Annotated in this window: 55 protein-coding genes (1 of these 55 cut by a window edge); 31 read left to right on the forward strand and 24 right to left on the reverse strand. The window is 69.4% G+C overall.

Going from position 1 to position 56,185, the window contains the following annotated elements; all coding sequences use genetic code 11:
* Positions 1-52 precede the first annotated feature (52 nt).
* Positions 53-1,132, reverse strand: coding sequence for a redox-regulated ATPase YchF (gene ychF / locus BLR21_RS19160; protein WP_090007204.1), 1,080 nt, complete (start codon positions 1,130-1,132; stop codon positions 53-55).
* Positions 1,133-1,212: 80 nt separating this feature from the next.
* Here ychF and BLR21_RS19165 point away from each other — a divergent pair, with 80 nt between their 5' ends.
* Both BLR21_RS19165 and BLR21_RS19170 read left to right on the forward strand, forming a co-directional pair.
* On the forward strand, positions 1,213-2,499 hold the full coding sequence (locus tag BLR21_RS19165; protein WP_090007205.1) for a bifunctional transcriptional activator/DNA repair enzyme AdaA: 1,287 nt from the start codon (positions 1,213-1,215) through the stop codon (positions 2,497-2,499).
* Positions 2,496-2,993: a methylated-DNA--[protein]-cysteine S-methyltransferase gene (locus BLR21_RS19170; protein WP_090007206.1), complete on the forward strand. Its 498-nt coding sequence runs from the start codon at positions 2,496-2,498 to the stop codon at positions 2,991-2,993. Before BLR21_RS19165 ends, BLR21_RS19170 begins: the two co-directional genes overlap by 4 nt.
* A 1,088-nt stretch (positions 2,994-4,081) precedes the next feature.
* Here BLR21_RS19170 and BLR21_RS19180 read toward each other — a convergent pair.
* Both BLR21_RS19180 and BLR21_RS19185 read right to left on the reverse strand, forming a co-directional pair.
* Positions 4,082-6,958 carry an AAA family ATPase gene (locus BLR21_RS19180; protein WP_090007208.1) on the reverse strand — a complete coding sequence of 959 codons (2,877 nt, stop codon included), beginning with the start codon at positions 6,956-6,958 and terminating at the stop codon, positions 4,082-4,084.
* On the reverse strand, positions 6,955-8,094 hold the full coding sequence (locus BLR21_RS19185) for an exonuclease SbcCD subunit D (protein WP_090007209.1): 1,140 nt from the start codon (positions 8,092-8,094) through the stop codon (positions 6,955-6,957). Before BLR21_RS19185 ends, BLR21_RS19180 begins: the two co-directional genes overlap by 4 nt.
* Before the next feature lie 99 nt (positions 8,095-8,193).
* Between BLR21_RS19185 and BLR21_RS19190 the strand changes: the two genes are divergently transcribed.
* The 3 genes from BLR21_RS19190 (at position 8,194) to BLR21_RS19200 (ending at position 13,410) form a co-directional block, all read left to right on the forward strand.
* Positions 8,194-9,105, forward strand: coding sequence for a DNA recombination protein RmuC (locus BLR21_RS19190; protein ID WP_090007210.1), 912 nt, complete (start codon positions 8,194-8,196; stop codon positions 9,103-9,105).
* An 89-nt stretch (positions 9,106-9,194) separates the two neighbouring features.
* A complete protein-coding gene (locus BLR21_RS19195) occupies positions 9,195-9,908 on the forward strand; it encodes a DUF6542 domain-containing protein (RefSeq protein WP_256334790.1) in 714 nt (237 codons plus the stop codon).
* Positions 9,909-9,990: 82 nt separating this feature from the next.
* A complete protein-coding gene (locus tag BLR21_RS19200; protein WP_090007212.1) occupies positions 9,991-13,410 on the forward strand; it encodes an nSTAND1 domain-containing NTPase in 3,420 nt (1,139 codons plus the stop codon).
* Between the two features lie 68 nt (positions 13,411-13,478).
* Here the strand turns inward: BLR21_RS19200 and BLR21_RS19205 are convergent, their stop codons facing one another.
* On the reverse strand, positions 13,479-14,342 hold the full coding sequence (locus tag BLR21_RS19205; protein WP_090007213.1) for an alpha/beta fold hydrolase: 864 nt from the start codon (positions 14,340-14,342) through the stop codon (positions 13,479-13,481).
* On the opposite strand from BLR21_RS19205, the gene BLR21_RS42560 reads away from it, so the two are divergent.
* A complete protein-coding gene (locus BLR21_RS42560) occupies positions 14,341-14,514 on the forward strand; it encodes a hypothetical protein (RefSeq protein ID WP_176929699.1) in 174 nt (57 codons plus the stop codon). The genes BLR21_RS19205 and BLR21_RS42560 overlap by 2 nt on opposite strands.
* A gap of 103 nt (positions 14,515-14,617) precedes the next feature.
* Here the strand turns inward: BLR21_RS42560 and BLR21_RS19210 are convergent, their stop codons facing one another.
* Positions 14,618-15,562 (reverse strand): 4-hydroxy-3-methylbut-2-enyl diphosphate reductase, encoded by a 945-nt coding sequence (locus tag BLR21_RS19210; RefSeq protein WP_030482047.1) that lies wholly within the window; start codon positions 15,560-15,562, stop codon positions 14,618-14,620.
* A 63-nt stretch (positions 15,563-15,625) separates the two neighbouring features.
* On the opposite strand from BLR21_RS19210, the gene BLR21_RS19215 reads away from it, so the two are divergent.
* The 9 genes from BLR21_RS19215 to BLR21_RS19255 all read left to right on the forward strand — a co-directional run bounded on the left by BLR21_RS19215 (position 15,626) and on the right by BLR21_RS19255 (position 21,481).
* Complete coding sequence (locus BLR21_RS19215) at positions 15,626-16,120, forward strand: lipid droplet-associated protein (protein ID WP_090007214.1); 495 nt, start codon at positions 15,626-15,628, stop codon at positions 16,118-16,120.
* On the forward strand, positions 16,117-17,367 hold the full coding sequence (gene xseA / locus BLR21_RS19220; protein WP_090007215.1) for an exodeoxyribonuclease VII large subunit: 1,251 nt from the start codon (positions 16,117-16,119) through the stop codon (positions 17,365-17,367). Before BLR21_RS19215 ends, xseA begins: the two co-directional genes overlap by 4 nt.
* On the forward strand, positions 17,357-17,701 hold the full coding sequence (locus BLR21_RS19225) for a sugar ABC transporter substrate-binding protein (protein WP_256334791.1): 345 nt from the start codon (positions 17,357-17,359) through the stop codon (positions 17,699-17,701). The genes xseA and BLR21_RS19225 overlap by 11 nt, the downstream gene beginning before the upstream one ends.
* Positions 17,698-17,931, forward strand: a complete 234-nt coding sequence (locus BLR21_RS19230; protein ID WP_090007216.1) for an exodeoxyribonuclease VII small subunit — start codon at positions 17,698-17,700, stop codon at positions 17,929-17,931. The genes BLR21_RS19225 and BLR21_RS19230 overlap by 4 nt, the downstream gene beginning before the upstream one ends.
* 67 nt (positions 17,932-17,998) lie before the next feature.
* Positions 17,999-19,039 carry a class II fructose-bisphosphatase gene (gene glpX, locus BLR21_RS19235; protein WP_030482042.1) on the forward strand — a complete coding sequence of 347 codons (1,041 nt, stop codon included), beginning with the start codon at positions 17,999-18,001 and terminating at the stop codon, positions 19,037-19,039.
* A 129-nt stretch (positions 19,040-19,168) separates the two neighbouring features.
* A complete protein-coding gene (locus BLR21_RS19240) occupies positions 19,169-19,939 on the forward strand; it encodes a S1 family peptidase (RefSeq protein ID WP_090007217.1) in 771 nt (256 codons plus the stop codon).
* Positions 19,940-20,075: 136 nt separating this feature from the next.
* Positions 20,076-20,597, forward strand: coding sequence for a L,D-transpeptidase (locus BLR21_RS19245; RefSeq protein ID WP_256334792.1), 522 nt, complete (start codon positions 20,076-20,078; stop codon positions 20,595-20,597).
* A gap of 9 nt (positions 20,598-20,606) precedes the next feature.
* Entirely contained in the window at positions 20,607-21,014 is a 408-nt protein-coding gene (locus tag BLR21_RS19250) for a L,D-transpeptidase (RefSeq protein WP_090007218.1), read from the forward strand.
* A gap of 56 nt (positions 21,015-21,070) precedes the next feature.
* Complete coding sequence (locus BLR21_RS19255) at positions 21,071-21,481, forward strand: L,D-transpeptidase (protein ID WP_090007219.1); 411 nt, start codon at positions 21,071-21,073, stop codon at positions 21,479-21,481.
* Between the two features lie 90 nt (positions 21,482-21,571).
* On the opposite strand, the gene BLR21_RS19260 is transcribed toward BLR21_RS19255, so the two are convergent.
* Positions 21,572-22,540: an NAD(P)/FAD-dependent oxidoreductase gene (locus tag BLR21_RS19260; RefSeq protein ID WP_090007220.1), complete on the reverse strand. Its 969-nt coding sequence runs from the start codon at positions 22,538-22,540 to the stop codon at positions 21,572-21,574.
* Positions 22,541-22,603: 63 nt separating this feature from the next.
* On the opposite strand from BLR21_RS19260, the gene BLR21_RS19265 reads away from it, so the two are divergent.
* Positions 22,604-23,998 carry a class II fumarate hydratase gene (locus BLR21_RS19265; RefSeq protein WP_090007221.1) on the forward strand — a complete coding sequence of 465 codons (1,395 nt, stop codon included), beginning with the start codon at positions 22,604-22,606 and terminating at the stop codon, positions 23,996-23,998.
* 39 nt (positions 23,999-24,037) lie between these two features.
* Here BLR21_RS19265 and BLR21_RS19270 read toward each other — a convergent pair whose 3' ends face one another.
* Together BLR21_RS19270 and trhA are read right to left on the reverse strand one after the other, a co-directional pair.
* Positions 24,038-24,472 (reverse strand): hypothetical protein, encoded by a 435-nt coding sequence (locus BLR21_RS19270; RefSeq protein WP_090007222.1) that lies wholly within the window; start codon positions 24,470-24,472, stop codon positions 24,038-24,040.
* Positions 24,473-24,484: 12 nt separating this feature from the next.
* On the reverse strand, positions 24,485-25,156 hold the full coding sequence (trhA, locus tag BLR21_RS19275; RefSeq protein ID WP_030482027.1) for a PAQR family membrane homeostasis protein TrhA: 672 nt from the start codon (positions 25,154-25,156) through the stop codon (positions 24,485-24,487).
* A 77-nt stretch (positions 25,157-25,233) separates the two neighbouring features.
* On the opposite strand from trhA, the gene BLR21_RS19280 reads away from it, so the two are divergent.
* Positions 25,234-26,016, forward strand: a complete 783-nt coding sequence (locus BLR21_RS19280; RefSeq protein WP_090007223.1) for an isoprenyl transferase — start codon at positions 25,234-25,236, stop codon at positions 26,014-26,016.
* A 58-nt stretch (positions 26,017-26,074) separates the two neighbouring features.
* On the opposite strand, the gene BLR21_RS19285 is transcribed toward BLR21_RS19280, so the two are convergent.
* Positions 26,075-26,344: a hypothetical protein gene (locus tag BLR21_RS19285; RefSeq protein ID WP_030482025.1), complete on the reverse strand. Its 270-nt coding sequence runs from the start codon at positions 26,342-26,344 to the stop codon at positions 26,075-26,077.
* Positions 26,345-26,432: 88 nt separating this feature from the next.
* Positions 26,433-26,726 (reverse strand): hypothetical protein, encoded by a 294-nt coding sequence (locus tag BLR21_RS19290; RefSeq protein WP_051771877.1) that lies wholly within the window; start codon positions 26,724-26,726, stop codon positions 26,433-26,435.
* A 214-nt stretch (positions 26,727-26,940) separates the two neighbouring features.
* On the opposite strand from BLR21_RS19290, the gene BLR21_RS19295 reads away from it, so the two are divergent.
* Positions 26,941-28,191, forward strand: a complete 1,251-nt coding sequence (locus BLR21_RS19295; protein ID WP_090007224.1) for a DUF885 domain-containing protein — start codon at positions 26,941-26,943, stop codon at positions 28,189-28,191.
* Between the two features lie 388 nt (positions 28,192-28,579).
* Entirely contained in the window at positions 28,580-29,884 is a 1,305-nt protein-coding gene (locus BLR21_RS19300) for a PhoH family protein (RefSeq protein WP_420843899.1), read from the forward strand.
* Between the two features lie 57 nt (positions 29,885-29,941).
* Here BLR21_RS19300 and BLR21_RS19305 read toward each other — a convergent pair whose 3' ends face one another.
* The 3 genes from BLR21_RS19305 to BLR21_RS19315 are packed head-to-tail and all read right to left on the reverse strand — an operon-like array spanning position 29,942 to position 34,248.
* Positions 29,942-31,381: a GuaB1 family IMP dehydrogenase-related protein gene (locus tag BLR21_RS19305; RefSeq protein ID WP_090007226.1), complete on the reverse strand. Its 1,440-nt coding sequence runs from the start codon at positions 31,379-31,381 to the stop codon at positions 29,942-29,944.
* A gap of 49 nt (positions 31,382-31,430) precedes the next feature.
* The gene (locus BLR21_RS43835; RefSeq protein ID WP_256334793.1) at positions 31,431-32,699 is read right to left on the reverse strand and encodes a GNAT family N-acetyltransferase; all 1,269 of its coding nucleotides are present in this window, start codon (positions 32,697-32,699) and stop codon (positions 31,431-31,433) included.
* Between the two features lie 19 nt (positions 32,700-32,718).
* Positions 32,719-34,248 (reverse strand): ATP-dependent DNA ligase, encoded by a 1,530-nt coding sequence (locus BLR21_RS19315; RefSeq protein ID WP_090007227.1) that lies wholly within the window; start codon positions 34,246-34,248, stop codon positions 32,719-32,721.
* 90 nt (positions 34,249-34,338) lie between these two features.
* Between BLR21_RS19315 and BLR21_RS42565 the strand changes: the two genes are divergently transcribed.
* On the forward strand, positions 34,339-34,476 hold the full coding sequence (locus BLR21_RS42565) for a hypothetical protein (protein ID WP_176929700.1): 138 nt from the start codon (positions 34,339-34,341) through the stop codon (positions 34,474-34,476).
* A 17-nt stretch (positions 34,477-34,493) separates the two neighbouring features.
* Here BLR21_RS42565 and pdxR read toward each other — a convergent pair whose 3' ends face one another.
* The gene (pdxR, locus tag BLR21_RS19320; protein WP_090007228.1) at positions 34,494-35,846 is read right to left on the reverse strand and encodes a MocR-like pyridoxine biosynthesis transcription factor PdxR; all 1,353 of its coding nucleotides are present in this window, start codon (positions 35,844-35,846) and stop codon (positions 34,494-34,496) included.
* Between the two features lie 47 nt (positions 35,847-35,893).
* Here pdxR and BLR21_RS19325 point away from each other — a divergent pair, with 47 nt between their 5' ends.
* On the forward strand, positions 35,894-36,850 hold the full coding sequence (locus BLR21_RS19325; RefSeq protein WP_090007229.1) for a DMT family transporter: 957 nt from the start codon (positions 35,894-35,896) through the stop codon (positions 36,848-36,850).
* 5 nt (positions 36,851-36,855) lie between these two features.
* On the opposite strand, the gene BLR21_RS19330 is transcribed toward BLR21_RS19325, so the two are convergent.
* The 4 genes from BLR21_RS19330 to BLR21_RS19345 all read right to left on the reverse strand — a co-directional run bounded on the left by BLR21_RS19330 (position 36,856) and on the right by BLR21_RS19345 (position 40,564).
* The gene (locus BLR21_RS19330; protein WP_143027772.1) at positions 36,856-37,389 is read right to left on the reverse strand and encodes a hypothetical protein; all 534 of its coding nucleotides are present in this window, start codon (positions 37,387-37,389) and stop codon (positions 36,856-36,858) included.
* 73 nt (positions 37,390-37,462) lie between these two features.
* A complete protein-coding gene (locus tag BLR21_RS19335; RefSeq protein ID WP_090007231.1) occupies positions 37,463-37,969 on the reverse strand; it encodes a hypothetical protein in 507 nt (168 codons plus the stop codon).
* Between the two features lie 10 nt (positions 37,970-37,979).
* The gene (locus tag BLR21_RS19340) at positions 37,980-38,534 is read right to left on the reverse strand and encodes a hypothetical protein (RefSeq protein WP_090007232.1); all 555 of its coding nucleotides are present in this window, start codon (positions 38,532-38,534) and stop codon (positions 37,980-37,982) included.
* 56 nt (positions 38,535-38,590) lie between these two features.
* A complete protein-coding gene (locus tag BLR21_RS19345) occupies positions 38,591-40,564 on the reverse strand; it encodes a thioredoxin domain-containing protein (RefSeq protein ID WP_090007439.1) in 1,974 nt (657 codons plus the stop codon).
* Between the two features lie 55 nt (positions 40,565-40,619).
* On the opposite strand from BLR21_RS19345, the gene BLR21_RS19350 reads away from it, so the two are divergent.
* From BLR21_RS19350 to BLR21_RS19365, 4 genes are read left to right on the forward strand one after another with little or no spacing between them, the layout of a single operon-like run.
* The gene (locus tag BLR21_RS19350; RefSeq protein ID WP_090007233.1) at positions 40,620-41,957 is read left to right on the forward strand and encodes a 3' terminal RNA ribose 2'-O-methyltransferase Hen1; all 1,338 of its coding nucleotides are present in this window, start codon (positions 40,620-40,622) and stop codon (positions 41,955-41,957) included.
* Positions 41,957-44,425: a polynucleotide kinase-phosphatase gene (locus BLR21_RS19355; RefSeq protein WP_090007234.1), complete on the forward strand. Its 2,469-nt coding sequence runs from the start codon at positions 41,957-41,959 to the stop codon at positions 44,423-44,425. Before BLR21_RS19350 ends, BLR21_RS19355 begins: the two co-directional genes overlap by 1 nt.
* A complete protein-coding gene (locus BLR21_RS19360) occupies positions 44,422-45,036 on the forward strand; it encodes a nucleotidyltransferase domain-containing protein (protein ID WP_090007235.1) in 615 nt (204 codons plus the stop codon). Before BLR21_RS19355 ends, BLR21_RS19360 begins: the two co-directional genes overlap by 4 nt.
* Positions 45,033-45,791 (forward strand): nucleotidyltransferase domain-containing protein, encoded by a 759-nt coding sequence (locus BLR21_RS19365; RefSeq protein WP_090007236.1) that lies wholly within the window; start codon positions 45,033-45,035, stop codon positions 45,789-45,791. Before BLR21_RS19360 ends, BLR21_RS19365 begins: the two co-directional genes overlap by 4 nt.
* Here the strand turns inward: BLR21_RS19365 and BLR21_RS19370 are convergent.
* Together BLR21_RS19370 and mca are read right to left on the reverse strand one after the other, a co-directional pair.
* On the reverse strand, positions 45,788-46,030 hold the full coding sequence (locus tag BLR21_RS19370; RefSeq protein ID WP_256334819.1) for a hypothetical protein: 243 nt from the start codon (positions 46,028-46,030) through the stop codon (positions 45,788-45,790). The genes BLR21_RS19365 and BLR21_RS19370 overlap by 4 nt on opposite strands.
* A 35-nt stretch (positions 46,031-46,065) precedes the next feature.
* Positions 46,066-46,935 carry a mycothiol conjugate amidase Mca gene (gene mca / locus BLR21_RS19375; RefSeq protein WP_090007238.1) on the reverse strand — a complete coding sequence of 290 codons (870 nt, stop codon included), beginning with the start codon at positions 46,933-46,935 and terminating at the stop codon, positions 46,066-46,068.
* Between the two features lie 96 nt (positions 46,936-47,031).
* On the opposite strand from mca, the gene BLR21_RS19380 reads away from it, so the two are divergent.
* Both BLR21_RS19380 and greA read left to right on the forward strand, forming a co-directional pair.
* Positions 47,032-47,454 (forward strand): DUF4307 domain-containing protein, encoded by a 423-nt coding sequence (locus tag BLR21_RS19380; RefSeq protein ID WP_256334794.1) that lies wholly within the window; start codon positions 47,032-47,034, stop codon positions 47,452-47,454.
* Positions 47,455-47,638: 184 nt separating this feature from the next.
* On the forward strand, positions 47,639-48,136 hold the full coding sequence (greA, locus tag BLR21_RS19385) for a transcription elongation factor GreA (RefSeq protein WP_090007240.1): 498 nt from the start codon (positions 47,639-47,641) through the stop codon (positions 48,134-48,136).
* 27 nt (positions 48,137-48,163) lie between these two features.
* On the opposite strand, the gene BLR21_RS19390 is transcribed toward greA, so the two are convergent.
* Complete coding sequence (locus tag BLR21_RS19390; RefSeq protein WP_090007241.1) at positions 48,164-48,673, reverse strand: Lrp/AsnC family transcriptional regulator; 510 nt, start codon at positions 48,671-48,673, stop codon at positions 48,164-48,166.
* Positions 48,674-48,747: 74 nt separating this feature from the next.
* Here BLR21_RS19390 and hppD point away from each other — a divergent pair, with 74 nt between their 5' ends.
* Together hppD and BLR21_RS19400 are read left to right on the forward strand one after the other, a co-directional pair.
* Positions 48,748-49,929, forward strand: a complete 1,182-nt coding sequence (hppD, locus tag BLR21_RS19395; protein ID WP_090007440.1) for a 4-hydroxyphenylpyruvate dioxygenase — start codon at positions 48,748-48,750, stop codon at positions 49,927-49,929.
* 132 nt (positions 49,930-50,061) lie between these two features.
* Positions 50,062-50,304, forward strand: a complete 243-nt coding sequence (locus BLR21_RS19400) for a hypothetical protein (RefSeq protein WP_090007242.1) — start codon at positions 50,062-50,064, stop codon at positions 50,302-50,304.
* A 51-nt stretch (positions 50,305-50,355) separates the two neighbouring features.
* Here BLR21_RS19400 and BLR21_RS19405 read toward each other — a convergent pair whose 3' ends face one another.
* The 3 genes from BLR21_RS19405 to BLR21_RS19415 all read right to left on the reverse strand — a co-directional run bounded on the left by BLR21_RS19405 (position 50,356) and on the right by BLR21_RS19415 (position 54,132).
* Positions 50,356-51,501: a cystathionine gamma-synthase gene (locus BLR21_RS19405; RefSeq protein ID WP_218130907.1), complete on the reverse strand. Its 1,146-nt coding sequence runs from the start codon at positions 51,499-51,501 to the stop codon at positions 50,356-50,358.
* A 114-nt stretch (positions 51,502-51,615) separates the two neighbouring features.
* Positions 51,616-52,671 carry an RDD family protein gene (locus tag BLR21_RS19410; RefSeq protein ID WP_090007244.1) on the reverse strand — a complete coding sequence of 352 codons (1,056 nt, stop codon included), beginning with the start codon at positions 52,669-52,671 and terminating at the stop codon, positions 51,616-51,618.
* A 90-nt stretch (positions 52,672-52,761) separates the two neighbouring features.
* Positions 52,762-54,132 (reverse strand): cystathionine beta-synthase, encoded by a 1,371-nt coding sequence (locus BLR21_RS19415; RefSeq protein ID WP_090007245.1) that lies wholly within the window; start codon positions 54,130-54,132, stop codon positions 52,762-52,764.
* A 119-nt stretch (positions 54,133-54,251) separates the two neighbouring features.
* Between BLR21_RS19415 and BLR21_RS19420 the strand changes: the two genes are divergently transcribed.
* Both BLR21_RS19420 and BLR21_RS19425 read left to right on the forward strand, forming a co-directional pair.
* The gene (locus tag BLR21_RS19420) at positions 54,252-55,124 is read left to right on the forward strand and encodes an SGNH/GDSL hydrolase family protein (protein ID WP_090007441.1); all 873 of its coding nucleotides are present in this window, start codon (positions 54,252-54,254) and stop codon (positions 55,122-55,124) included.
* A 91-nt stretch (positions 55,125-55,215) separates the two neighbouring features.
* Positions 55,216-56,185, forward strand: partial view of an acetyl-CoA C-acetyltransferase gene (locus tag BLR21_RS19425; RefSeq protein WP_090007246.1) — the 5' portion only. Its footprint extends 251 nt past the window's final position; 970 of the gene's 1,221 nt are visible here — the first part of the coding sequence; its start codon is at positions 55,216-55,218; the stop codon falls past the right edge of the window.

Genomic DNA, 56,185 nt, shown 5'->3' on the forward strand with positions numbered 1-56,185 from the left:
GCGTGTCCATTGTTCGACAATTACCGAACAATGCACGTAAGCAGCCTGACGGTCAGACGTTGAAGCGGAACTCCACCACGTCGCCGTCGTTCATGACGTAGTCCTTGCCCTCCATGCGGACCTTGCCCGCCGCCTTCGCGTCGGCCTTCGAGCCCGAGGCCACCAGGTCGTCGAACGACACGACCTCGGCCTTGATGAAGCCCTTCTCGAAGTCCGTGTGGATCACGCCGGCGGCCTGCGGGGCGGTGGCGCCCTGCGGGATCGTCCAGGCGCGCGCCTCCTTCGGGCCCGCGGTGAGGTAGGTCTGCAGGCCGAGGGTGTGGAAGCCGGCGCGGGCGAGCGAGTGCAGGCCCGGCTCCGGCTGGCCGATCGACTCCAGCAGTTCCAGCGCCGACTCCTCGTCGAGCTCGAGCAGCTCCGACTCGACCTTGGCGTCGAGGAACACGGCGTCGGCCGGGGCGACGAGCTCGCGCAGTTCCTTCACGCGGGCGTCGTCGGTCAGCACGCCCTCGTCGGCGTTGAAGACGTAGAGGAACGGCTTGGTGGTGAGCAGGGAGAGCTCACGCAGCAGTTCACCGTCTACTTCGGACTGCGCCGCGAACAGCGTGCGGCCCGCGTCGAGGATGTCCTTGGCCTTCTTCGCGGTCTCCAGGACGGCGCGGCGGTCCTTCTGCATCCGCGCCTCCTTCTCGATCCTCGGAATGGCCTTCTCGAGGGTCTGCAGGTCGGCGAGGATCAGCTCCGTGTTGATCGTCTCGATGTCGCTGGACGGGTCGACGCGGCCGTCGACGTGCACGACGTCCGGGTCGTCGAAGACGCGGATGACCTGGCAGATCGCGTTCGCTTCGCGGATGTTCGCGAGGAACTTGTTGCCGAGGCCTTCTCCCTCCGACGCGCCCTTGACGATGCCGGCGATGTCGACGAACGACACCACGGCGGGCACCTCACGCTCGGAACCGAAGATCTCGGCGAGCTTGGAGAGACGCGCGTCCGGCAGCGGCACGACGCCCACGTTCGGCTCGATCGTCGCGAACGGGTAGTTCGCGGCGAGCACGTCGTTGCGCGTGAGCGCGTTGAACAGGGTGGACTTGCCAACGTTGGGCAGGCCGACGATACCGAGGGTCAAACTCACGGAGAGCGAGTCTACGGCAGGGGACGGTCGTGTCCGATTTCCGCGAGCTATTGCTCGTTCCCGCTGGCAGGATCGATGGCATGGTCATTGACGAAGAACACGCGTACCGGGTGTGCTCCGCACGTGACGCCCGCTTCGACGGGTGCTTCATCCACGCGGTCCGCACGACCGGCATCTACTGCCGGCCGTCGTGCCCCGCGGTGACCCCGAAGCGCCGCAACAGCCAGTTCTTCCTGACGGCCGCCGCGGCGCAGTCGGCCGGTTTCCGCGCCTGCCGCCGCTGCCTGCCCGACGCCGTGCCCGGCTCCCCCGAGTGGAACCTCCGCGCGGACCTGGCCGGCCGGGCGATGCGCCTGATCAGCGACGGCATCGTGGAACGCGACGGCGTGACGGGCCTGGCCGGAAGGCTCGGCTACTCGGAACGCCACCTCACCCGCGTGCTGACCGCCGAACTGGGCGCCGGTCCGCTGGCCCTGGCCCGCGCCCACCGCGCCCACGCCGCCCGGCTGCTGATCGAGACGACCGAACTGCCGTTCGCCGACATCGCGTTCGCCGCGGGCTTCGCGTCGGTGCGCCAGTTCAACGACACGATCCGCATGGTGTTCGCCTCGACACCGTCCGACATGCGGGGCCGCGGCAAAGCCCCTGTCGGCACGCCGGGCCGCATCGTCCTGCGCCTGCCGTACCGGGCGCCGTTCGACGCCACGGGCCTGCTCGCCCACTTCCGGGCGCACGCGTTGCCCGGCGTCGAGGAGGTGACCGCCGACTCCTACGCCCGGACGCTGTCACTCCCGCACGGCGAGGCAACGGTCCGCCTGACGTTCCCGGCCGACCACGTCCTGTGCTCACTGCGCCTCGCCGACGTGCGGGACCTGGGCGCGGCCGTCTCCCGCGTCCGCCGCCTCCTCGACCTCGACGCCGACCCGATGGCCGTCGACGAGTTCCTGGGCGCGGACCCGATCATCGGCCCCCTGGTCCGCGAGACCCCCGGCATCCGCGTGGCGGGCAGCGTCGACGGCGCCGAGACCCTGCTGCGCCTGGTGGCCCCGTTCACCGGCGTCCCGCTGCAGATCCCGGACGGCAACCTGACCCACCTCTACGCGGCCGGAGACCACCCCGTCACCGAGGCGCTGGCGAACGGCAGACTCGTCGTGGACGTGGGCCGCTCCATGGAGGACCTGACCGAAGAACTGACCCCGTTGGCCGGCCCAGCGGTGGCCGACGAGGTGGCCATGCGAGTGCTGGGCGCACCGGACGTGCTGGTGCTCCCCCGAGCCTCACGACACCTGACTTCCCACGGCCCGGACTGGCGGCCGTGGCGCTCCTACGCCGGAGCACACCTGACGAGGAAGGCAGCAACATCATGACCGTCGCGCACACGTCCACTGTGGACACCCCGGCGGGGCCGTTCACCGCGATCGTCGCGCCGGACGGAGCAGTGCTCGCCAGCGGCTGGACCGCCGACCTGGCCCTGCTGACGCCCCAGATCCACGCCACCCTGATGCCGTCCGAGATCACCACGCGACCGGACCTGGGCGACGTCACCAAGGCGACCATCGCCTACCACGAGGGCGACCTGACGGCGATCGACACGATCGAGGTCCGCCAGAAGTCGGGCCCGTTCCTCCAGCACGCCTGGGACGTCCTGCGCACGGTGAAGGCAGGCGAACCGGTCACCTACTCCGAGTACGCCGAACTCGCCGGCCGCCCGGCCGCGATCAGGGCAGCGGCCTCGGCCTGCGCCCGCAACTCCGCGGCCCTCTTCGTCCCCTGCCACCGAGTGATCCGCATCGGCGGCAACATGGGCGGCTTCCGCTGGGGCCTGGACGTCAAGCGCTGGCTACTCGCCCACGAGAACTAACCGACGAGATCGATCTCCGGCACGGCCACCGCGGACACCAGCTCGGTCCCACACCGAGGACAAGAGCAGGCCTCCGGAGCCGCGCCGGACCTCAAGCACCCCTCGATGCCAAGCCACTCACCAACCCCGTCGTCCCGGCACGTGTGGCAACCAACGCGATAGTTGAGCTGCACCCACGGCTCCGCAGTCAGTTCCGAAGCCTGCACCTCGGGCTCCACCAGGTCACTGAACGGCGCCCACCACGACGAGATCCGGCACCGCAACCTCCGCTCGGCACCATGATCGGAGGCATCGAACGCACTGACACGCACCGGAGCCGGATGCTCGCCGCCGGAACAGAGCCCGTACGGCATGCCGTGCTGCAACCGCACAACGCGCCCGACCCGCAGACAGACAAGGCAGTCATGAACGAAGTCGAGCCGGTTCGACCACACGAAGTGGGCAGCCGGACTGACGGTGACGCGGGCGGTGACTTCCACGTGGGACAGCACGAACCGAGGTTAGAGCCGCCGCCCGACCCCGTCCACACAGGACACCGCGCACAACGGGGCTACGGGGCAACCAGTCGACGGGTGACGCGCGACGGGGCAACCAGACGACGGGCGACGGGCGACGGGCGACGGGGCGACGGGGCGACGGCGGAGCCGAGCCACCCTGCCGCCCAACGCAACGGCGGAGCCGAGGCGTCCCTCCGCGCGCGAAGGGCAACGGCGGAGCCGAGCCGCCCTGCCGCCAATGGCGATGGCGGAGCCGAGGCGTGTGAACCTCTCCCTGCCGGTCAAGCGGTGATGACGCAACCAGCCCGGCGATTGGGGCTTGACCTTGAGTGGGCGGGATGCTCCCCTCATGGGCACGGCCGGGCGCTTTTCAGCCCGGCCTTTTCCGGCCGTCAAGCATCCCGCCAGAGGCTCAAGGTCAAGCCCCAATCGCTATCGACGCGCAGCGGCGATGACCGGCACCGGCCCGGTACTGCCCGCCCGGCCACCCACGCAAGGCGACCGCCCGCACGGCAGGCGACCACCCCGCTGGAACGCGACAAGCCAACGCAAGCCAACCCGCACGATCCCAACCTCGGCCCCCAGGCCCCATCACCCCAGCGACATCTCCAAAGTCGACCCAGTCCGAGCCTTCCGAACCCTCAACCGAGTAGGAATCCGCTGCCGCAACTCCTCAACATGCGACACCAACCCCACCACCCGCCCCCCAGCACGCAACTCGTCCAACGTGTTCATCACGATGTCCAGCGTGTCCGAGTCCAACGTCCCGAACCCCTCATCAACGAACAGGGTGTCCAGCAACGCCCCACCGGTCTCGTTCGCCACCACGTCAGCCAACCCGAGCGCGAGCGACAGCGAAGCGAGGAACGACTCCCCGCCGGACAGCGTCTTGGCCGGCCGGGCCCGCCCCGAGTAGTCGTCCAGCACGTCGAGGTTCAGCCCTCCGCGGGTCCCGCGCGCACCTGCCGTGTCGGAGTGCACGAAGCTGTACCGCCCCTGGCTCATCCGGTGCAGCCGGGCGGAGGCGGCGACCGCGACCTCCTCCAGCCTCGCCGCCAGCACGTACGACCTCAGGGTCATCTTCTTGGAGTTCTGCCCTCGCCCGTTGATCACGTCGGTCAGCGCGTCCAGCTCGGCGTAGGTGGCCTCCAACGGCTCCAGGGACTTCCATTCGGCACGCAGCCGCGCGGCCAGCTCACCGACGCGCTCGAACGCCGCACGGGCACGAGCCAGGCCGGTGGCGGCCGACGAGGCCGCGGACCGGGCGGAGGACGCCGCCGCTGTCACCTCGGCCAGGTCCACCTCGGCGGCCGGGTCTACCTCGGCCAGTTCTTCCAGTGTCGCCGAGGCGGAAGCACGTGCGCGCTCCCAGGCGGCGATCTTGTCGTCCAGCGCCTGCAACTTGATCGCGGGGCGGGCGGCGGCGAGGGCGGCGTCGATGTCGGCGAAGCCTGCGGCGGCGGCCTGGCTGGCGACCAGGTTCCGCTGTTCCTCGATGCGGGCGGAGGCGCCGTCGCGGGCCGCGCGACGGTCTGCCAGTTCCACCAGGGCCTTCGACAGTCTGAGCAGGTGGTCGCGGCGGGTCAGGACGTCGTCGTGCTCGCCGCGCGCCTTGTCCAGCCGGGCGCCACGCTCCTCGACCACGGTCACCAGCGACGCGTGCTCGGTGCGCAGGCCCACCAGTTCCCGCTCGACCTGAGCCTTCTCCTCGCCCAGCTGGCGGGTCTTGGCTTCCAGGCCGACGAACTCGTTCTGGCGCTGCGAACGCGTGCGGGCCAGCTCCAGGGCCGCGCGGTACTCCGCGACGGCGGCGGCGGGCTCGTCCGAACCCAGGGCCTCCCAGCAGGCCTGGATGCGCAGTTCGGCGGCGTGCGCGGCGCGCTCCGCCTCGTTGCGGCGGTCCAGAGCGGTCTGTTCCTCCTGCGCCGCGTCTTCCTCGTCGGTCGCGCCGACGCCGCCGAGCATCGGTTGCGCGGGCGCGGGGTGTGACGGTGAGCCGCAGACGGCGCAGGGCTTGCCTCGTTTCAACGCCGCCGCGAGTTCGATGGCCATGTTCTCCAGGCGCTGGTGGCGCACCTGCTGGAGGACGTCCTTGGCCTTCTGGTGGATGTCGATCGCCTCGTGCAGCTGCTTTTTGGTGCGCTCCAACGCTTCCCCCGCCTCCGGCAGAGCGAGGGCGGCGTCCGCGCGGGACTTCAGCGACTCCAGGCGGGCCGAGGCTTCCGCCGCCGCGTCCAGCTGGAGACGGCATTGGGCTAGGCGTTCGGGCAGCACGTCCAGTTCGGCGCCGAGAGCCAGCAGACGGCGTTCGACCTGGTAGGAGGAGTTCTTCAGCACCGACAGCCTGCGCACGTCGGACTGCTGGCGTTCGGCTTCGGCGGCCAGTTCGCCCAGGCCGCCCGCCTCCTCGCGGTAGCGCTCGGCGTCCTCGCGCAACGACGAGCCGGTGTAACCCAGGCGCTCCAGCGACTCGCGCGCCTGGGCCTCGTCGCGGACGGCGAACTCGTAGGACTGCTGCAGTTTCGCGATCTCACCGAACGCCGGCACGACAGGGATCGCGCGGCGGGCGGCGTCGCGTTCGGCGAACCACGACGCCGAGTCGGCGGCCTCCACGCGGGCCAGCAGCTCGCGGGCCTCGCGCACCCGGCGGATCTGCTCGGCGTGCACGCGGGCCTGGGCCAGCAACGCGTCCGCGCCGTCGGCCACGCCCGCCGTCTCCTCCGACAGCGCACCGGCCTCCGCCACGGCGGCGGAAAGGCGCTCCAGCACGGATTCCAGCCAGCCCGGCTCACACGACGGCTCGCCGCCGGCGGCTTCCGCCACGCGGTGCATGAGCTCGTCGGCACCCTTGCGGCGTTCCTCCAGCACCCGGCCGGCGGCGACGCGCCTGTCGCGGAACCACTTCTCCACGTCGAGGAACCGCTCGGTGCCGAAGAGCTTCTCCAGCAACACCTCTCGTTCGGCCGTGTCCGAGCGCAGGAACCGCGCGAACTCGCCCTGCGGCAGCAGCACGACCTGGAAGAACTGCTCGTACGACATGCCCAGCATGTCCTCGACCGCGCGCGCCACGTCGTCGATGCGGGTGATGCCCTCGCCGTCCCAGCCCGCGAGCCAGGTCAGCGTGCACTTCGCGGGCTGCGTGGTGAAGCCGCCGCCGCGCTTCTTCGGGCGGTCGAACTCCGGCGAGCGCACGATTCGGAAGCGCCGCGACTGCACCGTGAGCTCCAGCGACACCTCCGTCGGCACCCGGGGGTCGGCGTACTCGCACCGGAGCTTCTTCACGTCGCCACGCGCGCCCGGCACCCGGCCGAACAACGCGAACGCCACGGCGTCGAGCAACGTCGTCTTGCCCGCGCCCGTGTCGCCGTGCAGCAGGAACAGCCCGTCCGCGCCCAGCTCGTCGAAGTCGACGGCCTCGGGCTTCGGGTAGGGCCCGAACGCTGTCAGTTCCAGGCGGTGCAGTCTCATTGCTCCTGCTCCCTCGCCACGGACGCGAACGCCTCGCGCAGCAACGCCTTCTCCGCCTCGGAAGGCTCGGAGCCGCGGGCGTCCGACACGAAGCAGCAGGCCACTTCCTCGTCGGAACGGCCGCGCACCCGGTCCGCGTAGGTCATGTTGTGCTGCAGACCCTGCTCCGGCCGCCACTCCACGTGCACCGCGTGCTCGAACCGCTTCTGCAACTGCCGCAACGCGTCCATCGGCCGCACGTGGTCCGTCAGCACGACCGACAGGAAATGGTCTTCCAGCGGCGTGTGCGCCGGGTCCTCCAGCACCTCGGCCAGCGTCCCGCTCACCACGGCCAGCTCCCGCGGCACCGGCAGGTCACGCCTCTCCACGCCGACGAGCCCGCCCGCGTCCAGCTCGACCAGCCACACCGACTTGCGGTGCCGCGCCTCGGAGAACGAGTACGCCAGCGGACTTCCCGAGTACCTCAGGTTCTCCGCCAGGGTCTGCGGCCCGTGCAGATGCCCGAGGGCCACGTAGTCGACGCCCGCGAACACCTGCATCGACACGTCCTGAACGCCACCCACCGCGATGGTGCGCTCGGACTCCGACGGTGCCCCGCCCGTCACGAACGCGTGCGCCAGCACCACGGAACGCGAATCCCTCGATGCCAGATCGGCGCGAATGCGCCGCATCGCCTCACCGAGCACGGGCGCGTGCCCCTTCTCCGGCACCCCGAGCACGTGCCGCGCGGGCTCCGGCTCCAGGAACGGGATCCCGTACACCGCGACGGGTCCGTGCTCGTCCTCCAGCTCGACGGGCTTGTCCAGCAACGAGATCTGCGTGCGCAGGTACAGCCCGCCCGCCGCCGCGAACTCCCCGAACACCCCGATCCGCGCCGCCGAGTCGTGGTTGCCCGGCGTGATCACGATCTTCGCCCCGGCCGCGCGGATCCTCATCAGCACCCGCGCGCACAACGCCACCGCGTCGGCGGACGGCACCGCGCGGTCGTACAGGTCGCCCGAGATGACCACGACGTCGACCTTCTCGGACGACACCAGGTCAGCGAGGCCGCCCAGCACCGACTCCTGCTCCACGAGCAGGTCGCGGCCGTGGAAAGTGCGCCCCACGTGCCAGTCGGAGGTGTGCAGGATCCGCATGGCCCCAACCGTAGAGACGGGGTCCGACAAAACTCCGGGAGGGTTCCCGGCGTGTCACCCGATCGAGTTCAACATCTCTGGGGGAGCATCATCGGTGCCGTGACCGCAGTGATCATCACCGCCTCGCTCGTCCTGGCGCTCGTCTGCGCCGGGGCGCTGGTGTTCGTCTACCGGCTCTACCAGGACAGCGTCCGGCGCACCGACGAAGCACTCCGGGCCATCGGCTCGGAACGCGCGCGCTACGACGCCCAGCAGCAAGCCCTGCAACGCTACGAAGTGGCGTTCTCCAGCGTCAGCGGACGCGGTGAACTGGGCGAACAGGTGCTCGTCGAAACAGCGCGCGCACTCGGCCTGAGGGAAAACCTCCACTACACACTCCAGACGGACGTGGCGGGCGGTGGCGCGGTCCGGCCCGACATGGTGCTGAACGTCGGCGGCGGCCGCGCGGTGCCGGTCGACTCGAAGATGTCCATGGCCACCTGGGCCGAAGCCGTCGAGACGGACGATCCGCGGGAACGTCAGGACGCGCTGCGGGTGCACGTCCGCAACATCCGCTCCCGCGCCGCCGAACTGGCCGGCAAGGGCTACCAGCGCTGGGCCGACGCCATCTACGGCACGATCATGTTCGTCCCCAACGACGGCGCGGTCGTGGCGGCCTTGGACACCGATCCCGAACTGCTGCGCTGGCTGCTCGACCGCCGCGTCTTCCTGTGTGGCCCGACCGGCTTCGCCGTGATCGCGTCGAGCGCGATGTTCGCGGTCACCGAACGCGCGCTGGCCGACGACGTCGAGCAGGTCAGGCTGCAGGCCGGCCGCGCGAACAGGGCCGCCGACTCCGCCATCGACGCCGTCAACCTCTCCACCACGCACCTGCAGCGCTTCCTGAGCGCCCGGCGCAGGGAACTCGACGCGCTGGAGGGTTTCCGGGCGAGCGTGGAGCCGCTGACGGACGCCTCCGCCACCCCCACGCCCCTGCCGCTCGTCCGAAGGGCGGACGAACAGTCCGCATAAAACGCACGCAGTGTGCCCGCAGGTTGCTTCTGGGTGAGAAAGCAGCGGACTGACGAACACCGAATGGCCGAACGGCTACCGTGTGCGTCGTGAGTGAGTTGCGCGAGCGTTCAGCAGCTTTCGATGACGACGACGTCGACGGCTACGACGCGGTTCCGTGGAACTACCGGGCCATCTTCGGTGAGTTCAAGGGCATCCCGTGGTGGGCGGCGATCCTCGCTGCCCTGATCCCGGCGTTCATCGGCGCTTTCATCGACATCAACTCCAGCAAGACCGTCGGCTGGACGTTCTACGTCGTGTTCTTCGTCGGCGCGCTGGCCGCGATCCTGCTCGTGCAGCGCCGCAGCCTGTTCGGGCCGATGGTGCAGCCGCCGCTGATCCTGGCCGCGACGGTGCCCACGCTCGTGCTGCTGACCGGCGATCCCGGCAAGGGCGGCCTGTCCGCCATGGCGCTGGGCCTGGGCAAACCGCTGATCGACAGCTTCCCCGTCATGGCCCTCACCACCGCCGTGACGGTCGGCCTGGGCATCCTGCGGATCGCGCTGCAGAAGAACCCGAACCGGCCGACCAAGGACGAGGTCCGCGAGGCCAAGGCGGAGATCAGGGAACGCGCCAAACCCGTCCGCAGGCCCCGCGAGCAGCCCGAGGAGGACGAGCGTCCGCGCCGTCCCCGCCCCGAGGGCGCCCCGGCCCGCCGCCCGCGTCCCGAGGGCGCTCCCGCGCGCCGTCCACGCCCGGAAGGTGCCCGCGCCGAACGTCCCGCGGGCCAGCGCAAGCCCCGCCCGCCCCGCGAAGACCGCTAGATCGTTGTTCGCGATCGCCCCTTAGAACGTCGTACAACGGATCACGGACAACAACCCCCTGACCAGCACGCACTCTGCCAGCATGAGTTCGATGCCTAGGGGAGAACGTCCACTGGACGAGGGTGACAGCCCGCTGCTGCGGTTCGCCGCGGACTTGCGGCAACTGCGCGCCGACGCGGGGAAACCGAGCTACCGGGAGCTGTCCCGGCGCGCGCACTTCTCGGCGAGCACGCTGTCCGACGCGGCGGGCGGCCGGAAGCTGCCGGGTCTCGACGCCACGCTCGCGTACGTCCGCGCGTGCCACGGCGACGAGGCCGTGTGGGAACGGCGGTGGCACGACCTCGCCGTCGTGATGGCGCAGAGCAAGGTCAGCGACGGGCCTTCGCCGTACGTCGGCCTCAACCCGTTCACGACGCTGGACGCCGACCGCTTCTTCGGCCGTGAGGCGCTCACGCACACATTGCTCGACAGGCTCGAGCGGCAGCCGTTCCTCGCGGTGTTCGGCGCTTCCGGCGAGGGCAAGTCGTCGCTACTCAGGGCGGGCATCGCGGCGACGTTCCCGAACGCGGTGGTGTGCACGCCCGGCCCCGACCCGGACGCGGCCCTCGCCGACGCCCTCGCGCACGGACCGGACCTGCTGGTCGTCGACCAGTTCGAGGAGCTCTTCACGCTCTGCGAGGACGAGGTGCAACGCACGGCGTTCCTCGACGCGTTGCTGGCCGCCGACTGCCGGCGGGTCATCGCCGTGAGGTCCGACTTCTACCCGCAGTGCGCTCAGTACCCGAAGCTCGCGGAAGCGCTCACGGACGCACAGGTGCTCCTCGGCACGATGACGCCGGACGAGCTGCGCCGCGCGATCACCCAGCCGGCCGCGTCTGTCGGTTGCACGGTCGAAACAGCCCTGTTGACCACCCTCGTGGCCGAGGCGGCGGGTCGCAGCGGCGTGCTCCCCCTCGTGTCGCACGCACTGCTCGAAACGTGGCACCGCAGGCGTGGCAACACCCTCACGCTCAGCGGCTACCAGGCCGCGGGAGGCATCCAGGGCGCGCTCGCGCAGAGCGCCGAGGCCGCGTTCGCCACGCTGGACGACGAACAGCAGCGGCTCGCCAAACACCTCCTGCTGCGACTCAGCGCCGACGGGACGAGACGGCTCGTCCCACGGCAGGACGTCGTCGGCGAGGAGGTGCTGGACGTCCTCGCCGACACCCGGCTGGTCACCGTCGACGAACACACCGTCGCGGTCACCCACGAGGCGCTGTTCCAGGCCTGGCCACGGCTGCGGGCGTGGCTCGACGAGGACCACGAGGGCCTCCGCACGCACCGCAGGCTCACCGACGCCGCCCGCACGTGGCAGGAACTGGGCCGCGACGCCGGCTCTCTCTACCGCGCCACCAGGCTCGCGGAGACGACCGAGTGGCTCACCCGCGCCCGGCCGGAGCTGACCGGCACCGAACGCGAGTTCATCGGTGCCTCCAGGACCCTCGAACGCCGCCGCTCCCGCCGCCTGCGCTGGGTCGCGGCGGGTCTGTCCGGCCTGCTGCTGGCCACCACCGCGACCGCAGTCGTCGCCGTGCAGCAACGCCGCGAGGTCGACCGCCTCGAACTCGTGCGCAAGTCGCAGGAGCTGGCCGAACTGTCCGAGGCGCTCTCGGCCAACGACCCCGAACGTGCCGCGCGGACGGCCGCGGAGGCGTACCGCACGTACCCGACCGCCGAGGCCCGTGGCCGAGTGCTCAGCGCGGTCGCCGCCGCCTCGCGCGGCCGTGAGATCACCGCGGACGGCGCCGGCCTGGGCCGCGTGCTGAAGCACAACGGCGCGTGGAGCATGGGGTTCGTCGGCGGGAAGATCGCGCTGGTGGGCCCCCACGGCCTCGACCTCTACGACGCCGCGAGCCTGGGCCACACCCGGCAGGTCCGGATCGGTGACAGCTCCAGCTACGTGTTCGGCTGGGACATGGCCGAGGACGGCCGCATGGCCGTGTCCGAGGGCAACGGACTGATCACCGTGCGGTCCAGCCCGGACGCCGAGCCGATGGTGCTGACGCAGACCGCTCAGCCGGCGGGCGTCGCGTTCGCGGAGGACGGCCGTTCGCTCCTCGTCGGCGGCGCGATGTACGACCTCGCGACCCGCCAGAAGCGGTTCGAGCTGCCGGTGGGCCAGATCACGGGTGCGTTCGCCTTCGAGGGCGACCGGACGCTCGCGCTCGCCACCAGTGGCTCGGTCGAGGTGTGGGACCTCGGCACGAGGCAGCGGACCGGCGGTTTCACGATCGGCACCGGGACCGTCCAGCGGATCGTCCTCATGCCGGACGGCGGGTCGGCCGCGGTGGCCACCGCGGACGGTCTCGTCCAGATCAGGGACATCACGACCGGCGCGATCGTCGCGACCCCTCCCGCCCACATCGGTCCGGCCTGGTCGCTCACCAGGAGCCCGGACGGCAACGTCCTCGTCTCGGCCGGCGAGGACGGCAAGATCCACATGTGGGACGTGGCGCGCAGCACCCTCCTCGCCACGCTCGCGGTCGGCGAAGCGGTGTACAGCGCGAGATTCACTCCCGACGGCTCCCTCGCCATCCTCACCCGCGACGCCATCAGGTTCTGGCCGCCCGGCAGCATCCCCAGGCCGGCCGATCAGACGGTGCGTGCCCTGACGGTCGACGCGGACGGGAGCGTGCTCACGCTCGACTCCTCCGGTGTGATCGAGCGCCGCGACAGCACCCTGCGCACGGTCCACCAGGTGCAGACGGGTGCCGTCCAGGGCTGGGCCGGCCAGTTCAGCCCCGACCGCAAGTTCGTCGTGACGAGCGGACCGCTCTCGGTGCGGGAGGTGGAGACGGGCAGGCCGGTCGCGAACCTGTCCACGCTCGGCTTCTCCGAGCAGGGTCGCCGCCCGGTGGCCCTGCAGTTCGACGGCCGCTCGGTGCTCGCGGTCGGCGGCGAGGTCCCCGACGGCGTGTGGCCGGTCGGCGACGGCGCGCGGCCGACGCTCATCGGCGGACTGCCCTGGGGTCAACGCTCGTCCGCGGTCTTCGGCCGGTCCGACCGGGAGATCGTGCTCGGCCGTGAGGACGGCGGTGTGAGCGTGCTCGACACCTCGACGTGGAACCAGTTCGCGTTGCGCACCGAGCACGACCGCCCGGTGCGCGCGATGGTGCTCTCACCGGACCGCAAGCTGCTCGCGACCGGTGACGACAACGGCGTGATCGCGTTGTGGGACACCACGACGTGGCAACGGATCGGCGAACTGCGCGGGCACACCCAGGCGGTGACGGCACTGGAGTTCAGCCCCGACTCGTCCCGCCTCGCGAGCGGCGGCAGGGACAGCGACGTGATCGTGTGGGACGTCGGCGGCAGAGCGCTGTGGGCGACGCTGGGCGGCCACACCCAGCCGATCACGCACCTGGCGTGGCGGCCGGACGGCACCGCTGTGGTGTCCGCGGGCGCGGACGCGATGACCGTCTGGCCGCTCGACGCCGGAAAGGCCTTGGCGGGCTTGGACTAGCGGCACGGCCGTGACTCCCGGGATGCCCCGTCGCCGAAGTCTGCGGCGACGGGGCACCCCGGAAGGTCTCAGACGAGGCTGGTCAACAGCTCGGCGAAGACCTGCGGCCGGCTGAAGTAGCCGACGTGCGAGGCGGCCAGGGTGTGTACCTGGAAGGGGTTGTGCGGGGTCAGCGCGTCCGCTTTGCCGATCATGTAGTCCTGGACGGCCGGGGTGATGCTGCGGTCCTCGGAGAGGCGGACGTAGGTGTGCGGGACACGTCCCCATCCATCGGCCCTGACCAGCGCCGCCGGCTCCAGCATCGAGTAGTTCTCGTCCGGGTCCAGGGAGTCCAGCAGCAGCCGGAACTGGTGGTCGGTGCCGTCGGCCATGATCGCGGTCTTCAACTCGGCGAACACCGCCGGGTCGGCGTGGGCACTTCGGTAGTTCAGCCGGGCCACACCGGCATCACGCACGTCCGGCACGGCGATCCGCGCCGCCGCCGCGTCCAGCAGGTTGTCGTCGGCCACGTCCCACGGCTCGGTGAGCATGGCCTGGTCGCTCAGGCACAGCGCGGAGAGGTAGACGACACGGTCGAGCAAGTCCGGTGCGGCGTTGGCGACGGCGCTGATCGTCAGACCGCCGAAACTGTTGCCGACCAGGACCACCGGACCCCACTCGGCGAGCCGGCGCAGCGTATCCACCACGTGCGTCACGTTGTCCTGCAACGTGATGCGGCGTAGTGGAGACGGCGCGGCGGCCAGTGCCGCGACGTCCTGGGGTTGCCGGTAGTAGGCGGCGGGGCTGTCGGCACGGTCGCCGTGGCCGGGAAGGTCGACCGCGTGCGAACGGAACCCGAGCAGTGCCAGTTCGTTCTGCAACGGGCCCCAGGCCCGGGCGTTGCTGGAAGCGCCGTGCACAAATACGAAAGTGGTGCGCGAAGGTGTGCGCATGGTGAAGATCCTCGTCATCCTGAGGCGAACGGTGGACGCGGGACCTGGTACCGGCCACGGCCGGCACCAAGGTCAGAACGTCGACCGGGTGCGGATCGCCTGCCAGTTGTGGATGACGGAACTCATGGCGACGACCGTATCAGGCATGTTCGTATCCAGTCGCACCAATTAATCGACAGCGCGCATGTCCCGATCAGCGGACGTGTCGAGCCTCGCCACGGCGTTGCCGGCAGTGGCGAGGCAGGACTTCTATAGCGGATTCGGGCGCGGCCGGCTTAGCGGACCAGGTCCTTGCGGAGCTCCCGCGGCAGCGAGAACGTGATGCGCTCGTTCGCCGTGGTGATCTCCTCGACCTCGCCGTAGCCGTGGGACTCAAGGAACTTCAGCAGCTCCATCACCAGCAGGTCCGGCACCGACGCGCCCGACGTGACGCCGACGGTCTCGACGCCCTCGAGCCACGCCGGGTCGACCTCCTTGGCGTAGTCGATCAGGTAGGAGGCCTTGGCGCCGTGCTGCAGCGCGACCTCGACCAGCCGGACCGAGTTGGAGGAGTTCTTCGAGCCCACGACGAGCACCAGGTCGCAGGACGGCGCCATCGTCTTCACCGCGGTCTGGCGGTTCGAGGTGGCGTAGCAGATGTCGTCGGACGGCGGGTCCTGCAGATCCGGGAAGCGGTCCTTGAGCTGGCGGACGCGCACCATGGTCTCGTCGACCGAGAGCGTCGTCTGCGACAGCCAGATCACCTTGGAGGGGTCGCGCACCTCGACGGTCGCGGCGTCCTCGGCGGTGTCGACGAGCTGGACGTGGTCCGGCGCCTCACCGGCGGTGCCCTCGACCTCCTCGTGACCCTCGTGGCCGATCAGGAGGATGTCGTAGTCCTCCTTGGCGAACCGCACCGCTTCTTTGTGGACCTTCGTCACGAGCGGGCAGGTGGCGTCGATGGTGCGCAACGAGCGCTGCTCGGCCTCGGCGTGCACGGCCGGCGACACGCCGTGTGCCGAGAAAACGACGAGTGCGCCCTCAGGAACCTCGTCCGTCTCGTTGACGAAGATGGCGCCGCGGTCGGACAGCGTCTCCACGACGTACTTGTTGTGGACGATCTCCTTGCGCACGTAGACGGGAGCGCCGTACTTCTCGAGGGCGAGCTCGACCGTCTCGACGGCACGATCAACGCCCGCGCAGTAACCACGCGGCTTCGCCAACAGGACTCGCTTGGGCATGGCCCCAGGGTACCCAGGCCCGGTCCTAGGCATTTCAGACGCGGTTGCGGCAGGCTAGTACGCATGAAGCCACTGCCACTGGGTGTCCGCATCGCCGCCGGCCTGGCGGTGACCGCCCTCGAACAGGCCCGCAAGCTGCCACAGCAGCTCGCCGGACTCCCGTTGACGGTGGTCAGCGAGGCGATGCAGCTGTCCATGCGCGTGCAGCAGCATGTGACCGAACTCGCCATCAAGGGCGACGACGTCCTCTCCGGACTGAGGCCGGTGGAGGAGGAACCGGAGTGGGCGACCTTCGACGACGAGGAGACGCCCGTCACGACTTCTCAGGAAACTCCCGCGGACGACCCGTGGGAGGAGGAAGTGCGCGCGATCGCCGAGGTTCCCGAGTTCCTGCCGATGTACGACGAACTGTCGATCGCCCAGCTGCGCGCCCGCCTGCGCAACCTCGACGCCGAGCAGCTCGAGGAGTTGCTGCGCTACGAGAAGGCGCACGAGTCGCGGCCTGAGTTCGTGGGCATGCTCAACCGCCGGATCGCGACGGTGAAGTCGCAGTCGTGAGTGAAGCGAAATCCACGCCGGAGAACCCGTGGCCGGTGCGGACGGTCGCCCGCAAGCTGCTCGACTGGATCAACCGGCTCGGCGACGTGTGGGTAGAGGGTCAGGTCACGCAGCTCAACGCGCGCAGTTCCACGGCGTTCCTGACGTTGCGCGACCCGAGCGTCGACATGTCCATGTCGATCACCTGCAACGCCTCGATGATCCGCGAGCTGCAGCTCACCGAGGGCAGCAGGGTCATCGCGCACGGGAAGATCAGCTTCTACCCGAACCGCGGCACGCTCAGCCTCAGGGCGGACGACATCCGCGCCGTCGGCATCGGCGAGTTGCTGGCCCGGATGGAACGGCTGCGCAAGCTGCTGCACGCCGAGGGCCTGTTCGACCCGCGCCGCAAGCGCCGTCCCCCGTTCCTGCCGAACAAGATCGGCCTCATCACCGGCCGGGCGTCCGCGGCGGAACGCGACGTGCTCACGAACGCGCGGAACCGTTGGCCCGGCGCGCACTTCCGCGTCATCAACGTCGCCGTGCAGGGCCCGGCCGCCGTGACCCAGGTGATGACCGCACTGTCCACTCTGGAGCGCGACCCCGAGTGCGACGTGATCATCATCGCCCGCGGCGGCGGCAGCGTGGAGGACCTGCTGCCGTTCTCCGACGAGGCGCTGTGCCGTGCGGTCTCCTCGTGCCGCACGCCGGTCATGTCGGCGATCGGCCACGAACCGGACACCCCGCTGCTCGACCACGTCGCTGACGTGCGTTGTTCGACGCCTACCGACGCTGGCAAACGGGTGGTTCCCGATGTCGCTGAAGAGAGTGAACGCGTCCGGCAGATGCGCGATCGGGGCCGCCGCGCGCTGCACGGCTGGGTCGATCGAGAGCGCAAACTGCTCGACTCGCTGCGTTCCCGACCAGTACTTTCGGACCCTTACGGCCCGCTGGAGCGCCGTGCCGAGGAAGTGCGGCGTTTTCGCGAGCAAGGTCGCCGGGCCGTCACGCAACGACTCGATCGGGAGGACGTCCACCTCTCGGGGACGAAAGCGCGCTTGACGACCCTCGGACCAGCCGCCACGCTGGCCCGCGGCTACGCCGTTGTGCAACTCGTCACACCTGACGGGCTCGACGGCGTGTTGCGTTCTGTCTCAGATGCGCCGAGCGGAACACAGCTACGGGTACGCGTCGTTGACGGAGCAGTGCGGGCCGCGGTGGTCGGCCCGGAAACCGACGGGGAAGGGGGAGGTACCGATGATGCGTGATGCCGTGTTCCTGCCCCTCACCATGGAGGCGGCCGGTTCCTGCGGCTCGGGCCTGCGCACGAAGGCGGAGGCGGCGAACCGCGCCGCGGCGGACTGCTGGACCGCCATGGTGGGCGACTGCGACACCACGGACCGCCGCACGCTGATCCTGACGTTGCACGACCTGAGCGAGGCCACCGCGGGCACCGTGCAGTACCGGCGCGTCGCGGAGGCCGAGGCGCTCATCGACGAGGCGGTGCGAGAGGGTGACGGCGAGGAGTTCGCGGAGGCCCTGGTCGGCTACGACCTGGCCGTCGCGACCGTGCTGAGTCGTCTGAGGAGCCAATCCGCGTGAGTTCGGAAACCACCCAGAAGGACACTTCACCGGGTTACGAAGCCGCCCGCGACGAACTGGTCGAGGTGGTCCGCAAGCTGGAGGCCGGCGGCCTGTCGCTGGAGGACTCCCTGGCGTTGTGGGAACGCGGTGAAGCGCTCGCCAAGACTTGTGAGCAGCATCTCGCCGGCGCGCGCGAGCGAATCGATGCAGCTCTCGCTGTGGTCGAGGAGGACGTTTCCGAAGCCTGATCCCATGCAAGGATTCAGTTGCCGATCACAAAATCCGGCACGCTGAGTAGTCGCATGGAGGCGCGCAATGGTGAACACCCCCGCGGAACGACGTCGCGAAGCCCCCGACCGGAACCTGGCATTGGAGCTCGTGCGCGTCACCGAGGCAGCGGCGATGGCCGCGGGCCGGTGGGTGGGACGCGGCGACAAGAACGGCGGCGACGGGGCGGCCGTCGACGCGATGCGCAAGCTCATCCACACCGTCTCGATGCGGGGCGTCGTGGTGATCGGCGAGGGCGAGAAGGACGAGGCGCCCATGCTGTTCAACGGTGAGGAAGTGGGCAACGGCGAGGGCCCCGACTGCGACGTCGCGGTCGACCCGATCGACGGCACCACGCTGATGGCCAAGGGCATGCCGAACGCGCTGGCCGTGCTGGCGGTGGCCGAGCGCGGGGCGATGTTCGACCCGTCCGCCGTGTTCTACATGGAGAAGCTCGCCGTGGGTCCGGAGGCGGCCGACGTCATCGACATCACCGCGCCGCTCGCCGAGAACATCCGCCGCGTCGCGAAGGCCAAGCACAGCGACGTGTCCGACGTGAACGTCTGCATCCTCGACCGGCCCCGGCACGAGCAGATCGTGCAGGAGGTGCGCCAGGCCGGCGCCCGCATCCACTTCATCTCCGACGGTGACGTGGCCGGTGCGATCGCGGCCGCACGCCCCACGTCGGGCGTGGACATGCTCGTCGGCATCGGCGGCACTCCCGAGGGCATCATCGCCGCGGCAGCCCTCAAGTGCGTCGGTGGCGCCATCCAGGGCCGGTTGTGGCCGAAGGACGACGAGGAGCGCGAGAAGGCGATCGGCGCGGGCCACGACCTGTCCCGTGTGCTCACCACGAACGATCTCGTCTCGGGCGACAACGTCTTCTTCTGCGCCACGGGCGTGACCGACGGCGACCTCCTGCGCGGCGTGCACTACCGGGCGGGCGGCTGCACCACCCAGTCGATCGTCATGCGCTCCAAGTCCGGCACCGTGCGCATGATCGACGGCTTCCACAGCCTGCACAAGCTGCGCGAATACGCCTCGGTGGACTTCGACCTGCCCGAGCACGTGCAGCAGCCGCTGCCGTAGTTCTGTGAATCTGTGAACCGTTAACGGACAGTCACCCTCCGAGTGACCCTAGTGACGAAGTCACTTTCGTCCTTAGTTTCCGACCTGACCCCGGCAACCCTGCGCCGGGTTCAGGAAAGGAAATCAACGATGAGGGCACGTTCGTTGTTCTCCGCAGTCGTCGTGGCCGCGGGCGCTCTGCTCGCCTCTGCCGCAGCGGCCACCGCGGCTCCGGCTCCCACCGCTGACGGCGACGTCTCGCCGATGATCGTCGGCGGCACCAACGCCACGCAGGTCTACTCCTGGATGGTCTCGCTGCAGAGCACCTCCGGCAGCCACTTCTGCGGCGGCACGCTGATCAAGGCCAACTGGGTCGTGACGGCGAAGCACTGCGTCCAGGGCCGGTCCGCGTCGTCGGTCCGCACCCGCATCGGCACGACCAACCGCACCAGCGGCGGCACGGTGACCGGTGCGTCCCGGATCATCAACCACCCGTCCGCAGACCTGGCGCTCGTACAGCTCAACACCTCGGTCAGCCAGGCTCCCGCGGCCGTGTCGGCCACGTCCGGCCCGGTCGGCACCGCGACCCGCATCATCGGCTGGGGCCAGACCTGCCCGACCCGTGGCTGTGGCGGTGCTCCGATCACCCTGCAGGAGCTCAACACCTCGATCGTGACGGACAGCCGTTGCTCCGGCATCAGGGCCGCCTCGGAGATCTGCACCAACAACACCGGTGGCAACAAGGGTGCCTGCTACGGCGACTCGGGTGGCCCGCAGGTGAAGTCGGTCAGTGGCCGCTGGGAGCTCATCGGCGCGACCAGCCGCTCCGGTGGCGGCGCGACCTGCGCGACCGCTCCGTCGATCTACGTGGACGTCCCCTACTACCGCTCGTGGATCAGGCAGTACGCCGGCACCGTGTGAACTGACCCGGTAGATCGGTAAACGCATTCCGAGGTCCGTCTCCCAACTGTTACGGGAGGCGGACCTTCGCGTTGCAACCTGAGCACACCTCCCGTCGTCTACTTCGGCAAGGGATGGAACAACCAGGGGGTACGCGATGCGGATGCTGCTAGTGGCGGTCGCGTTGATGTCGGTGGCGGGATGCGCGCAGGGGGCCGTGAGGGCCGAGACACCGGCGGCGCCACCGCATTCGTCGTCTGCGGCGCCTTCTTCCGAGGCACCGCCTTCCACGCCGCCCGCCCCGCCGCCACCCCCTCCTGTGGTGAAGCCGACGCCGTGCACCATCAGCGACGGCGCGTGCATCCAGCTCTCCACGAACCAGTCGTGGGTCGTCCGGGGCGACAAGATCGTCTACGGTCCGACGCCGATCACCCACGGCCGCAAGGGCTTCGAGACGCCGCTCGGCAACTTCCCGGTGCTGCGCAAGGTGAAGGACGAGTGGAGCCGGCCGTACAACGCGCCGATGCCGTGGTCGACGTACTTCACCGAGAGCGGCATCGCGTTCCACGAGGGCTCGCTGACCGATCCGTCGCACGGCTGCATCCACCTGGACCCGCCGTCGGCGAAGTACTACTTCAACAACCTTTCGATTGGCGACACCGTCCAAGTGGTCTCATGATCATCAACCATGAGAGTTCTGGCCGTCACGGCCCTGTTCCTGCTTGGCTTCGCGCTGCCCGCGCAGGCTTCCGGCTGTACCGTCCACAACGGAGCCTGCGTGCAGAAGCACACGAACCTGGCGTGGCTCGTCACCAACGGCGTGACGAGCTACGGCCCGGTCCGGATCAGCCACGGCAAGCCGGGCTTCGGCACACCCGTCGGCAACTTCCCGGTGCTGCGCAAGGTGAAGAACGACTGGAGCGTCCCCTACAACGGCCCGATGCCCAACGCCGTCTACTTCACCGCCGACGGCGTGGCGTTCCACCAGGGCGACCTGAACTCCCAGTCGCACGGCTGCGTGCGCCTCACCTGGAACGACTCCGAGGTCTTCTACAACAACCTGTTCCCCGGCGAGCGCATCCAGGTCCTTCCATAAGGTGACGATTGAAATCACCCCATAGTGGCTACTCCACTACCGAGAGGTGATGTGAGATGCGAGTTCTGATCGCGACGGTGCTCCTGATCCTCGGCTTCGCGGTCCCCGCACAGGCTCAGGCGGGATGCACCGTCCACAACGGAGCGTGCCTGCAGAAGCACACGAACCAGGCGTGGCTGGTCTTCAACGGCAAAACGAGCTACGGGCCGGTCACCATCAGCCACGGCAAGCCGGGGTACGAGACCCCGGTGGGCATGTTCTCGGTGCTGCGCAAGGTGAAGAACGACTGGAGCGTCCCCTACAACGGCCCGATGCCGAACGCGGTGTACTTCACCACGAACGGTATCGCGTTCCACCAGGGTGACACTGCCGTCCAGTCCCACGGGTGCATCCGGATGTCCGTGGATGCGTCGCTCGTGTTCTACGACAACCTGATGATCGGCGAGCAGGTGCAGGTGCTGCCGTAACTCGCCGCTGGAAGGCCTGACCGGGTTCCCGGCCGGGCCTTCCAGCACTTCGCGCGTTTCATCGTGAGCAACCGTCGTCGGGCGCGCGCGTCAGCTGCCGTCGCTCGAATGCCCCGGGAACAGGTGCGCCGACGGGTTGAGCGCCACCGCGATGTTGTTGACCGCGGTCGCCGCCTCCCCGAACCCCGTCGCGATGAGCTTGACCTTGCCGGGGTACTGCGCGACGTCGCCCGCCGCGTAGATCCTGTCCAGCTTGGTCTTCATGGTGGAGTCGACGAGCACCGCGCGGTGGTCGAGCTCGAGCCCCCACGACTCGATCGGCCCGAGGTCCGCGGTGAACCCGAGGGCAGCGACGACCGTCTGCGCGGGCAACGTCCGCGCGTCGCCACCCTTGACCTTGATGTCCACTTCGGACAGTGGCTCGCCGCGCAACGCCAGCACCTCGGCGTCGGTGATGATCTCCACGCCCAGCTCCCGCACCTGCCGCACGGTGGCCGCGTGCGCGCGGAAGCTGGCCCTGCGGTGCACGATCTTGACGCTCGCGGCGATCGGGTGCAGTGCCAGCGCCCAGTCGAACGCCGAGTCGCCACCGCCCACGATCACCACGTGCTGCCCGGCGTGTTCGGCCAGCACCGGCACGAAGTGGACCATGCCGCGTCCCAGCCGGCCGTCGCCGGCGGGCAGCGGGCGCGGATTGAACTCGCCCATGCCCGCCGTGATCAGCACGGCCCTGGTGGTGATGGAGGAACCGTCCGCGAGCCCGACCCGCAGACCGTCCTCAATGGACTCACAGGTACGTGCCTGCCGGCCGAGCAGGTAGGTCGGCTTGAACTGCGCGGCCTGCTCCACGAGTCCGTTGACGAGGTCACGTCCCCGCACGGCGGGGAACCCGGCCACATCGAAAATCATCTTCTCCGGATACATCGCCGTGATCTGGCCGCCCGGTTCCGGCAGAGCGTCGACCACTGCGACGTTCATTTCCCGGAAGCCCGCGTAGTAAGCGGCGAACAACCCCGTGGGACCAGCTCCCACGACGAGGAGGTCGACGTCACGCTCCATGAGTGGTGCCCTTCTGCCAGTGGTGGGTGGCAGTGCTGTGATCGACGATAGAGACTCGGAGGTATGTCTGAACAGGAGTACCGCGTCGAGCACGACACGATGGGTGAGGTCCGCGTGCCGATCGACGCATTGTGGCGCGCCCAAACACAACGCGCGGTCGAGAACTTCCCGATTTCCGGTCGAGGCCTGGAACGCGCCCAGATCAGGGCACTGGGCCTGCTCAAGGCGGCGACGGCCAGGGTGAACGCCCGGCTCGGCGTACTCGACGCGGACCTGGCCTCCGCCATCGCCACGGCAGCCGACGAGGTAGCCGGCGGCCAGTGGGACGCCCATTTCCCGGTCGACGTCTTCCAGACGGGTTCCGGCACGTCCTCGAACATGAACGCCAACGAGGTCATCGCCACCCTCGCCACTCGCGCACTGGGCCGCGACGTGCACCCGAACGACCACGTCAACGCCTCGCAGTCGTCCAACGACACGTTCCCGACGACGCTGCGCGTGGCCGCCACCGAGGCCGTGATGACCGACGTGATCCCGTCGCTCGAACACCTCCTGGGCGTCCTGGAGTCACGCGCCGCCGAATGGTCCGACCTGGTCAAGTCGGGCCGCACGCACCTCATGGACGCCGTCCCGATCACCCTGGGCCAGGAGGCCGGCGCCTGGGCGGCCCAGGTCCGCTACTCCGTCGAACGCCTGCAGGCCTCCATCCCGCGCCTCGCCGAACTGCCGATCGGCGGCACCGCGGTGGGCAGCGGCCTGAACGCCCCCGAGGGCTTCGGCGCGGCGGTGGCGGCAGAACTGGCCAAGGCCACCGACCTGCCACTGGTGGAGGCCCGCGACCACTTCGAGGCCCAGGCCACCCAGGACGGCGTCGTCGAGATCTCCGGCCAGCTCCGCGCGTCGGCCGTGGCCCTGTTCAAGATCGCCAACGACCTCCGCTGGCTGGGCTCGGGCCCCCGCACCGGCCTCGGCGAACTGGCGCTGCCCGACCTCCAGCCGGGCAGCTCGATCATGCCGGGCAAGGTCAACCCGGTGATCTCCGAAGCCACGATGATGGTCGTCGCGCAGGTCATCGGCAACGACGCCACCGTCGCGTTCGCCGGTTCGCAGGGCAACTTCCAGCTGAACGTGATGCTGCCGGTCATCGCCCGCAACGTCCTGGAGTCGTCCCGCCTGCTCGCCGCCGTCGCCCGCCTGCTCGCCGACAAGGTCCTGGCGGGCACCGAACCGCAGGTGGCGCGGATGAGCGAGTACGCCGAGTCGTCCCCGTCCATCGTCACGCCACTGAACCGCTACATCGGCTACGAGGAGGCGGCGTCGATCGCGAAGCAGTCCCTGAAGGAGCGCAAGACCATCCGCGAGGTGGTGCTGGAACGCGGCCACGTGCCGGGCAAGCTCACCGAGGAACAGCTGGACGCGGCGCTCGACGTGCTGCACATGGCCCGCGGCGGCCGCTGACGATCGGAGGGGAGCTGTCCACCGGGCAGCTCCCCCTTCCTAATCGCCCGTGACGCCCCACACGGCCGTCTCGGCCGGCACACCATCCACGTAGAGGGTGGTGAAACACCCGCTCGCCCGCTCGCAGAACAGTTCATCCGCCTCGTAGACCGCGTCGAACTGTTGGCGCGTCGGCGTGAGCGTGCCGAACTTCTCCTGGATCGTCGCTGCGTCCAGCGGACGCATCGCCCACGCCACGTCCTCGGCGCCATAGTGGATGTCGAAGATGTCGAGCACGGAATGCGTGCACTCCAGCGAGAGGCGCTCGTGCACCCCGTAGAGCTCCTGCAGTTCCTGGACCGAGGCCGGTCTGGGAACGCTGGGCTCCGCCCAGTGGTACATGCCCCCGGCAAGCTCCTGGGCGTGCAGCGCGTTCAGCACGACGACCGGGTCCGGGTCGTACTCCGTATAGCGGATCCAGCCAGATGCACCCATGTCAGGAGTGAATCATGAGTACATCGCGAGCCAAATGGCGATGTAGTGGCAGATCGCCGCCACCACAGTCGCGGCGTGGAAGAACTCGTGATACCCGAACACCTGCGGCCAGGGATTGGGCCACCGGGTCGCGTAGAACACCGCGCCGACGGTGTAAAGCGCCCCACCCACCAGCAGCAGCACCAACGCCGCAACCCCGGCGTGGTGCAGCAGCTCGGGCAGCACGAACACCGCGACCCACCCGAGCGCGATGTAGATGGGCACCCCGAGCCACCGCGGCGCGTGCGGCCAGGCCAGCTTCAGGGTCACGCCCAGCAGAGCGCCGATCCAGACGACCCAGAGCACGGTGCTCCCGGTCCCCGGATTCATAGCGAGTAGAGCGAACGGTGTGTAGGTACCGGCGATGAACACGAAGATCATCGAGTGGTCCATGCGCTTCATCCACGTGCGCACGCGGTCGGATTTCCACGTCACGCGGTGGTACAGCGCCGAAACGCCGAAGAGGCCCAGGACTGTCAGGCCGTAGACGGAGGTTGCCAGGGCAGCGCGCGCGGACACGGTGGACGCCGCGAGGGCGATCAGCGTCGCGCCTGTCGCCACTGAGGCGATGAACGACCAGAAGTGCAGCCATCCACGCAGGCGCGGCCGCAGTCCGGGCTGGGGAGGAACGGTCGCAGTGGTCACAGGACCCAAGGTTACGCGACCGTAGGTTTCCGACCAGTACCCAGTGATGAACCTTGCACGGCGTACGCTGTTCGGACGTGGCACTCCGCACCCGTGTGAAAGACGTCGCTATCCACCTCTACGAGTGGATTCTCCGCCGCGAACTGAGCACGACGCCACAGGCTCCCAAGCACGTCGGCGTGGTCCTCGACGGCAACCGCAGGTGGGCCAGGGAAGCCGGCTTCACCGATGTCGCGCACGGGCACAGGGCCGGCGCGCGCAAGATCCTCGAACTGCTCGACTGGTGCGGTGACGCCGATGTGGAGGTCGTCACCCTCTGGATGCTGAGCACCGACAACCTCAGCCGGGACAACGACGAGCTCGCGCCGTTGCTCGACATCATCGCGGACATCACCGACGAACTGGCGGGCGACGGCAAGCCGTGGCGGGTCCGGCACGTCGGCGCCATCGACATGCTGCCCAAGGAGCACGCCGAGCGGCTCACGAACGCCGCGGCACGCACCAGGAACCGCACGGGCATCCAGGTCAACGTCGCCGTCGCCTACGGCGGGCGGCAGGAGATCGCGGACGCCGTCCGGAAGCTGCTGCAGGCGCACGCCGAGCGCGGCGGCACCATCGAGGAGCTCGCCGAGGTGCTCGACGTCGACCACATCGCGGAGCACCTCTACACGTCCGGGCAACCCGACCCCGATCTGATCATCCGCACGTCGGGTGAGCAGCGGCTTTCCGGCTTCATGCTCTGGCAGTCGGCGCACTCGGAGTTCTGGTTCTGCGAGGCCTACTGGCCCGGCTTCCGGCGCACCGACTTCCTGCGGGCCATGCGCGAGTACGCCAAGCGTCACCGCAGGTACGGCAGCTGAGAGCAGCAAAAGGGGCGCTCACCGCGAAGGTGAGCGCCCCTTTTCAGCCTGATGACGATCAGCCGTGGTAGTGGCCGAAGTCGTCGCCGTCCTCGATGCCGCCGGCGGCGCAGGTCTCCGTGATGGAGGGCGAGTTCACCGGAACCGCGGCACCGAGCACGCCGACGTTGTTGCCACAGGCACCGATAACACCGTTCAGGTTGTTGGCGTTGCCGACGATCAGCAGCGGCTCGTTGACCCAGTGGTGGCCCGGAGCGGCCATCGCGGGGGAACCGACGGCAACGAACGCAGCAGCGACACCGAGGGCGGCCGCAACCTTCTTCAGCACGATTTTTCTCCTAATCAAGGTTTGAACGGGAAAAACGCGTCTGGGGGCGCCAGAAATGACGCCCCCAGACGTACGACCGAGAGAGAGATCAGCCCTCGTCGACGATGCCGCCGGCGGCGCAGGTCTCGGTGATCGACGGCGAGTTGATCGGCACCGCCGCACCCAGCACGCCGACGTTGTTGCCGCAGGCACCGACGGTGCCGTTGAGGTTGTTGCCGTTCAGCAGGACCAGCAGCGGGCCGTTGGACCAGTGGTGGCCGTGGCCACCGTGCCAGCCGTGGCCGTGGCCCTCGCCGGCCATGGCGGCCGGGGCGAACGCGAGCGACAGGGCGGCTGCGGCGACGACCGCGGCACAAACCTTCTTCACGTCAATCTCCTTCATGTCGGGTTTTCCCCGTCATTTCCGGAGTCTTCGGGGATCTCCGGAGCGGTGGGGTCTCCGTGCGGAAACGCTATAGGTATTGATCTCGAATGGCGGCCCGCGTGACCCCATTGTGTGACGCCAAGATCAACAACATTCCCCGATCAGGTGGTCGTCGTTTCACGATTCGGTCGCGAGCAAGACGCTGTGGTAGACGCCCTAAACTCTCCGAATCATGGACGCCGACGAGCTGGTGCGCGGATATCTGGTGCTGGGGCTGCGGCTCGGGCGCCTGGTGTCCGGGTTCGTCGACTCGTTCACCGGCGACCCGGCGCTGAGCCGCGCCGTCGACAACGAGCCGCGCCTGCACCCGAGGGCACTGGGCGACCACGCGCGGTTGCTGCGCCGGGAGATCCCCGGTAGCGCCCTCGCTGAGCAGCGCAAACAGTTCCTCGACGCGCACCTGCGGGCGTTGGAGTGCACGGCGCGCAGGCTCGACGGCGAGCGCGTCTCGTTCGTCGACGAGGTCGAGCGGTACTTCCAGGTCCGCATCCGCCCCGGCGACGAGGACGCGTACGCGCAGGCCCACCGCAACCTCGACGTGGCGCTCGCCGGGCCGGGTTCGCTCGCTGACCGCCTCACGGCCTTCCGCGCGGCCGACGAGGTGCCCGCGCGGAGGCTCCAGGGCGCCGTACAGGCTCTGTCGAGCGCGCTGAGGGACCGGGTGCGCCAGAAGTACGCGCTGCCCGAGCAGGAGATCGTGGAGTACCGGGTCGTCACGAACAAGCCGTGGAGCGGCTTCAACTACTACCTCGGCGGCTACCGGAGCCGGGTCGCGGTCAACGCCGACCTGGGCCACCGGATGGCGAACCTGCCGCACCTGGTCGCCCACGAGTCCTATCCCGGCCACCACACCGAGCACTGCCGCAAGGAGTCGGGCCTGGTCGCCAAGCGCGGCCACGCGGAGCAGTCGATCTTCCTGATCAACACGCCGCAGTGCCTGATGGCCGAGGGCATGGCCGACCTCGGCCTGCACGCCGCGGTCGGGCCGGGATGGGGCGTGTGGACGGAGCAGATCTTCTCGGACCTCGGGTTGCGAATGGACGGCGAACTGTCCGAAAAGGTCGAGTCGGCGGCATCGGGCCTGCTCACGGTGCGGCAGGACGCCGCCCTGCTGCTACACGATCGTGGTGCGGATCAGGATGACGTGGTTGCGTATCTGCGCAGGTGGCTGCTAGTCCCCGAGCGTCGCGCACGGCAGATGGTCCGCTTTCTGGCCGATCCGCTGTGGCGCGCGTACACCACGACATACGTCGAAGGCGTGCGCCTCGTGCGGGCCTGGCTCGACGTCCGAGCGCCCGGCGAATCGCTCGACTCCCGCTATCTGAGACTTCTCGACGAGCCCCTCGTGCCGAAATCACTCGAATCCCAGGTCAGGGACGGCCTGTCCTGGCTGGCGCGCAACACCCACGAGAACAGCATGTGACCAGCGGAAACACGACTGCGGTCACGTTTCGGGAAGTTTTCGGGCAGATGACAAGTCGGGATTCACCTGTGTGGCTTCGTGCAGATGGGGCACTCCCGCAGGTAACTTCGAAAGCGGCGGGACGCGACCACTGCGGACCGCGCAGGGAGGCTCTGATCGTGGCAGACAACGTCGCGAGGGGGCCGGCACCCGGCCCTCGTGGTCGGCCAGCCTGACGCCACACCGGCGGAAGGCGGGACGATCGATCAGGGTGGTGCCTGGCCCAGCGAGGAGCGGACGCGGGTGCCGCGTTCGTGAGGGAGTTGCCGTGAACGCACGACGTCCCGCGAGCCGTTCCTCAGGCTCATCGCGCAGTTCTTCCTCCCGGCGCAAGTCCGCCGCACCGGCCATCACGACATATGTGCTGGACACGTCGGTACTGCTGTCCGATCCCCTCGCCGCCACCCGTTTCGCGGAGCACGAGGTCGTGCTCCCGCTCGTGGTGATCAGCGAGCTGGAGGGCAAGCGCCACCACCCCGAACTGGGCTGGTTCGCGAGGGAAGCCCTGCGACTGCTCGACGACCTGCGCTTGCGGCATGGTCGCCTCGATTCGCCGATCCCCATCGGGGATCTGGGAGGCACCTTGCACGTCGAGCTCAACCACTCCGACCCGGAGGTGTTGCCATCAGGTTTCCGAACGGACTCCAACGACGCCCGAATCCTCGCCTGCTCCCTCAACCTCGCTGCTGAGGGACGCAACGTCACCCTGGTGACCAAGGACATGCCCCTGCGGGTCAAGGCCGGATCGGTCGGCCTGCGGGCGGAGGAGTACCGGGCACACGACGTCACCCTGTCAGGCTGGACCGGGATGTCCGATCTGGACGTTCCACAGTCCCTGGTGGACAGCCTGTTCAAGGACAACGTCGTCGACCCCACCCAGTACGAGGACCTGGAGCACGTCGGGGAACTGCCCTGCCACACCGGAATCCGGTTGCTGGCGGGCACCTCGAGCGCTCTGGGCCGGGTGACCGCGGACAAGCAGATCAAGCTGGTGCGCGGAGATCGGGAGGCGTTCGGACTGCACGGGAGGTCCGCCGAACAGCGGATCGCCCTGGACCTGCTGCTGGACTCGGAGGTCGGCATCGTCTCGCTGGGCGGGCGGGCCGGCACCGGAAAATCGGCACTGGCGCTGTGCGCCGGTCTCGAAGCCGTGATGGAACGCAGGCAGCACCGCAAGGTCGTGGTGTTCCGGCCGTTGTACGCGGTCGGTGGCCAGGAGCTCGGCTACCTGCCGGGTAGCGAGAACGAGAAGATGGGGCCGTGGGCGCAGGCGGTGTTCGACACCCTCGGCGCGCTGGTGAGCCAGGCGGTCGTGGAAGAGGTGATGGACCGGGGCATGCTCGAGGTCCTGCCCCTCACCCACATCCGCGGCCGCTCGCTGCACGACTCCTTCGTGATCGTGGACGAGGCGCAGTCGTTGGAGCGCAACGTGTTGCTGACCGTGCTGTCGCGACTGGGCAGCAACTCGCGGGTGGTGCTGACGCACGACGTGGCGCAGCGCGACAACCTGCGGGTCGGCCGGCACGACGGCGTGGCGGCGGTGATCGAGAAGCTGAAGGGCCACCCGCTCTTCGCCCACGTCACCCTGACGCGCTCGGAGCGTTCGCCGATCGCGGCTCTCGTCACCGAGATGCTGGAGGACTACGCCTCGTAGTGTCGTGAACGAGCACCGGCCCCGCGCGGCTTTTCGTTGCGCGGGGCCGGTTTCGCTTCACCATCCCCCTGGCAACGGCCTTCCTTCCGCGAAGCCGGCGGCGGACTGGATGCCGAGCACAGCCTTGTCGTGGAACTCCTCCAGCGAGTTCGCGCCGGCATACGTGCAGGCCGAGCGGACGCCGGAGGTAATCGCGTCGAGCAGGTCCTCCACGCTCGGGCGCACCGGGTCCAGCCTCATCTTCGAAGTGGAGATGCCCTCTTCGAACAGCCCCTTCTTGGCCCGGTCGAACGCGTTGTCGCTGCGCGTCCGCGCCGTCACGGCACGCTTCGACGCCATTCCGAACGATTCCTTGTAGAGGTTCCCGCGCTCGTCCCGCTGCAGATCCCCGGGCGACTCGTACGTCCCCGCGAACCAGCTCCCGACCATCACGCTGCCGGCACCGGCCGCCAACGCCAGCGCCACGTCCCGCGGGTGCCGCACACCACCGTCGGCCCACACGTGCTTGCCGAGCCTCCGCGCCTCCGCGGCGCACTCCGCCACCGCGCTGAACTGCGGCCGTCCCACCCCGGTCATCATCCGCGTGGTGCACATCGCGCCGGGCCCGACACCGACCTTGATGATGTCCGCGCCGGCCTCGACCAGATCCCGGACACCCTCCGCGGTGACGACGTTGCCCGCCGCGACCGGCACACTCGGGTTCGCTTCCTTCACGGCCTTGAGCGCCGCGATCATCTTCTCCTGGTGCCCGTGCGCCGTGTCCACGACCAGCACGTCCACGCCGGCCTTGATCAACGCCTCGGCCTTGGCCCGCACGTCCCCGTTCACCCCGACCGCGGCCGCGACCCGCAACTTGCCGTCGTCGTCGGTGGCGGGCCGGTAGACCTCGGCCCGAAGCGCGGTCAGCTCCGTCAGCACGCCGCGAAGCCTCATCGCCTCGTCCACACCCAACGCGATCTTGTGCGCGCTGTGGTGAAGCTCGTCGAACACGTCCTGCGGCCGTGAGTCGAGCGACAGCTTCAACACGTCGGTGTTCATCACGTCGCCGAGCCGCGCGAACCGGTCGACCCCCGTGAGCGCCGCCTCGTCGACCACGCCAAGAGGCCGCCCGCCATCGTCCACAACGACAACGGCCCCGTGCGCCCGCTTGTGCAACAGGTTCCACGCGTCCGCCACCGCGTCACCCGTGGTGAGCGTCAACGGGGTGTCCCAGACGGGATGCCGCTCCTTGACCCACGAGATGATCTCGGCGACGGCCTCGGTGGGCACGTCCTGCGGGATGACGACGAGCCCGCCACGCCGCGCGATGGTCTCCGCCATCCGCCGCCCGGCCACGGCCGTCATGTTGGCGACGACGATCGGGATCGTGGCCCCGGTACCGTCCGAAGTGGAGAGGTCGACGCCGAACCGCGACTCCACGGCGCTACGGCCGGGGACGAGGAACACGTCGTCGTAGGTCAGGTCGTAAGAGGGTCGATGCCCTTCGATGAACCGCACGTGCTTCCACGATACCCGCAGCGTCTCGCTTGGGCACCCGGCGAGGACGTCACGGCGTCCAGACGTAGCCGGTGGTCGTGGTCACCACGACGAATCCGAGGCGTTCCAGGATCGGCCTGCTGTCTTCCGTAGCGTCGACCTGCAAGTACTTCAGACCTCGTTCGATCGCGACGCGCGCACGGTGCGCCACGAGCGCGCGGTAGATGCCCTTGCCCCGCCAGGCAGCGAGCGTGCCGCCGCCCCAGAGTCCGCCGAACTCCGTGCCCGGCACGATCTCCAGCCGCGCCGACGACACGACCTGACCGTCCGCCTCGGCGACCACGACGACCGTGTTCGGGTCGTCCTGCTTCTCCAGCAGGTAGTCGGCGAGCCAGGTGCTGTCCCTGCCGAACACCTCCGTGGCCGTGGCGGCGAGCCGATGCAGGTCGGCTTCCTCCTTGGTCTCGCGCAGGACGATGCCGTCTTCGAGGCGGACCGGCCCCGCCATCTCCTCGGCGAGCCCGATGAGCACGGTCTCGCGCCCCTCCGAGACGAACCCCGCCAGCTCCAGCCGTTGCGGCAGGTCAGCGGGCCTGTCGTGGCCCCAGGTCTTCCACTCGAAGGCCTGGCCGCGGGCAGCGAAGAAGTCGCGCTGACGTGCGATCACCGCGTCCAGTTCGGCGCCGTCGAGGCGGAGGTGGGGCGGGCCCGCGACGAAGCCCCGGCGGTGGCCCCAGGCGACCCGGAACACCTCCGAGTCCCGCACGGCGTCGGGATACGCCTCCCACTCGGCGGAGCGGGCCTGGGTGTCGAATGCGCTGAGCAGCGCGGAAGCGTCGGTCACCGGCTTGACGCTATTGCCGGGCGCTGACGGCCGCACTCGATTTTCGAACCAGAGCCGCCCGAGCGTGAGCACGCTGACCGGCCACTTCTCGGTGAGCACCCGCTGGAGGCCGGGGTGCTCTGAGCCGGTGATGCGGGGCAGCCACTCCCCTGGTTCTCCGGCGAACGTCACCGAAGCGCCGTAAACCTCCGGCCAGGGCTCGACCACGTCGAGCAGGTGGCCCTTGGCCGTCGCGCCACTCCAGTCGCCTGCCTCGAGCTCCGCGCCGAGCCCGCTCCCTTCGTCGAAGTCGACGACGACCCAGACCTCGAACGACACCGTGTCCCCGCTGTCGAGGCTGATCGGCAGGACGACGCGGATCGTCATGCCGAAGTCCTGCACGGCGAGGACCCGGCCGTCGTACCAGCTCAGCGTCGCGCCGCGGTCCAACTCCGGCCACTGCGCGAAGTCGTCCGGCTCGGCGTAGACGCGCCTGAAATCTTCGTTCTCCCCCACGCCACCACGCTAGCGGCGGTCAGCCCTCGGGATTCGGTTGTGCGGTGGGCAGGAGTGCCCTCACCTCCTCGATAGTGGTCGCCTCCGACGGGTCCTTGTCCGGGCGATAGCGGACGACGCGGGCGAACCGCAGCGCCACGCCGCCGGGGTAGCGCGGCGAGACCTGCACGCCGTCCAGTTCGATCTCGATCACCAGGTCCGGACGGACCATGACCACCCAGTCGTTCTGCTCGGTGGCGATCTCCCGCAGGGCTTTCGTCTGCCACTTCAGCAGCTCGTCGGTGAGGCCCTTGAAGGTCTTGCCGACCATCACCGGCGGGCCGCCGTCCGGGTCGCGGGCGCCCAGGTGCAGGTTCGACAGCCAGCCGCGGCGACGGCCGCTGCCCCACTCGACGCCGAGCACGACCAGGTCGAGCGTGTGCACCGGCTTCACCTTCTGCCAGGCGCTGCCTCGACGGCCTGCCGCGTAGGGCGAAGCCAGCGACTTGACCATCACGCCCTCGTGGCCCGCGGCGAGCGCTGCGGTGACGACCTTCGCCGCTTCCTCCGGTGACGGGTCCAGCACGCCTGGGATGACGTGCTCGCCCGCCACCTGCCGCAGCGCGGCCAGGCGGTCGCGCAGCGGCTCGTCGAGCAGGTCCTTGCCGTCGAGGTGCAGGCAGTCGAAGAAGTACGGGTGCAGCAGCAGCTCACGTTCGTCCTGCGCGCCGAACCTGCTCATCGTCTCCTGGAACGGCCGGGGTCTCCCTTCGTCGGTCAGCGCCAGCGTCTCGCCGTCGAGCACCACCGACGTGCACGGCAGGCCGCGCACGAGCTCGACCAGTTCCGGCACCGTCTTGGTGATCTCGCGCAACGTGCGCGTGTAGACGTGGACCTCGTCGCCGGAGCGGTGCACCTGGATGCGCGCGCCGTCGAGCTTGTGCTCCACCACGCAGCTGCCGAGCTCGGCCAGTGCCTCGTCCAGCGACTCCGCCGGCGAGGCCAGCATGGGCCGCAGGGGACGCCCGACCTCCAGCCGGAACGCCTCCAGCACGGGGGCGCCGCCCTCCAGCGCGGCCACCGCGGTCTCCGGTAATCGGCCGGACAGCATGAACGCCCGCCGCACCGTCTCACCCGGCACGTCCGCGGCCGAGGCGATCGCGTCCAGCATCACGCCCTCCAGCGCGCCCTGGCGGAGCTCACCGGTGAGCAACCGGCGTAAGAAGTCCTGCTCCGCCTCGGTCGACCGCGCGAACAGCGCCGTCAGCAGGCCGGCCCGGCGCTGCGCCGAACCCTTGCCGGACGTCGCCGCCACCTCCGCCAGCGCGGCGTCGACCTCGGCGATCGTCAGTTCGGCGCGGGCCGCGGGCGGCACGGACAGATCGACGACCGTCCGCCAGCCCGCACCGATGCGACCCTGCCGCGGTGTGCCTATGAGGAACGACACCACCGCGACCACCACGTCTGCCGTCGCCGCGCGCAGCAACGCGGACAACGCCTTGACCTTGGCCAGGCGTGACCGGGTCGCCGCCACCGCGGCTGACGTGTCGACCACTTCGGAGAGGAGCACGGTTCAATGGTGCACCCGAGCACTGACAATTTCTGGAGGCTCGGGCTAGGCTGGCGGGGACAACCGTTCTACCTGGGGGTTTACCGCACTATGCGTGCATTCATCGCTGCCGCGCTGCTCTTCGCGGCCGTCGCCGTCACGTCCTTCGCCGGTCCCGCCACCGGAGATCGCGAACACATCCTCGGCTCTGACGCCGACGTGAGTGCCAAGCGGGAGCACATCCTCTAGTGGTGTGGGTCGCGCCGCTACGCGACCGCGACGTCGGCGATCTCCCTGACCGCCTCGCGTAGACGGTCAGGGGTGAGCGCCGCGTAACCGAGCACCAAACCGGGCCACATGGGCGTGCGCGTGTACTGCGCCAACGCCCAGACGTGCACGCCACGCTCCGCAAGCCTGCTCTTCAACGCGAGGTCGTCCGTCCCGTCGGGCATGCGCAGCACGACGTGCAACCCGGCCGCGACACCGATGGGCTGCCATGCGGGCAGGTGCTCCGCCACGGCCTCCAGTAGCGCGTCCCGCCTCTTCCGGTAGAGCGCGCGCGTACGGCGCAGATGCCGGTCATAGCCGCCCGTCCGCAACAGGTGCGCGAGCGCGGCCTGCGGGATCGTGCCGGTGCCCATGTCGTTGTACTGCTTGCGTTGCACGATGCCTTCGCGCAGACGTTCCGGCACCACCAGCCATCCGAGGCGCAGCGCGGGCGCCAGCACCTTGCTCGTCGTGCCCTGGTACACCACGTGTTCGGGCGCGAGGGCCTGCAACGCCCCCAGGGCCGGCCGGTCGTACCGGTGCTCGGCGTCGTAGTCGTCCTCGATGATCAACGCGTCCCGCTCGCGCGCCCACTCGACGAGCGCCCGCCGCCGTTCCGGGTGCAGCACCATGCCGAGCGGAAACTGGTGCGCGGCAGTGACCAGCACCGCTTTGCAGTCCGTTTTGGACAGAAGGTCGACCCGGATGCCCTTGTCGTCCACCGGAACCGGCACGGTGACGAGACCATGCGAGCGCAGCATGTTCTCGCCGCCGAAGTGGCTGGGTTCCTCGATCGCGATGCTGCCGTTCACGATCCGGGCGGTGAGCTGCAGGCCGTCCGCCGCGCCGTTGGTGATCACCGCGTCCTTCGCGACCACCGCCCGGACGCGGGAGAGGTAGTCGACGATCTCCTTGCGCAGTCCCAGAAAGCCGGCCGGGTCGGGGTAGGCGAGGTCGTCGTCGGGGAGCTCGGCGAGCGCCGCCCGATGAGCCGCCACCCACTCGGCGCGCGGGAACGCGCCCAGCGCGGGCAGGCCGGGCCGCAGGTTGTACCGCCACCGTTGCGGCGGCTCGGGCACGCCGCACGCACCGGCCGGCCCGAGGCTCGCGACCGTCGTCCCCGACCCGCGCCGCGTCGTGAGGTACCCCTCCGCGACGAGCTGCGTGTACGCCGACGTCACCGTGCCGCGCGCCACCCCGAGCTGCGCGGCCAGGTCACGGCTCGACGGCAGCCGTGTGCCGGGCAGCAGCCGCCCGTCCCGGACAGCCCGGCGCAGTTCGGCTTCCACCCCGCGACGCTGCTGGTGCTCCGGCAACAGCAGCTCGCGAAAAGTGGTCCAGTTCGTGGTCATCGAAGTGGAGCTTAAACCTGGACCAGTTCGGCGCAAGGCTCTGAGGCATGAAACTCGGGGTGGCCGCGGGAGCGACAGCGGCAACGATCGTCGGCGCGTCCGTGCCGATCACGGGCATGCTGGAGGGCTACCCGGTCCTGACCGGCCAGGCCATGCGCTACGCCCTCGGCGCGGCCGTGTTGCTGCTGGTGGCACGCCGTTTGCCGATGCCATCGTGGCGCGACATCCCACCGTTGCTCGGAGTGGTCGTCACGGGCATGCTCGGCTTCAACGCCGTGCTCATCGCCGCCCAGCAGTACGCGGAACCGGGCTTCGTCGCCGCCGTCATGGGCGGTGCGCCCATCGCACTGGCACTGCTCTCGCGCCAACGAACCGCATCCGCCGTGGTGGGCGCCGTAGTAGTGGCGGCAGGCATCGTGCTGTTGTCCGGCGGCGGCTCGTGGCACGGCCCAGGCCTTGCGCTGGCATTGATCACAATGGCCGGCGAGGTCTGCTTCACCTTGTTCGCCGTGGGAGTCGTACGGCGCCTCGGTGTACTCGGCGTAGCAACCTGGACGTGCATCTTGGCGACGGTGATCGGCGCCGTGCTAGGCACGTTCTTCGGCGGCTGGCAGATGCCGAACGCCCGGCAGGGCTTCTCGCTAGCGCTGCTGGCCGTGGTGGTGACCGCGCTGGCCTTCGGGCTCTGGTACTTCGCCGTGAACCGCCTGGGCTCCGACCGCGCAGGCGTGCTCATCGGCCTGATGCCGGTGTCCGGCCTGGCAACCTCCGTGCTGCTGGGCGCGCAGGAACTCTCTCTCGTGTCCGTCGCCGGCGTCACCACGGTCGCACTCGGGTGCGTCATCGGGCTCCGGCGCGGAACGCACGAGCCAGAGAGGACACACGATGCAGAGAAGACACACGACACAGACGGAGCCCACCACACACACGACGCGGGCCGGGTACCCCCAAAATCAACAATAGCGAACGGGTCTGACACTCCTGCTGAAGTTGTTGCGCCATAAGGGTGTCAGGAGTTGGCGACCACGACTGCCATCTGCCGGATGATCGCCCGGGAGTCGCCGGGCTCGGCACAGACCCGGTCGAAGATGTCCCGCTGCGCCGCCGTGAACCGACCCCGCTCCAGCAGCGCAACGGCAAGGCTGTGCACGTCGACGTCTGCAGAAGCGCCCTTCGAGTACCAGAACCACACGGCGTGAAGGGCGGCCTCGCGCGGTGCGCCGTACCAATGCGAAGGCTTGTTCGGGTTGGGTGCGGAAGGATGCGGCACCCGGTAACCCAGGCGCTTGGCATGCCGTCGGAGAACGCCGTAGGCGCGAAGGTCAGCCTGCCAAGCGGCGTGACTGGCGGTCAGCAGTTCCAGCGCCACGGGCAGCAAGGCCGGGTCGCGCGTGAAGTCGCCGGCCACGGACTGCAGAAAGCTGAACGACGCCTCGAAACCAAGCGGCCGATAGTGCCAAAGGCACAGGCGCAGGGCGTTGACGCGATGACCCGGCGGCAGCGAGCTGTCGAGGGCTTTCCTCGCTTCACTGGAAAAACTCACGAGCTGACCTTCGCGAGCCAGGAAGCTGCCTCATCAGCGGGCAGCACGCGCGCAACGTCGACGAGAGGCGTCATCATCGGATCGACGCGGCCCGCGTTCCACGACCGCAGGTACGCCGGCGGGTCCAGCACGACGACCCTGCGGCCCTCGAACGACGGGATGTCGGACGGCCCTCGTTCCAGATCGTGGCGCCGGACGCGTCGGAAAGCTGGAACTGGCCCTGGATTCCGCCCTCAGGTTCGAGGTCCGGGCCCACGGACGCCGCCTCCACCCACAAGGCACGGCGGCCAAAAGGCGTTCGCGGTGCGGCAGGCCGGCGCAAGGGCAGGAGAAGTGCGCGCTCCCAGGCCTCGCCTTCACCGCGTTCTGGGGCTTCCACCACGCGCAGGACCAACGGTTCGCATGTGCCGATGCAGCACAACAGGTTGCCGAGCAACTCGTGAACCTGGACGTCCGGCGACGAGGACAACACCAGGGCCGCCGCCGACATCTCGTCGGACGAACGGCCCTGGCCCTCGTTGACGAACGTTTCGAACGTGCCCGGCTCGCCCCAAACGACCGCGACCGACGTCAGATCCACGCGCAGGACACTAGGCCAGATCAGGCCCCTGCGAACGGAGATCGTCGACCTTCGCCATGGCATCGCGCAGTTCGCCGAGCCACGTGTCCGCGTGCTCGCCGACCAGGCGCACGGCCCATGCCAACGCGTCTGCGCGTGAGCGGGCCACGCCAGCGGCGACCAGCGTGTCGAGCACCTGGCGTTCTGGCTGACGCAGGCGCGTCATGACTGGCACGGCCAGGTGCGTGAACAGTTCGCGCGTGCTGCCCAGAGAGGCACCCCAGGCGACTTTGCGGCCGTAGCGGTGCTCGGCCTGGCGGGCGATCTCGATGCGTTCGTCGCGTGTCTCCTCGCGCCAGCGCGAGATGCGGCCCGACTCGGCCGCGGAGCGGGAGGCGTCGTCGAACTCGCCCTCCAGCGGCGTGAGCGTGCCGATGACCGTGATCTCCTCGCGGTCGACGATCACCTCCGCGGCGCCGGTGAACCAGCCGTCCGGGAGCCTGCCCGCGAACCACGCCGCCGCGTCGTCGGCCGGGGGCAGGTCAGCCTGCTGCCACCCGCCTCTTCCTCGCCATCCACGTCCCATTACAACCACCCCTGATTACATGATTACGTTGTAACCGACGTTACGCCTGCAATCAGTCAGGGAGTGTTCGCCGTCAGCGAAGTGACCAGGGCATCTACCGACACGACGGGCCGGTCGCACACGTAGCCGCGGCACACGTAAGCCGCAGGACCTTCGTCGACCAGCGGACGGTCTTCGAGCAACGGCACGGACGCCGGCTCTCCGGCCACGACGACGCCGCCTCCGGGCACATGGGCGACCGCCGCCGCCCACAGCGACGCACGGCGCGTGTCGTCGGCACCCACCACCGCCACCTGCAACGGGCCCGCGACCAGCGCCTCGGCGACGGTGAGCCAGTGGCCGGCGAACCGAGGTGCCCGCGCGGCCAGCAGACCGGCCCGCGTCACCGCCTCCGAAGCTGCGGTGAAGTAGCGCGAGGAACGGTCTGCGCCGGACAGCAGGGAAGCCGTCAGCAAGGCCGAGGCCAGCGATGACGCACCGGAGGGCGACGCGTTGTCGGTCGAGTCCGCAGGACGCCGGACCAGCGCCTCGGCATCGTCGGCGGTGTCGTAGTAGGCGCCGGGAGAGTCCGGCACGGCGAACCGCGCGAGAGCGGTGTCGAGCAGGCCGCACGCGAGGTCGAGCCACCGGATCGAGCCGGTGACCTGGTGCAACGCCAGCAGGCCGTCGGCGAGACAGCCGTAGTCCTCCAGCACGCCGAACGACGGGCCCGCGACGCCGTCGCGCGAGGTCCGCAGCAGCCTGCCCTCGACCAGGTGCACCGAGGCGAGCAGCGACGCCGCCTCCGAAGCCGCCGAGATCCACGACCGCTCACCGAAGAACGCGCCCGCCTCGGCCAGCGCGGCGATCGCCATGCCGTTCCAGGAGGCGATCACCTTGTCGTCACGGCCGGGCTGTGGCCGCAGAGCGCGCTTCGCCAGCAGCGCGGCCCGCACCTCCTCCCCCGGCTCCGACACGAACTGCAACGTGGACTTGCCGTCCTCGAAGTTCGGCTCGGCGGTCACGCCGAAGGCAGCGGCCGCCGAACCGAGCTCCTCGAACGACCACACGTACGTCAGGCCTTCGACACCGGCGGTGTCCGCGTCCAGCGAAGCCGCGAACCCGCCTTCGGCCGTCCGCAGGTCCCTGAGCAGGAACGAAGCCGTGTCCCTGGCGACCCGCTCGTAGCGCGCGGAACCCGTCACGCGAGTCAGGTGCGTGTAGAAGCGGAGCAGCAAACCGTTGTCGTACAACATCTTCTCGAAGTGCGGCACCACCCACGAAGCGTCGACGCTGTAGCGCGCGAACCCGCCGCCGAGTTGGTCGTAGAGCCCACCGTCGGCCATCGCGTCGGCCGTCGCGGTCGCCATCGACACTGCCTCGACCGAACCGGTGCGTTCGTGGTGGCGCACCAGGAACTCCAGCGCCATCGACGGCGGGAACTTCGGCGCGCCACCGAACCCGCCGTTGCGCCGGTCGAACTCGCCGAGCAACGACACCACCGCGCCCGCCAGCACGTCCGCGTCCACAGTAGACGGAGGCAAGGGCGAGGCGTGGCGTGAGATCTCCTCCACCACAGCGGAAGCCGACTCCAGGATCTCGCCGGGCTGCGCCGCCCAGGTCGCCGAGACGGCCTCGATGAGCTGCCGGAACGACGGCATGCCAGGACGGGGAGCAGGCGGGTAGTAGGTGCCGGCGTGGAACGGCCGCGCGTCCGGCGTGAGAAACACCGTCATCGGCCACCCGCCGTGACCGGTCATGGCCTGCGTGACCTCCATGTACACGGCGTCGATGTCCGGTCGTTCCTCGCGATCCACCTTCACGGACACGAAGTTCGCGTTCAGGAACGCAGCAATCTCGGCGTCCTCGAAAGACTCGTGCGCCATCACGTGGCACCAGTGGCAGGCCGCGTAGCCGACGGACAGCAGCACCGGCACGTTGCGCCGTCGTGCCTCCGCGAACGCCTCCTCGGTCCAAGGCCACCAGTCGACCGGGTTGTCCGCGTGCTGCAGCAGGTAAGGGCTGGTCGCGTCCGCAAGCCGGTTAGTCATGCGAACCACACTAAATGAGCAGCGCAGAGGCCGAATCTCGATCAGACTCAGGCCCGTGTTGCTCACCATGACCACGACGCACCAGCCGGCGACCGACCTGGGCCACCTGCTGCACAAGCATCCCGGCCGGGCTCAGTCCTTCACGACGAGCTCGGGCGTCGCGCACGTCTTCTACCCGAAGGCGACGAACGAGGAATGCACGGTCGCCCTCCTGCTGGAGGTCGACCCCATCGCGCTCGTCCGAGGTCCTGGCAGCACGCTCACCCAATACGTCAACGACAGGCCCTACGCGGCCGGATCGTTGCTCACGGTCGCACTCGGCAGCGTGTTCCGCACGGCCATGAACGGCCGCAGCGAGAGCTACCCCGAACTCGCCGCGACGCCGATCCCGCTGGTCATCCGCATTCCCGCGCTGCCGCACCGGCTCGCGGCGCGGCTGTTCACGCCACTCGGCTGGGCCGTCGAGACGACCGGGCACGGCGATTCGCGCTTCGGTGACGTGACGCTGACCGGCACCGTCAAGCTCAGTGACGCGCTGAAGCACCTCTACGTGCTGCTGCCCGTGCTCGACGGCGGCAAGCACTACTGGGTCGCGGCCGACGAGGTCGACAAGCTGCTCAAGGCCGGTGACGGCTGGCTGGCTGCGCACCCGGACAAGGAGCTGATCACCACCCGGTACCTGGCGCGCAAGCGACCGTTGATCACCTCGGCCCTGGAACGCCTCGCGGACGTCGACGAGGTCGAGCCGGAGGAGCTGGACAACGCGCTGGCCGAGCCGAAGATCTCCCTTGCCGCACAGCGCAAGGAGGCGGTGGTCAAGGCACTGAAGGAGGCCAGGGCCAAGCGCGTGCTCGACCTCGGCTGCGGTGGCGGGGCGCTGCTGCGCGCGCTCGTCGGCGAGCCGGAGTTCACCGAGATCCACGGTGTCGACGTGTCCGCGAAGGCGTTGCAGGAGGCCGCGCGCAAGCTGCACCTGGATCGCATGGGCGATCGTCAGCGCGAGCGGATCACGTTGCGGCAGTCGGCTTTGACGTACGCGGACCCCGAACTGGCCGGCTACGACGCGGCGGTGCTGATGGAGGTCGTCGAGCACGTCGACCCGTCGCGCCTGCCCGCGCTGGAGCACTCGGTCTTCACCGTGGCACACCCGGCGACGGTGCTGGTGACGACGCCGAACGTCGAGTACAACGTGCTGTTCGAAACGCTGCCGGAAGGTCAGCTGCGGCACTCCGACCACCGTTTCGAATGGACTCGTCAGGAGTTCCAGGACTGGGCGAACGGCGTCGCGGAACGCCGTGGCTACGCAGTGCGCTTCGTGCCGATCGGGCCGGAGGACGCCGAACGCGGCGCGCCGACCCAGATGGCCGTGTTCAGCTCGGGAGACGTGAACTGATGGAACTGAAGATCCCTGACCTGTGTCTGGTGGTGCTCGTCGGCGCCTCCGGTTCCGGCAAGTCCACGTTCGCGCGCAAGCACTTCCTGCCCACGCAGGTGTTGTCGAGCGACTACTTCCGCGGGCTCGTGGCCGACGACGAGAACGACCAGTCGGCGTCCGCGGCCGCGTTCGACGTACTGCACTACGTGGCCTCCAAGCGGCTGGAAGCAGGGCGCGTCACCGTGATCGACGCGACGAACGTGCAGCCGCAGGACCGCGCCCAGCTGGTCGCGGTGGCGCGCAAGGCGAACGTGCTGCCGGTCGCGATCGTGCTCGACACTCCGACCGAGGTGTGCCTGGCGCGCAACGCGCAGCGCCCCGACCGCGATTTCGGCGCGCACGTCGTGAAGCGGCACCGGTCGGCGTTGCGCCGCTCGCTGAAGTTCCTCGGCAAGGAGGGGTTCAAGCGCGTTCACGTGCTGCGCTCCGAGTCCGATGTGGACAACTCGACGATCGTGTACGAGCGTCTGCTCAACGACCTCAGGCACGAGACCGGCCCGTTCGACGTGTTCGGTGACGTGCACGGTTGCCGCGCGGAGCTGGAGGAGCTGCTCACCGAACTCGGCTACACCCTGGTGCGTGACGACGAGGGCCGTGCGGTCGACGCCGTTCCGCCGAACGGGCGCAAGGCCGTGTTCGTCGGCGACCTCGTGGATCGCGGCCCGGACACTCCGGGCGTGCTGCGTCTCGTGATGGGCATGGTCGCGGGCGGCCACGCCTTCAGCGTGCGCGGAAACCACGAGGAGAAGCTCGTACGGGCGATGCGCGGCCACAAGGTGACGGTCCGGCACGGGCTGGAGAAGTCGCTGGAGCAGCTCGCGCACGAGACCGAGGAGTTCCGCCACGCCGCGACGAAGTTCTGCGACAGCCTGGTCGCGCATTACGTGCTGGACGGCGGAAACCTCGTCGTCGCGCACGCCGGACTGCCCGAGCGCTACCACGGCCGTGCGTCCGCGAAGGTCCGTAGTTTCGCCCTGTACGGCGACACGACGGGCGAGACCGACGCGCACGGACTGCCGGTGCGCCTGCCGTGGGCGAACGACTACCGCGGCTCGGCGATGGTGCTGTACGGGCACGTCCTGACGCCCGAGGCCGAGTGGATCAACAACACCATGTGCCTCGAGACGGGCGTGGTGTTCGGCGGCAAGCTGACCGCGTTGCGCTACCCGGAGAAGGAGCTCGTCTCCGTCAAGGCGCATCAGACCTGGTACGAGAACGACGCGCCGTTCCCGCCGAAGGCCGTCGAACGCGCGCCGGACGTGCTGGCGCTCACCGACGTCACCGGCCTGCGCCGGATCGACACGTCGCTGATCGGTGCCGTGACGATCCGCGCGGAGCAGTCCGCTTCGGCGTTGGAGGTCATGAGCCGGTTCGCGATCGACCCGCACGACCTGATGTACCTGCCGCCGACGATGGCGCCCACCGCGACCTCGCAGCGCGACGACGTGCTGGAGCACCCGGAGGACGCCTTCGCGGAGTACCGGGCCGCTCAGGTCGGGCAGGTGATCTGCGAGGAGAAGCACATGGGCTCCCGCGCGGTGTTGCTGGTGCGCAAGGAAGGCGGCGCGATCTACACGCGCACCGGCCGTGCGTTCTTCGACGGCGCGCTGGGCACCGAACTGCTGGACCGCGTGCGTTCGGCGTGTGCCGGTCTGTTCGACGAGCTCGCCACGGACTGGCTGCTCGTCGACGCCGAGCTGATGCCGTGGAACGCCAAGGCCTCCGGCCTGATCCGCGAGCAGTACGCGGCGGTCGGCGCGGCGGCTGGTGGTGCGCTACCAGTGGCGGTCGAGGCACTGGCGGCAGCCGCGGCACGTGGTGTCGACGTCACGGAACTGTTGGCGCGCACGACACAGCGCGCCTCGAACGCCGCCGCCTACAGCGCGGCGTACGAGCGGTACTGCTGGCCCACCGACGGGCTGGAGGGCGTGCGGATCGCGCCGTTCCAGCTGCTCGCGGCCGAAGGTCAGACGTTCCACGACCGTTCGCACCTGTGGCACCTGGAGACGCTGGGCAGGCTCGAAGGACCGTTGTTCCAGCGGACCCGGCACCTCGTGGTCGACGTGAACGACCCTTCGCAGGTGGCCGCCGGCGTGAAGTGGTGGGAGGACCTGACCGCGGCCGGCGGCGAGGGCATGGTCGTGAAGCCGCTGGCGAACCTCGGCGGACGCGTGCAGCCGGGCGTGAAGGTGCGCGGGCGCGAGTACCTGCGGATCATCTACGGCCCGGACTACACGTCGCCCGAGAACCTCTCGCGGCTGCGCAAGCGTTCGCTCGGCCGCAAGCGCGGACTCGCCCTGCGTGAGTACGCGCTGGGCATCGAGGCCTTGGAACGCCTCGTGCGCGGCGAACCCCTGTGGCGGGTGCACGAGTGCGTCTTCGGCGTGCTCGCGCTGGAGTCGGAGCCGGTGGACCCACGACTGTGATCCTCGAAGCCGTGATCGGCTCGCACGCCTACGGGCTCGCGAGCGCAGAGTCTGATGTGGACAGACGCGGGGTGTTCGTCGCGCCCACGGAAGCGTTCTGGCGCCTGGAGAAACCCCCGACTTCGGTCGAGGGACCAGATCCGGAGCAGCTCAGCTGGGAGGTCGAGCACTTCTGCAGGCTGGGCCTCAAGTCGAACCCGACGGTGCTCGAGACGCTGGTGAGCCCGCTGGTCGAGGTCAGCACGCCGATGGGAGAGGAGCTGCGGGACCTGTTGCCCGCGTTCCTCTCCCGGTACGCCGTGCGAGCGTTCACGCGCGCGACGGAGATGCAGCTCTCGCGCGCGGGCCGCAACCTCAAGCCGAAGCAGCTCATGCACGTCGTGCGGTTGCGGCTGGTGGGGTTGAACCTGCTGCGCACGGGCCGTTACGACATCACGGCGGACCGCTCGTTGCTGAAGATCCGCGACGGCTCGATGGCCTGGGACGACGCGGTGGCGTGGGCGCATCGGCTCGGCGACGAGATCGCGCACGCTGAAGGCCCGCTGCCGGAGGACCCTGATCGGGCAAGGGTCGAGGACTGGCTGGTGTCGGTGCGCAGGAGGATGTTGTGAGTTACGAGGTACCCGACCTGAGTGCGGTGGTCGCCGAGCAGTCGCACAACCTGCTGTTCGCGACCGTGTCCGGCGCACACCTGTACGGCTTCCCGTCGCGCGACTCGGACGTGGACCTGCGCGGCGTGCACGTGCTGCCGCTCGCCGAGGTCCTCGGGTTGCGGCACGGTCCGGAGACCAAGGAACGGATGTGGGTGCGTGACGGCGTCGAGATCGACCTGGTCACGCACGACGTGCAGAAGTTCTGTCGGCTTCTGACCCGCCCGAACGGCTACGTGCTGGAGCAGCTGCTCTCGCCGTTGGTCGTGCACACCACGGAGGCGCATCGCAAGCTCGCTGCCCTGGCCGCGGGGTGCCTGACCTCACGGCACGGGCACCACTATCGAGGGTTCGCCGCCACCCAGTGGCGGCTCTTCGAGAAGACCGCGGAGATCAAGCCGCTGCTCTACACGTTCCGCGCGCTGCTGACCGGCGTGCACCTGCTGCGCACCGGCGAGGTGAACGCGCACCTGCCGACGTTGCTGGAGGACCTCGACGGCCCGGACTACCTGCCGGGACTCATCGAGGCCAAGATCCTCGGCGAGCACCGGGCGCTGGCCGGGGTGCCGGGCAGGCCCGCTCCCGAACGGCTGGAGGCGGACCTCGCGCACTGGCACGAGGAGCTGCGGCAGGCGCGGGAGACCAGCGACCTGCCGGTGGAGCCGCCGGCCTTCGAGGAGGTCCACGACTTCGTGGTGGACCTCAGGCTGCGCTAGTCCTTCTCCTTCGTCGCGGAAGGCTCGGCCGGGGTTTCCTTCGAGACCTCGGCCGGCTCGTCGAACGATGCGGGCAAGCCCTTGATGTGCTTGTTCATCGACTTGACGAGGAAGAACACCGCGATGAAGAAGACGATCAGCAGGACAAGGCCGACCGGGGAGGACTTGCCGAAGTCCTCGCCCTGGCCGCCCTTGTCGTCGTCGTTCGTGTTCGACGGCTGCACGGCGACCAACGCCACCGTGCTGCCGACGGAGAAGTCTGGGGAGAGCACCCCTAGACCTTAACTCCGGCGAACAGGTCGTTCTCCGGCAGCGTCGAGTCGACCAGGGAGCGGACGAGCTCGTACTCCTCGGTCGGCCAGATCTCGCGCTGCAGTTCCATCGGGATGCCGAACCAGCGGCTGGTCGGGTCGATCTGGGTGGCGTGGGCCTTCAGGGCCTCGTCGCGGACGTCGAAGTAGTCCGCGCACTCGACCTGGGTGGTCACGCGGTCCATCACGTCCGGACGGTCGGTGCTCCAGTTCGCGAGCCACTCGGTGTACGGCGACTCCATGCCGCGAGCCTCCATCGCCTCGTGGAACGCGAGGATCTTGGCGCGCGAGAAGCCGTGCCCGTAGTAGACCTTCCGCGTTTCCCAGGCCTCGCCCAGTTCGGGCTGGTAGGCCGGGTCGGCGGCCGCGTCCAGGGCGGCCATCGAGATCTCGTGCGTGCGGATGTGGTCCGGGTGCGGGTAGCCGCCGTTCTCGTCGTAGGTCACCACGACGTGCGGGCGGAAGTCGCGGATGGCCTCCACCAGGGACGGCACCGACTCCTCCAGCGGCACGAGGGCGAAGCATCCCTCGGGCAGTGGCGGCAGCGGGTCGCCCTCGGGGAGGCCCGAGTCCTTGAAGCCCAGCCAGCGGTGCTGGATGCCGAGAATCTTGGCCGCGCGGGCCATCTCCTCCCGGCGGACCTCGATGATGTTCTCGAGCACGTCCGGCCTGTCCATGGCCGGGTTGAGGATGCTGCCCGCACCACCGTCGGTACAGGTCACGACCATCACGTCGTGCCCTTCGGCGATGTAGCGAGCCATCGAGGCCGCGCCCTTGCTCGACTCGTCGTCGGGATGTGCGTGCACTGCCATAAGGCGCAGCTTGTCGGCCATGACCCCCGTGGTCCTCCTGTGTGAATGGTCCTGCGACACTCATCAACTGAACGCCGGGCACCATTGTTCCCCAGAGGCCGAGGAGGGCGCGGAGAAGTGGCACAACGCGTGCTCCCCGAGGGGCGCTACCACAAGCGGGGCCGTAAACCGCTGGCAACGTGGGCGCGCTGGGCATTACTCGCTGTAGCCGTCGCGGTAGGTGCCGTCATCGCCTTCGTCGGTTACCGAAATCTCGGCACAAAGCCGATCGAGGCGAAGCAGACCGCGTTCATCCTCCTCGGCGACGACCAGGTGAAGGTCAGTTTCGAGGTTTCTCGAGATCAACCGGAGCGTGCGGCCGTCTGCATCATTCGGGCCCGGTCCAAGGACGGGGACGAAGCGGGCAGACGTGAGGTTCTGGTTCCGCCGGGAAATGACGTCGTCGTGGAGACAACCGTTGTCCGCACCTCGAAGCCGCCGGTCACCGGCGAAGTGTTCGGGTGCTCCTACCAGGTTCCCGCCTACTTGTCCACGAGCTAGCGGCCAAGCGGGTGATCTGCGGTTTAAACGGCGAGATGGGGAACAAATCGCCGTCGCTGAACGTTGTCTACGTGTTACTATTGCCGCTCAAGCACGGCCCCGGCGCGGGCCGTGTTTTTCCGTTCCGGGCCCACGGCCCGGGAACTATCTGGGGCACACGCGTGCGCCGGAGCAAGACGAGGAGTTGGTGACCGTGAGCGACACCCAGGTGACCTGGCTGACCCAGGAGGCCTACGACCGGCTCAAGGCTGAGCTGGACGAACTCATCGCGTACCGCCCGGTCATGGCTGCCGAGATCAACGCCCGCCGCGAGGAGGGCGACCTCCGCGAGAACGGTGGCTACCACGCGGCTCGCGAGGAGCAGGGCAAGCAGGAGGCGCGCATCCGCCAGCTGCACGAGCTGCTCCAGGCCGCGAAGGTCGGCGAGGCCCCCACCACCAAGGGTGTCGCGGCACCGGGCACAGTGCTCACGATCCGCTACGAGGGTGACGACGAGACGGAGACTTTCCTCCTCGCCACCCGCGAAGAGGGCGCGCACGGCGAGATGGAGGTCTACTCCCCGCTTTCGCCGCTCGGCAAGGCCCTGAACGGCGCCAAGGACGGCGAGACCGTGTCCTACGAGCTGCCGAACGGCAAGCAGCAGAAGGTCACGTTGATCTCGGCGGTTCCTTACCAGTCGTAGTCACGCCATAAACCTGCGAAAGGGCGGTCACTTCGGTGGCCGCCCTTTCACGCGTTCCAGCAATGGCCGCACACGTGGAGGCACCGGCGTCGACAACGCAATGGAGGTCGACAGCCTCCGGACGTGAGGGACGTCGACGATGTGATCCACCACGCGCTGCAGGTCCGCATTCGACCTCGCGACCATTCGCACGAACAGATCGCCCTGTCCCGTCGTCGCGTGCACCTCGCACACCTCGCTGATCGCGGCCAGCCCCTCGCACACCTCGGCCCGGCGTCCCTGCGCGATCTCCACCGTCGCGAACGCCGTCAGCCCGTATCCCATCGCGCCGAGGTCGAGCGCCGGCGGGAACCCGGTGAGCACTCCTCGCTCGACCAGCCTGTCCAGCCGGGCCTGCACGGTTCCCCGTGCGACGCCCAGCCGGCGGGAGCATTCGAGGACGCCCAGCCGGGGCTCGTCCGTCAAGAGCAGAAGCAGCTTCGCGTCGAGTTCGTCCACGGGCTGGTCAGAGTGCTCACCCTGCTGATCCAAAGGCATAGATCACTATACAAAGTGTCCTGTGAATTCGCTGACTGTTGCTCACCCTGTCGGGTCGAATCATGCTGATGGGCATGACGCAGCAGCTTGACGACGTGAGCTACGACCAGCTCCGGCAGCTCGTGGGGTTGGTCGACTACGACGCGACCAAGGACCCCTTCCCCGTGCGCTCCATGGACGCTGTGGTGTTCGTCGCGGGCAACGCCACGCAGACCGCGTGGCTCTACCAGGTGGCGTTCGGCATGGAGCTCGTGGCCTACGCGGGCCCCGAGACCGGCCAGCGCACCCACAAGTCGTTCGTGCTGAAGTCGGGCTCGGCCCGCTTCGTGATCCACGGCGGCGTCACGCCCGGCTCCGAACTCCTGGACCACCACCGCCGACACGGCGACGGCGTGATCGACCTGGCGCTGGAGGTCGGCAACGTCGACCAGTGCATCAAGCACGCCCGCGAGCAGGGCGCCACCGTGCTGGAGGAGCCGCACGACATCACCGACGAGCACGGCACCGTCCGTCTCGCCGCGATCGCGACGTACGGCGAAACCCGCCACACGCTCGTCGACCGCTCCAAGTACACCGGCCCCTACCTGCCCGGTTACGTGGCGCGCAGCTCGTCCGTGAAGCGCCCGGAAGGCGCCCCGAAGCGCCTCTTCCAGGCCGTCGACCACTGCGTCGGCAACGTCGAGCTCGGCAAGATGGACTACTGGGTCGAGTGGTACAACCGCGTCATGGGCTTCGTGAACATGGCGGAGTTCATCGGCGACGACATCGCCACGGACTACTCGGCCCTGATGTCGAAGGTCGTCTCGAACGGCAACCACCGCGTGAAGTTCCCGCTGAACGAGCCGGCGATCGCGAAGAAGAAGTCGCAGATCGACGAGTACCTCGAGTTCTACGAGGGCGCGGGCGTCCAGCACATCGCGCTGGCGACCAACGACATCATCACCACCGTCACGGCCATGCGCGACGCGGGCGTCGAGTTCCTCGAGACCCCGGACTCCTACTACGACGACCCGGCGCTGCGTGCGCGCATCGGCGAGGTCCGCGTCCCCATCGAGACGCTGAAGGAGCACCGCATCCTCGTCGACCGTGACGAGGACGGCTACCTGCTGCAGATCTTCACGAAGCCGATCGGCGACCGCCCGACCGTCTTCTACGAACTGATCGAGCGCCACGGCTCCCTGGGCTTCGGCAAGGGCAACTTCAAGGCACTTTTCGAGGCGATCGAGCGCGAACAGGAGCGACGCGGCAACCTCTAGTGTCCTGCGCCGGAACGGTGCAGCGAGGCGCCCTGCCGAGCGTGGATGCGCCGCCGACGTGCCGAGTCACGCCACTGATGGCGATCCCCCGGTAGGCTGCCTCACGGGGGACTCACATCGGGTGGAGGTGGCATGGCATTCGCGCGACGCGTGGCCGCGGTGATTCCGCTGGTCGGAGCCGTGACCACGGCTGTGGCACTGACCGGCGCGGCGTTCTTGACAGTGGCGCACGCGGGCTGTGACGAGGCCGGCCGCTTCGTCCGCAGCGGCGAGACGATCCAGTTCGTCGGCGGCTGTGTGAACGGCGCCGACCTACCGTCGGCTCCGACAGCCGAGGCCGAGAACGTGGACAGGTTCGGCTCGAAGAAGCCGTGACAGACGCAGAAGGCCCCTCCCGCGGGAGGGGCCTTTCGCATGCCCGGAAACTCAGCCCAGCGCTTCGAGCAGGTCAGCCACCAGGTCGTCACCGGACTCGATGCCCACCGACACCCGCACCAGATCCGCGGGCACCTCCAGCATCGACCCGGCCGTGGAGGCGTGCGTCATCTTGCCGGGGTGCTCGATCAACGACTCGACCCCGCCCAGCGACTCGGCCAGCAGGAACAGCTTGGTCCGCCCACACACCTCGAGCGCCGCCTCCTCGCCACCGTCGACGATGAACGACACCATGCCGCCGAACCGGCTCATCTGCTTGGCCGCGACCGTGTGGCCGGGGTGCGACTCGAGGCCGGGGTAGATGACCTTCTTCACGCGCGGGTGCCGGGTCAGGGCCTCGGCGACCAGCTCGGCGTTGTCGGAGTGCTTGTCCATGCGCAGCTGCAGGGTCTTGATGCCGCGCAACGTCAGGTAGGCGTCGAACGGCCCGGGGACCGCGCCGGCACCGTTCTGCAGGAACGCGAACGCCGCGTCCAGCTCCTCGTCGGAGGTGATCAGCGCGCCGCCCACGACGTCGGAGTGACCGCCGATGTACTTGGTCGTCGAGTGCAGCACCACGTCCGCGCCCAGCTCCAGCGGGGTCTGCAGGGCGGGCGAGGCGAAGGTGTTGTCCACCACCAGCTTGGCGCCGGCGCCGTGGGCGACCGAGGCGATCGCCGCGATGTCACCGATGTTCAGCAGCGGGTTGGTGGGCGTCTCGATCCACACGAGCTTCGTCTCGGGACGGATGGCCGCGCGGATGGCGTCGACGTCCGAGACGGGGGCCGGCGAGTGGGTGATCCCCCACTGCGAGAAGACCTTGTCGATCAGCCGGAACGTACCGCCGTAGGCGTCGTTCGGGATGACGATGTGGTCGCCGGGCTTGAGGAACGTGCGCAGCGCGGCGTCGGTCGCACCCATGCCGGAGGAGAACGCACGGCCGTAGCGGCCGCGTTCGAGCGACGCGAGGCACGTCTCCAGTGCACGGCGGGTGGGGTTGCCGGTGCGCGAGTACTCGAAGCCCTCACGCAGGCCGCCCACGCCGTCCTGGGCGTACGTCGACGTGGCGTAGATGGGGACGTTCACCGCACCCGTGGTCGGGTCCGGGTCCTGACCGGCGTGGATCGCCCTGGTGGCGAAGCCGTATGGGGTGCTCATGTTCGAAGGGTACTCACCCATCTGGCCGCCGACCGCAAGAGTCCAGGCAGTGAAAACGGACCAGCCCCCGGCCGAGGTGGCCGGGGGCTGGACTTCGATCCACGCTTCTGGGCTCTACCAGCCCTGCTGCTGACCGCCGTAACCCTGCTGCGGAGGCTGGCCGTAGCCACCCTGCTGCGGGGCCTGCTGCTGCGGGTAACCGCCGGTGCCGGGCTGCTGCGGGTACCCGCCGGTGCCGCCGTAGGGCGACGCGGTCTCCGGGGCGTTGATCACGATGGACTTCATGATCTTGTCGGCCCAGGTCTGCTTCTTGGGCTCCCAGAGCGGGGCGAAGAAGCCCGCGTAGCACGGCAGGGCGTCGACGACGTGGCACAGCTGGCGCACGAACGTCGTACCGCCGCCCAGCGGCTGCATGGTCTCTTCACCGACCAGCTTGATCTTCGCGACCTTCTTGCCGATCGACTGACCGGTCTGGCCCTGCTTGATCACCGTGTTCCAGATGATGAAGCCGAAGTTCGCCAGCCAGATCGGGATGGCGAGCAGCGCGAGACCGGGGGCGTCGGACGCCACCGCGATGCCGACGACCACGTAGTACAGGATCAGCGTGACGACGGTCGGGGCCGCGATGTCGATCAGGTAGCCGACGAAGCGCGAGCCCCATTCGGCGTAACCGGTCGGAGGCGGCGGAGCCATGCCATAGGCGGGCTGGCCGTAGCCACCGGGCTGGCCGTAGGCCTGCTGCTGCGGCTGGCCGTACGGGTTCGGCTGCGGAGCACCGTAAGGCTGCTGCTGCGGAGCACCGTAGGCCTGCTGCTGCGGCTGGCCGTACGGGTTGGACTGCGGAGCGCCGTAAGGCTGCTGCGGAGCACCGTAGGCCTGCTGCGGAGCGCCGTAGGCCGGCGGCTGGGCGGGGAACCCGCCGGAGCCGGGGCCCTGTGCCGGGAAGCCACCCGAGGCGGGCGGCACCTGACCGGGGCTGACGACCTGGGTGGCGTCCGCGTTCTGCTGCGGTGCGGCAGGAGCGTGCCCTGGCGAGACGACCTGCGTCGCGTCCGGGTTCGGGTTCGCCGCGGACGGCTGGCCACCCCCCGGGACGATCTGCGTTGCGTCCGCGTTGGGCTCCTGCGGCTGACCGCCGAACGGATTTCCTGGCGGCTGCGGAGCGTTCATCCGGTTTCCAACCCCCTTGGCTGGGCCGTGTACGAGTGAGACTGATGATGATCTGGGGCGTCACGCTATCGGACGCACCGGCTCCTACGCTCAGCGACCAGCCAAGAACCCCAGAATGTCCTGCCGAGTTACGACTCCGGCAGGCTTTCCGTCCTCCAGTACGAGGGCGGCGTCGGCGTTCGAGAGCGCGTTCATGGCGATGCCGACCGGCTCACCAGCGCCGAGCGTCGGCAGCGGCGGCGACATGTGCTTGTCCAGGCGGTCGGACAGCTGGGCCTTCCCGGTGAACAACGCGTCGAGCAGGTCGCGTTCGTTGACCGCGCCGGCGACCTCGGCGGCCATGATCGGCGGTTCGGCGTTGACGACCGGCATCTGCGAGACACCGAACTCGCGCAGGATCGCGACGGCGTCACCCACCGTCTCGTTGGGGTGCGCGTGCACGAGGTCGGGGAGCATGCCGCCCTTGCGGCGCAGCACGTCGCCGACGGTCGCGCCGGTCGAGTCGGGCGGCAGGAAGCCGTAGGACGCCATCCAGCGGTCGTTGAAGACCTTGGACAGGTAGCCGCGGCCGCCGTCCGGGAGGATCACGACCACGACGGCGTCCTCGGGCAGGTCCTTCGCGACGCGCAGCGCGGCGGCGGCCGCCATGCCGCAGGAACCGCCGACGAGCAGGCCCTCCTCGCGGGCGAGGCGGCGGGTGATGTCGAACGAGTCCGCGTCCGAGACCTCGACGATCTGGTCGCAGATGGTCTTGTCGTAGGCCTCGGGCCAGAAGTCCTCGCCGACGCCCTCGACCAGGTACGGACGGCCGGTGCCGCCGGAGTAGACGGAGCCTTCCGGGTCCGCGCCGATGACCTTGACGGCGCCGTCCGAGATCTCCTTGAGGTACCGGCCGGTACCGGAGATCGTGCCGCCGGTGCCGACGCCCGCGACGAAGTGCGTGATCCTGCCGGCGGTCTGGCGCCAGATCTCGGGGCCGGTCTGGTGGTAGTGGCTCGCCGGGTTCTCCGGGTTGGAGTACTGGTCGGGCTTCCACGCGCCGGGGATCTCGCGGACGAGCCGGTCCGAGACGTTGTAGTAGGAGTCCGGGTGCTCGGGCGCGACGGCCGTCGGGCACACCACGACCTCGGCTCCGTAGGCCTTGAGGACGTTGCGCTTGTCCTCGCTGACCTTGTCCGGGCACACGAAGACGCACTTGTAGCCCTTGCGCTGGGCGACCAGCGCGAGGCCGACGCCGGTGTTGCCCGAGGTCGGCTCGACGATCGTGCCGCCGGGCTGCAGCTCACCGGACTTCTCGGCCGCCTCGACCATCCGCAGTGCGATGCGGTCCTTCACGCTGCCGCCGGGGTTCAGGTACTCCACCTTGGCCAGCACCGTGGCCTTGATCCCCGTGGTCAGGGAGTTGAGCTTGACCAGCGGCGTGTTGCCGACCAGATCGACGACGTGCTCGACGTACTCCACCGGTATCTACTCCCCTGCTCCCACTCTCCGAGATAGCGGAACGAAGCGTAGCTCTAGTGGCTGCGGAGGTTAACTCGAACGGCGGCGCCGACGATTCCGAGGGGAAGGGGGTGGCGCCGATGATCGGACTGCGGACGCTGCGAGCGGTGGCGATGACCGCCGCGACGCTCGGAGGGCTCTCGGGCGCGCTGGTCGGTCTGCTCACTGAGCAGGGACGACGTGCCCGCGTGGCCATCGGTGTGCTGGAGCATCTCTGGCCCGCACCGGACGGCGTGTACCTCGACGACGGCGGTGATCCGCTGCGGCTGGCGGTGCTCGGCGACTCGATGGCGGTGGGTGTTGGTGTGACCCATCCCTCGCAGATGCCGGGCGTGTTGCTGGCCCAGGCGCTGGCCGAGGAGGCAGGCCGGCCGGTGCGCCTGTCGACGTACGCGATCAGCGGCTCGACCACGCGTGACCTGGTGCCGCAGGTCGACGCGGCCGTGCGGGACGTGCCCGAGGTCGCGTTGATCATCATCGGCGCGAACGACGTGACGTCGCGGATGGGCACCGCCGAGTCGGCCCGGTTACTGGCGGAGCAGGTGGGCAGGCTGCGCGCGGTCGGCTGCGGCGTCGTCGTCGGCACATGCCCCGACCTCGGGATCGTGCGGCCGATCCCCCAGCCGTTGCGGATGGTCGGGCGCCGGTACAGCCTGCGTCTCGCGGCCGCGCAGACCGCCGCGGTGCGACGGGCGGGCGGCGTGCCGGTGTCGCTCGGGAACCTCCTCGCGCCGGAGTTCATGGCGCGGCACGCCGACATGTTCAGCTCGGACCGCTTCCACCCCAGCGCGATCGGTTACGAGGCCGCGGCCGGCGTGCTGCTGGCGCCGTTGTGCCAGGTGGCGGGGCTGTGGCCAGGCTGGGTCGCGCCCGTCGTACGGCTGCCGTCCGCGGCGGCGCTGGCGGTGCGGCCGTCCCGCGTGCCGGCGTGGCTGCAGAAGCGGCACGCTTGAGTTTCGGAATTCTCGTCACTCGCGCTGGCCGGGGTGAGCGGGCGTTAACTAGGCTCGGCGGCAACCTTGACTCTCAACGAGGAGTTTCGTGATGCCTGAGGCCGTGATCGTCTCCGCCGCCCGCTCCCCCATCGGCCGTGCGGGCAAGGGCTCGCTGAAGGACGTTCGGCCCGACGACCTGGTGGCGCGGATGATTCGCGCGGCACTGGACAAGGTGCCGCAGCTCGACCCCGCGCAGATCGACGACCTGATGCTCGGCTGCGGCCTGCCCGGCGGCGAGCAGGGCTTCAACATGGCGCGCATCGTCTCCGTGCTCCTGGGCTACGACAACCTGCCCGGCACGACGGTGACCCGTTACTGCGCTTCCTCCCTCCAGACGACGCGCATGGCCCTGCACGCCATCAAGGCGGGCGAGGGCGACGTGTTCATCAGCGCCGGCGTCGAGACCGTGTCGCGGTTCGCCAAGGGCAGCTCCGACTCGTGGCCGGACACGCACAACCCGCTGTTCGGCGAGGCCGAGGCGCGCACCGCCTCCGTCGCCCAGACCGGCGCTGCGGAGTGGGTGGACCCGCGTTCGCTCGACGTCGTGCCGGACGTCTACGTCCCGATGGGCCAGACCGCCGAGAACCTGGCTCTACTCAAGGGCATCTCGCGCCAGGAGATGGACGAGTTCGGCGTCCGCTCGCAGAACCTCGCCGAAAAGGCCATCGCCGACGGCTTCTGGGCCCGCGAGATCACGCCGGTCACGCTGCCCGACGGCACCGTGGTCTCGTCCGACGACGGCCCGCGCGCCGGCGTCACCTACGAGGCCGTGTCCCAGCTCAAGCCCGTCTTCCGCCCCGACGGCCGCATCAACGCCGGCAACTGCTGCGCGTTGAACGACGGCGCCGCGGCGCTGGTGGTCATGTCCGACACCAAGGCCCGCGAACTCGGCATCACGCCGCTGGCCCGGATCGTGTCGACCGGCGTCTCCGGCCTGTCCCCCGAGATCATGGGCCTCGGCCCGGTCGAGGCCTCGAAGCGCGCGCTGGCGCTGGCGGGCCTGTCGGTCTCCGACATCG

Source organism: Lentzea albidocapillata subsp. violacea, from assembly GCF_900100275.1.
Lineage (GTDB): Bacteria > Actinomycetota > Actinomycetes > Mycobacteriales > Pseudonocardiaceae > Lentzea > Lentzea violacea.

Bases quoted from the DNA above. Each gene is read 5' to 3' on its own strand.
- BLR21_RS19165 (WP_090007205.1), top strand. From the start codon at position 1,213: ATGGTCATTGACGAAGAACACGCGTACCGGGTGTGCTCCGCACGTGAC.
- BLR21_RS19170 (WP_090007206.1), top strand. From the start codon at position 2,496: ATGACCGTCGCGCACACGTCCACTGTGGACACCCCGGCGGGGCCGTTC.
- BLR21_RS19180 (WP_090007208.1), bottom strand. From the start codon at position 6,958: ATGAGACTGCACCGCCTGGAACTGACAGCGTTCGGGCCCTACCCGAAG.
- BLR21_RS19185 (WP_090007209.1), bottom strand. From the start codon at position 8,094: ATGCGGATCCTGCACACCTCCGACTGGCACGTGGGGCGCACTTTCCAC.
- BLR21_RS19200 (WP_090007212.1), top strand. From the start codon at position 9,991: ATGAGTTCGATGCCTAGGGGAGAACGTCCACTGGACGAGGGTGACAGC.
- BLR21_RS42560 (WP_176929699.1), top strand. From the start codon at position 14,341: ATGGTGAAGATCCTCGTCATCCTGAGGCGAACGGTGGACGCGGGACCT.
- BLR21_RS19205 (WP_090007213.1), bottom strand. From the start codon at position 14,342: ATGCGCACACCTTCGCGCACCACTTTCGTATTTGTGCACGGCGCTTCC.
- BLR21_RS19210 (WP_030482047.1), bottom strand. From the start codon at position 15,562: ATGCCCAAGCGAGTCCTGTTGGCGAAGCCGCGTGGTTACTGCGCGGGC.
- BLR21_RS19215 (WP_090007214.1), top strand. From the start codon at position 15,626: ATGAAGCCACTGCCACTGGGTGTCCGCATCGCCGCCGGCCTGGCGGTG.
- BLR21_RS19225 (WP_256334791.1), top strand. From the start codon at position 17,357: ATGATGCGTGATGCCGTGTTCCTGCCCCTCACCATGGAGGCGGCCGGT.
- glpX (WP_030482042.1), top strand. From the start codon at position 17,999: ATGGTGAACACCCCCGCGGAACGACGTCGCGAAGCCCCCGACCGGAAC.
- BLR21_RS19240 (WP_090007217.1), top strand. From the start codon at position 19,169: ATGAGGGCACGTTCGTTGTTCTCCGCAGTCGTCGTGGCCGCGGGCGCT.
- BLR21_RS19245 (WP_256334792.1), top strand. From the start codon at position 20,076: ATGCGGATGCTGCTAGTGGCGGTCGCGTTGATGTCGGTGGCGGGATGC.
- BLR21_RS19250 (WP_090007218.1), top strand. From the start codon at position 20,607: ATGAGAGTTCTGGCCGTCACGGCCCTGTTCCTGCTTGGCTTCGCGCTG.
- BLR21_RS19255 (WP_090007219.1), top strand. From the start codon at position 21,071: ATGCGAGTTCTGATCGCGACGGTGCTCCTGATCCTCGGCTTCGCGGTC.
- BLR21_RS19260 (WP_090007220.1), bottom strand. From the start codon at position 22,540: ATGGAGCGTGACGTCGACCTCCTCGTCGTGGGAGCTGGTCCCACGGGG.
- BLR21_RS19265 (WP_090007221.1), top strand. From the start codon at position 22,604: ATGTCTGAACAGGAGTACCGCGTCGAGCACGACACGATGGGTGAGGTC.
- BLR21_RS19270 (WP_090007222.1), bottom strand. From the start codon at position 24,472: ATGGGTGCATCTGGCTGGATCCGCTATACGGAGTACGACCCGGACCCG.
- BLR21_RS19290 (WP_051771877.1), bottom strand. From the start codon at position 26,726: ATGAAGGAGATTGACGTGAAGAAGGTTTGTGCCGCGGTCGTCGCCGCA.
- BLR21_RS19295 (WP_090007224.1), top strand. From the start codon at position 26,941: ATGGACGCCGACGAGCTGGTGCGCGGATATCTGGTGCTGGGGCTGCGG.
- BLR21_RS42565 (WP_176929700.1), top strand. From the start codon at position 34,339: ATGCGTGCATTCATCGCTGCCGCGCTGCTCTTCGCGGCCGTCGCCGTC.
- pdxR (WP_090007228.1), bottom strand. From the start codon at position 35,846: ATGACCACGAACTGGACCACTTTTCGCGAGCTGCTGTTGCCGGAGCAC.
- BLR21_RS19325 (WP_090007229.1), top strand. From the start codon at position 35,894: ATGAAACTCGGGGTGGCCGCGGGAGCGACAGCGGCAACGATCGTCGGC.
- BLR21_RS19340 (WP_090007232.1), bottom strand. From the start codon at position 38,534: ATGGGACGTGGATGGCGAGGAAGAGGCGGGTGGCAGCAGGCTGACCTG.
- BLR21_RS19345 (WP_090007439.1), bottom strand. From the start codon at position 40,564: ATGACTAACCGGCTTGCGGACGCGACCAGCCCTTACCTGCTGCAGCAC.
- BLR21_RS19355 (WP_090007234.1), top strand. From the start codon at position 41,957: ATGGAACTGAAGATCCCTGACCTGTGTCTGGTGGTGCTCGTCGGCGCC.
- mca (WP_090007238.1), bottom strand. From the start codon at position 46,935: ATGGCCGACAAGCTGCGCCTTATGGCAGTGCACGCACATCCCGACGAC.
- BLR21_RS19390 (WP_090007241.1), bottom strand. From the start codon at position 48,673: ATGCCTTTGGATCAGCAGGGTGAGCACTCTGACCAGCCCGTGGACGAA.
- hppD (WP_090007440.1), top strand. From the start codon at position 48,748: ATGACGCAGCAGCTTGACGACGTGAGCTACGACCAGCTCCGGCAGCTC.
- BLR21_RS19400 (WP_090007242.1), top strand. From the start codon at position 50,062: ATGGCATTCGCGCGACGCGTGGCCGCGGTGATTCCGCTGGTCGGAGCC.
- BLR21_RS19405 (WP_218130907.1), bottom strand. From the start codon at position 51,501: ATGAGCACCCCATACGGCTTCGCCACCAGGGCGATCCACGCCGGTCAG.
- BLR21_RS19410 (WP_090007244.1), bottom strand. From the start codon at position 52,671: ATGAACGCTCCGCAGCCGCCAGGAAATCCGTTCGGCGGTCAGCCGCAG.
- BLR21_RS19420 (WP_090007441.1), top strand. From the start codon at position 54,252: ATGATCGGACTGCGGACGCTGCGAGCGGTGGCGATGACCGCCGCGACG.